Origin of the sequence: Sulfurimonas gotlandica GD1, from assembly GCF_000242915.1 — a bacterium.
Lineage (GTDB): Bacteria > Campylobacterota > Campylobacteria > Campylobacterales > Sulfurimonadaceae > Sulfurimonas > Sulfurimonas gotlandica.
The window spans coordinates 519,043-576,713 of record NZ_AFRZ01000001.1; the positions used below are offsets into that span (position 1 = coordinate 519,043).

The 57,671-nt window shown below is 31.2% G+C and carries 50 protein-coding genes and 2 pseudogenes (1 of these 52 running past the window's edge); 16 read left to right on the forward strand and 36 right to left on the reverse strand.

The genetic code is table 11. The features are described 5' to 3' along the window. Positions 1 to 25: 25 nt before the first annotated feature. From SMGD1_RS02445 to SMGD1_RS15130, 11 genes and pseudogenes are all read left to right on the forward strand, one after another. The gene (locus tag SMGD1_RS02445; RefSeq protein ID WP_008337671.1) at positions 26 to 916 is read left to right on the forward strand and encodes a sulfotransferase family protein; all 891 of its coding nucleotides are present in this window, start codon (positions 26 to 28) and stop codon (positions 914 to 916) included. Positions 917 to 926: 10 nt separating this feature from the next. Continuing rightward, positions 927 to 2,051 carry a DegT/DnrJ/EryC1/StrS family aminotransferase gene (locus SMGD1_RS02450; protein ID WP_008337778.1) on the forward strand — a complete coding sequence of 375 codons (1,125 nt, stop codon included), beginning with the start codon at positions 927 to 929 and terminating at the stop codon, positions 2,049 to 2,051. Positions 2,052 to 2,074: 23 nt separating this feature from the next. Beyond that, on the forward strand, positions 2,075 to 2,983 hold the full coding sequence (gene cysD / locus SMGD1_RS02455) for a sulfate adenylyltransferase subunit CysD (RefSeq protein WP_008340538.1): 909 nt from the start codon (positions 2,075 to 2,077) through the stop codon (positions 2,981 to 2,983). Then, positions 2,983 to 4,443, forward strand: a complete 1,461-nt coding sequence (gene cysN / locus SMGD1_RS02460) for a sulfate adenylyltransferase subunit CysN (RefSeq protein ID WP_008338005.1) — start codon at positions 2,983 to 2,985, stop codon at positions 4,441 to 4,443. The genes cysD and cysN overlap by 1 nt, the downstream gene beginning before the upstream one ends. Next, complete coding sequence (cysC, locus tag SMGD1_RS02465) at positions 4,443 to 5,168, forward strand: adenylyl-sulfate kinase (RefSeq protein WP_008337891.1); 726 nt, start codon at positions 4,443 to 4,445, stop codon at positions 5,166 to 5,168. The genes cysN and cysC (SMGD1_RS02465) overlap by 1 nt, the downstream gene beginning before the upstream one ends. Next, positions 5,165 to 5,764, forward strand: coding sequence for an adenylyl-sulfate kinase (cysC, locus tag SMGD1_RS02470; RefSeq protein ID WP_008338099.1), 600 nt, complete (start codon positions 5,165 to 5,167; stop codon positions 5,762 to 5,764). The genes cysC (SMGD1_RS02465) and cysC (SMGD1_RS02470) overlap by 4 nt, the downstream gene beginning before the upstream one ends. Further along, the gene (gene cysQ / locus SMGD1_RS02475) at positions 5,757 to 6,509 is read left to right on the forward strand and encodes a 3'(2'),5'-bisphosphate nucleotidase CysQ (RefSeq protein WP_008337695.1); all 753 of its coding nucleotides are present in this window, start codon (positions 5,757 to 5,759) and stop codon (positions 6,507 to 6,509) included. The genes cysC (SMGD1_RS02470) and cysQ overlap by 8 nt, the downstream gene beginning before the upstream one ends. A gap of 54 nt (positions 6,510 to 6,563) precedes the next feature. Continuing rightward, positions 6,564 to 7,181: a class I SAM-dependent methyltransferase gene (locus SMGD1_RS02480; RefSeq protein ID WP_008337975.1), complete on the forward strand. Its 618-nt coding sequence runs from the start codon at positions 6,564 to 6,566 to the stop codon at positions 7,179 to 7,181. Between the two features lies 1 nt (position 7,182). Continuing rightward, on the forward strand, positions 7,183 to 7,542 hold the full coding sequence (locus SMGD1_RS02485) for a sugar 3,4-ketoisomerase (RefSeq protein WP_008337727.1): 360 nt from the start codon (positions 7,183 to 7,185) through the stop codon (positions 7,540 to 7,542). A gap of 3 nt (positions 7,543 to 7,545) precedes the next feature. Further along, positions 7,546 to 8,478 carry an NAD-dependent epimerase/dehydratase family protein gene (locus tag SMGD1_RS02490; RefSeq protein WP_008337707.1) on the forward strand — a complete coding sequence of 311 codons (933 nt, stop codon included), beginning with the start codon at positions 7,546 to 7,548 and terminating at the stop codon, positions 8,476 to 8,478. A gap of 78 nt (positions 8,479 to 8,556) precedes the next feature. Next, positions 8,557 to 8,724 (forward strand): annotated as a pseudogene (locus SMGD1_RS15130) (IS256 family transposase); the annotation flags it as partial. Positions 8,725 to 8,858: 134 nt separating this feature from the next. On the opposite strand, the gene SMGD1_RS02495 reads toward SMGD1_RS15130, so the two are convergent. Continuing rightward, positions 8,859 to 10,015, reverse strand: a protein-coding gene (locus tag SMGD1_RS02495; RefSeq protein WP_430738971.1) for an IS3 family transposase whose coding sequence is annotated in 2 segments (ribosomal slippage) — positions 8,859 to 9,766 and positions 9,766 to 10,015 — 1,158 coding nt in all. Because the reading frame shifts where the segments join, the coding sequence is not laid out codon by codon here. Positions 10,016 to 10,103: 88 nt separating this feature from the next. On the opposite strand from SMGD1_RS02495, the pseudogene SMGD1_RS14625 reads away from it, so the two are divergent. Further along, positions 10,104 to 10,322: pseudogene (locus SMGD1_RS14625) on the forward strand (transposase); the annotation flags it as partial. Between the two features lie 51 nt (positions 10,323 to 10,373). Here the strand turns inward: SMGD1_RS14625 and SMGD1_RS02505 are convergent. From SMGD1_RS02505 to SMGD1_RS02665, 33 genes are all read right to left on the reverse strand, one after another. Continuing rightward, the gene (locus tag SMGD1_RS02505) at positions 10,374 to 11,288 is read right to left on the reverse strand and encodes a hypothetical protein (RefSeq protein WP_008337653.1); all 915 of its coding nucleotides are present in this window, start codon (positions 11,286 to 11,288) and stop codon (positions 10,374 to 10,376) included. A 48-nt stretch (positions 11,289 to 11,336) separates the two neighbouring features. Next, on the reverse strand, positions 11,337 to 12,203 hold the full coding sequence (locus SMGD1_RS02510; RefSeq protein WP_241761429.1) for a glycosyltransferase family 2 protein: 867 nt from the start codon (positions 12,201 to 12,203) through the stop codon (positions 11,337 to 11,339). Between the two features lie 23 nt (positions 12,204 to 12,226). Further along, the gene (locus SMGD1_RS02515; RefSeq protein WP_008337719.1) at positions 12,227 to 13,822 is read right to left on the reverse strand and encodes a hypothetical protein; all 1,596 of its coding nucleotides are present in this window, start codon (positions 13,820 to 13,822) and stop codon (positions 12,227 to 12,229) included. Beyond that, positions 13,819 to 14,367 (reverse strand): GNAT family N-acetyltransferase, encoded by a 549-nt coding sequence (locus tag SMGD1_RS02520; RefSeq protein WP_008338043.1) that lies wholly within the window; start codon positions 14,365 to 14,367, stop codon positions 13,819 to 13,821. The genes SMGD1_RS02515 and SMGD1_RS02520 overlap by 4 nt, the downstream gene beginning before the upstream one ends. Next, positions 14,361 to 15,668, reverse strand: coding sequence for a DegT/DnrJ/EryC1/StrS family aminotransferase (locus SMGD1_RS02525; protein WP_008337852.1), 1,308 nt, complete (start codon positions 15,666 to 15,668; stop codon positions 14,361 to 14,363). Before SMGD1_RS02525 ends, SMGD1_RS02520 begins: the two co-directional genes overlap by 7 nt. Further along, entirely contained in the window at positions 15,665 to 16,624 is a 960-nt protein-coding gene (locus SMGD1_RS02530) for a Gfo/Idh/MocA family protein (protein ID WP_008340540.1), read from the reverse strand. The genes SMGD1_RS02525 and SMGD1_RS02530 overlap by 4 nt, the downstream gene beginning before the upstream one ends. Then, positions 16,625 to 17,572 (reverse strand): glycosyltransferase family protein, encoded by a 948-nt coding sequence (locus SMGD1_RS02535; RefSeq protein WP_008340541.1) that lies wholly within the window; start codon positions 17,570 to 17,572, stop codon positions 16,625 to 16,627. Between the two features lie 37 nt (positions 17,573 to 17,609). Next, positions 17,610 to 18,845: a GNAT family N-acetyltransferase gene (locus SMGD1_RS02540; RefSeq protein ID WP_008338078.1), complete on the reverse strand. Its 1,236-nt coding sequence runs from the start codon at positions 18,843 to 18,845 to the stop codon at positions 17,610 to 17,612. Further along, positions 18,842 to 19,879 (reverse strand): pseudaminic acid synthase, encoded by a 1,038-nt coding sequence (pseI, locus tag SMGD1_RS02545; RefSeq protein ID WP_008337911.1) that lies wholly within the window; start codon positions 19,877 to 19,879, stop codon positions 18,842 to 18,844. The genes SMGD1_RS02540 and pseI overlap by 4 nt, the downstream gene beginning before the upstream one ends. Positions 19,880 to 19,897: 18 nt before the next feature. Then, complete coding sequence (locus tag SMGD1_RS02550; RefSeq protein WP_008338104.1) at positions 19,898 to 20,617, reverse strand: WbqC family protein; 720 nt, start codon at positions 20,615 to 20,617, stop codon at positions 19,898 to 19,900. Beyond that, positions 20,614 to 22,113: a UDP-2,4-diacetamido-2,4,6-trideoxy-beta-L-altropyranose hydrolase gene (pseG, locus tag SMGD1_RS02555; RefSeq protein ID WP_008340545.1), complete on the reverse strand. Its 1,500-nt coding sequence runs from the start codon at positions 22,111 to 22,113 to the stop codon at positions 20,614 to 20,616. The genes SMGD1_RS02550 and pseG overlap by 4 nt, the downstream gene beginning before the upstream one ends. 2 nt (positions 22,114 to 22,115) lie before the next feature. Next, positions 22,116 to 22,889, reverse strand: coding sequence for a cytidylyltransferase domain-containing protein (locus tag SMGD1_RS02560; protein ID WP_008337916.1), 774 nt, complete (start codon positions 22,887 to 22,889; stop codon positions 22,116 to 22,118). A gap of 25 nt (positions 22,890 to 22,914) precedes the next feature. Further along, complete coding sequence (locus SMGD1_RS02565) at positions 22,915 to 24,267, reverse strand: aminotransferase class III-fold pyridoxal phosphate-dependent enzyme (RefSeq protein ID WP_241761430.1); 1,353 nt, start codon at positions 24,265 to 24,267, stop codon at positions 22,915 to 22,917. Further along, complete coding sequence (locus tag SMGD1_RS02570) at positions 24,236 to 25,150, reverse strand: aldo/keto reductase (protein WP_008337990.1); 915 nt, start codon at positions 25,148 to 25,150, stop codon at positions 24,236 to 24,238. The genes SMGD1_RS02565 and SMGD1_RS02570 overlap by 32 nt, the downstream gene beginning before the upstream one ends. After that, positions 25,147 to 26,274, reverse strand: a complete 1,128-nt coding sequence (gene pseC, locus SMGD1_RS02575) for a UDP-4-amino-4,6-dideoxy-N-acetyl-beta-L-altrosamine transaminase (protein WP_008337932.1) — start codon at positions 26,272 to 26,274, stop codon at positions 25,147 to 25,149. Before pseC ends, SMGD1_RS02570 begins: the two co-directional genes overlap by 4 nt. Positions 26,275 to 26,277: 3 nt before the next feature. After that, positions 26,278 to 27,270, reverse strand: coding sequence for a UDP-N-acetylglucosamine 4,6-dehydratase (inverting) (gene pseB / locus SMGD1_RS02580; RefSeq protein WP_008337936.1), 993 nt, complete (start codon positions 27,268 to 27,270; stop codon positions 26,278 to 26,280). Further along, positions 27,263 to 28,963, reverse strand: a complete 1,701-nt coding sequence (locus tag SMGD1_RS02585; RefSeq protein ID WP_008340548.1) for an ABC transporter ATP-binding protein/permease — start codon at positions 28,961 to 28,963, stop codon at positions 27,263 to 27,265. Before SMGD1_RS02585 ends, pseB begins: the two co-directional genes overlap by 8 nt. Then, positions 28,960 to 29,919 carry a GDP-L-fucose synthase family protein gene (locus SMGD1_RS02590; RefSeq protein ID WP_008337731.1) on the reverse strand — a complete coding sequence of 320 codons (960 nt, stop codon included), beginning with the start codon at positions 29,917 to 29,919 and terminating at the stop codon, positions 28,960 to 28,962. The genes SMGD1_RS02585 and SMGD1_RS02590 overlap by 4 nt, the downstream gene beginning before the upstream one ends. Beyond that, a complete protein-coding gene (gmd, locus tag SMGD1_RS02595; protein ID WP_008340550.1) occupies positions 29,919 to 31,040 on the reverse strand; it encodes a GDP-mannose 4,6-dehydratase in 1,122 nt (373 codons plus the stop codon). Before gmd ends, SMGD1_RS02590 begins: the two co-directional genes overlap by 1 nt. Then, positions 31,041 to 32,408 (reverse strand): mannose-1-phosphate guanylyltransferase/mannose-6-phosphate isomerase, encoded by a 1,368-nt coding sequence (locus tag SMGD1_RS02600; RefSeq protein WP_008340552.1) that lies wholly within the window; start codon positions 32,406 to 32,408, stop codon positions 31,041 to 31,043. It lies immediately after the preceding gene. 3 nt (positions 32,409 to 32,411) lie between these two features. Continuing rightward, positions 32,412 to 33,665, reverse strand: a complete 1,254-nt coding sequence (tviB, locus tag SMGD1_RS02605; protein WP_050752159.1) for a Vi polysaccharide biosynthesis UDP-N-acetylglucosamine C-6 dehydrogenase TviB — start codon at positions 33,663 to 33,665, stop codon at positions 32,412 to 32,414. A 4-nt stretch (positions 33,666 to 33,669) separates the two neighbouring features. Continuing rightward, positions 33,670 to 34,707, reverse strand: coding sequence for an SDR family oxidoreductase (locus tag SMGD1_RS02610; RefSeq protein ID WP_008338019.1), 1,038 nt, complete (start codon positions 34,705 to 34,707; stop codon positions 33,670 to 33,672). A 2-nt stretch (positions 34,708 to 34,709) separates the two neighbouring features. Beyond that, entirely contained in the window at positions 34,710 to 35,921 is a 1,212-nt protein-coding gene (locus SMGD1_RS02615; RefSeq protein WP_008337723.1) for a glucose-6-phosphate isomerase, read from the reverse strand. Positions 35,922 to 35,932: 11 nt separating this feature from the next. Further along, the gene (locus SMGD1_RS02620) at positions 35,933 to 36,724 is read right to left on the reverse strand and encodes a DNA ligase (RefSeq protein WP_008337840.1); all 792 of its coding nucleotides are present in this window, start codon (positions 36,722 to 36,724) and stop codon (positions 35,933 to 35,935) included. A 6-nt stretch (positions 36,725 to 36,730) separates the two neighbouring features. Then, a complete protein-coding gene (locus tag SMGD1_RS02625) occupies positions 36,731 to 38,818 on the reverse strand; it encodes an STT3 domain-containing protein (protein ID WP_008338007.1) in 2,088 nt (695 codons plus the stop codon). Then, positions 38,815 to 39,624: a glycosyltransferase family 2 protein gene (locus SMGD1_RS02630; RefSeq protein WP_008337748.1), complete on the reverse strand. Its 810-nt coding sequence runs from the start codon at positions 39,622 to 39,624 to the stop codon at positions 38,815 to 38,817. The genes SMGD1_RS02625 and SMGD1_RS02630 overlap by 4 nt, the downstream gene beginning before the upstream one ends. A 3-nt stretch (positions 39,625 to 39,627) precedes the next feature. Further along, positions 39,628 to 40,689, reverse strand: coding sequence for an aminofutalosine synthase MqnE (gene mqnE, locus SMGD1_RS02635; protein WP_008340555.1), 1,062 nt, complete (start codon positions 40,687 to 40,689; stop codon positions 39,628 to 39,630). Next, positions 40,690 to 42,651 carry a bifunctional aldolase/short-chain dehydrogenase gene (locus SMGD1_RS02640; RefSeq protein WP_008338106.1) on the reverse strand — a complete coding sequence of 654 codons (1,962 nt, stop codon included), beginning with the start codon at positions 42,649 to 42,651 and terminating at the stop codon, positions 40,690 to 40,692. Between the two features lie 3 nt (positions 42,652 to 42,654). Beyond that, positions 42,655 to 43,722, reverse strand: a complete 1,068-nt coding sequence (gene mtnA, locus SMGD1_RS02645; RefSeq protein WP_008337699.1) for an S-methyl-5-thioribose-1-phosphate isomerase — start codon at positions 43,720 to 43,722, stop codon at positions 42,655 to 42,657. Further along, positions 43,712 to 44,944, reverse strand: a complete 1,233-nt coding sequence (mtnK, locus tag SMGD1_RS02650; protein ID WP_008338082.1) for an S-methyl-5-thioribose kinase — start codon at positions 44,942 to 44,944, stop codon at positions 43,712 to 43,714. The genes mtnA and mtnK overlap by 11 nt, the downstream gene beginning before the upstream one ends. A 16-nt stretch (positions 44,945 to 44,960) precedes the next feature. Further along, positions 44,961 to 46,160, reverse strand: coding sequence for a methionine adenosyltransferase (gene metK, locus SMGD1_RS02655; RefSeq protein ID WP_008337947.1), 1,200 nt, complete (start codon positions 46,158 to 46,160; stop codon positions 44,961 to 44,963). 75 nt (positions 46,161 to 46,235) lie between these two features. Continuing rightward, positions 46,236 to 47,798, reverse strand: a complete 1,563-nt coding sequence (gene lsrK, locus SMGD1_RS02660) for an autoinducer-2 kinase (RefSeq protein ID WP_008340560.1) — start codon at positions 47,796 to 47,798, stop codon at positions 46,236 to 46,238. A 4-nt stretch (positions 47,799 to 47,802) separates the two neighbouring features. Beyond that, positions 47,803 to 48,090, reverse strand: a complete 288-nt coding sequence (locus SMGD1_RS02665; protein WP_008337945.1) for a putative quinol monooxygenase — start codon at positions 48,088 to 48,090, stop codon at positions 47,803 to 47,805. 98 nt (positions 48,091 to 48,188) lie between these two features. Here SMGD1_RS02665 and SMGD1_RS02670 point away from each other — a divergent pair, with 98 nt between their 5' ends. The 3 genes from SMGD1_RS02670 (at position 48,189) to SMGD1_RS02680 (ending at position 54,492) form a co-directional block, all read left to right on the forward strand. Then, on the forward strand, positions 48,189 to 50,699 hold the full coding sequence (locus SMGD1_RS02670) for a [protein-PII] uridylyltransferase family protein (protein ID WP_008338002.1): 2,511 nt from the start codon (positions 48,189 to 48,191) through the stop codon (positions 50,697 to 50,699). A gap of 1 nt (position 50,700) precedes the next feature. Then, positions 50,701 to 52,515: a glutamine--fructose-6-phosphate transaminase (isomerizing) gene (gene glmS, locus SMGD1_RS02675; RefSeq protein ID WP_008338086.1), complete on the forward strand. Its 1,815-nt coding sequence runs from the start codon at positions 50,701 to 50,703 to the stop codon at positions 52,513 to 52,515. Positions 52,516 to 52,638: 123 nt separating this feature from the next. Next, a complete protein-coding gene (locus SMGD1_RS02680; protein WP_008337910.1) occupies positions 52,639 to 54,492 on the forward strand; it encodes a GGDEF domain-containing protein in 1,854 nt (617 codons plus the stop codon). A gap of 341 nt (positions 54,493 to 54,833) precedes the next feature. Here SMGD1_RS02680 and SMGD1_RS02685 read toward each other — a convergent pair whose 3' ends face one another. After that, a complete protein-coding gene (locus tag SMGD1_RS02685) occupies positions 54,834 to 55,940 on the reverse strand; it encodes an Mrp/NBP35 family ATP-binding protein (RefSeq protein WP_008338004.1) in 1,107 nt (368 codons plus the stop codon). Between the two features lie 81 nt (positions 55,941 to 56,021). Then, complete coding sequence (gene thiC / locus SMGD1_RS02690; protein WP_008338112.1) at positions 56,022 to 57,419, reverse strand: phosphomethylpyrimidine synthase ThiC; 1,398 nt, start codon at positions 57,417 to 57,419, stop codon at positions 56,022 to 56,024. A 193-nt stretch (positions 57,420 to 57,612) separates the two neighbouring features. Between thiC and SMGD1_RS02695 the strand changes: the two genes are divergently transcribed. Further along, positions 57,613 to 57,671: the start of a bifunctional 2-C-methyl-D-erythritol 4-phosphate cytidylyltransferase/2-C-methyl-D-erythritol 2,4-cyclodiphosphate synthase gene (locus SMGD1_RS02695; RefSeq protein WP_008337844.1), read on the forward strand. 1,063 nt of this gene lie beyond the right edge of the window; 59 of the gene's 1,122 nt are visible here — the first part of the coding sequence; its start codon is at positions 57,613 to 57,615; its stop codon lies off the right edge, out of view.

Here is a 57,671-nt window from a genome sequence, read left to right on the forward strand (position 1 = left end):
ATGTTTTATATTAAAAGTAACTAATATGAAATCAATCATTCATATAGGGGGAAATAAAACAGCAAGTACCCTCTTTCAACGCAGACTCTTTTCTAAACATCCAAAAATTGGATATATGGGTGAAGACTGTGAAAACTATGCGGATATTAATAAATATATACAGATTCTTGTTCATGAAGATGAATCTGTATATAATGAAAATATTTCACTTGAAATAATTAACTCAATAAAAAACAACAAAGAAATTTTTATTTTTTCTAATGAAGATATTATGGGAACACGTCATCCTAGTGTATGTGCTAGAAGATTAAAAAAGATTCTTCCAGATGCTCAAGTTATTATGGTAATGAGAAATCAAAGAACAACCTGGGCTTCATGGTATGTAAATCATGGTGCATTTTTAAAATTAGTACCAAAGGACTATTGGAAAAAATATGTTTCTTTTAAAGAATGGCTGAGCTATTCTTTCTCATTTCCATATATTACCCCCCTAGAAGCAATGAACTATGAAAGATACTATAATATTTTTAAAAATTCTTTTGGTGAAAAGAATGTACATGTTTTTCTGTATGAAGATTTTATACATAATGCAGAATATTTTTACTCTCAGTGGGGTGGAGTGTTAAATATGTCTAATTCTGAAATCAAGTCATATCTTGATGGTTTCAGAGAGAGAACAAGTATTACTTCATTCCAATTTAAAATTCATCAAATCAGTAAAACAAGTGTTATATTAAGTAAGGTATTAAATATAATATTTAGAAATTTTCTAGATAATGAAGTTTCAGCTAAGGTAAATATTCCTGTTGAGTTTGAAGATAAAATTTCAAACTATTATGCTTCTGGCAACACTAAACTAGAAACAACATTAGGTCTAGAATTAAAAAAATATGATTACCCTCTTGAATCAAAATAAAGGATAAATAATGAAAACTATACCAAATATTGGCCCATGGATAGGGGACTTTGAAAAAGAAACTGTAAATAAGGCAATGAGTGATTGGTATGAAAATCCATATTATTACTGTGAATTATTTGAAAAAGAATTTGCAAAATATCATGATAGAAAATATGCTTTAATGACTCCAAATTGTACATCAGCTATTCATTTACTGATGCTTGGGCTAGGTATACAAGAAGGAGATGAAGTTATAGGTCCAGAGTGTACTTGGATAGCTTCAGTGGCACCAGCATTTTATCAAAAAGCAAAAGTAGTTTTGTGCGATATTGATGAAACAACATGGTGTTTAGATCCAAAATCTGTAGAAAAAAACATTACAAATAAAACAAAAGCCATTGTTTCTGTTAACTTATTTGGAAATATGGCAAACTGGAATGAGTTACTTAAAATATCTAAAAAATATAACATTCCACTTATTGAAGACGCTGCTCAGTCACTTGGTTCTACTTATAAAGGAATCAAATCAGGTAAGTTTGGTATTGGATCAGTATTTAGTTTTCATAGAACTAAAACATTAACAACTGGTGAAGGGGGTATGCTTTTAATTGATGATGATAAACTTTACAAAAAATGTAAGATGTTTAGAGATCATGGTAGAAATGACAATGATCCTATGTATTTCAATAGTGAAGTAGGATATAAATATATGCCTAATAATATTAGTGCTTCATTAGGTTACGCTCAGTTTCAAAGATTAGATGAATTAGTATCTAAAAAGCATTGGATATTACAACAATATTCAAAAAGGTTAAATGTCATTGATGACATAACCTTAAATTACGAACCTGAATATGTTTATAATAGTGCCTGGATTACTACAATAGTCTTAGGTAGAAGCATTCAAATTAAGAAGCAGGATTTTATTGATAAATTAATAAGTAAAAATATAATGGCAAGACCATTTTTCTATCCATTATCTAGCATACCAGCACTAAATAAAAGAGGTTATATTGAAGAAGAACATAAATTAAAAAATCCAATGGCATATGATTTATCTTCAAGAACAATCAATTTGCCATCCCCACTAAATATTACAGAAGAACAAATAGATTATATTTGTAATGAGATAAAAACTATTTTAATGAAATAGTTAATTTAAATATGGCAGAAACTATGATTAAACAAACATTAACACACTTAAAGCAACTAGAAGCCGAGTCTATTCATATTATAAGAGAAGTGATTGCGGAATTTGAAAATCCTGCAATGCTTTACTCTATTGGTAAAGATAGTTCTGTTATGCTACATTTAGCTCAAAAAGCGTTTTACCCTGCTCCTCCACCATTTCCACTTGTTCATGTAGATACTAAATGGAAATTTACAGAGATGATTGAGTTTCGTAACAAAAGAGCAAAAGAGGTTGAAATGGAACTTATTGTTTATTCTAACCCAAAAGGTGAAGAGATAAATATCTCTCCTTTTACTCATGGGTCAGCTCTTCATACAGATATAATGAAAACAGAAGCCTTGAAACAGATGCTAAACATATATAAATATGATGCAGTGTTTGGTGGTGCAAGAAGAGATGAAGAAAAATCTCGTGCAAAAGAGAGAATTTACTCTTTTCGTGATGAAAACCATAGATGGGATCCAAAAAATCAAAGACCAGAGCTTTGGAATATTTACAATGGAAGACATAAAAAAGATGAGTCAATCAGGGTCTTTCCTCTGTCAAACTGGACTGAACTAGACATCTGGCAATATATTTATTTAGAATCTATTCCTATTCCTGATTTATACTTTGCTAAAAAAAGACTTGTAGTAGAATATATGGGTACAAAAATCATGGTAGATGATGAAAGAATGCCAGAAGAGTTGAGAAAAACAGCAAAAGAAGAGTTAGTAAGATTTAGAACCTTAGGATGCTACCCTCTTACAGGAGCTGTTCATTCAAACTCCTCAACATTGCCTGAAATTATTCAAGAGATGCTTTTAACTACAACTAGCGAGAGACAAGGTAGACTTATTGACAGTGATTCATCTGCATCAATGGAGAAGAAAAAACAAGAAGGTTATTTTTAATGGCAAACAAGTCAGACTTGATTTCACAAAATATTGAGCAATATCTTACAGAACATGAAAACAAAAAAATACTTAGATTTATAACATGTGGTTCTGTTGATGATGGAAAATCAACTCTAATTGGACGACTTTTATATGATAGTAAAATGATTTTTGAAGATCAATTAAGTGCCATTAAGAAGGATAGTAAAAAGAGTGGAACAACAGGTAACAACATAGACCTTGCTCTACTAGTTGATGGACTTCAAAGTGAGAGAGAGCAAGGTATTACTATTGATGTTGCCTATAGATATTTTTCTACTGATAAACGAAAATTTATTATAGCAGATACTCCTGGACACGAACAATATACTAGAAATATGGCTACAGGTGCCAGCACAGCAGATTTAGCTATTATATTAATAGATGCACGACAAGGAGTGCTAACTCAAACAAAAAGACACTCTTATATCGCTTCATTATTGGGAATTAAAAATTTAGTTGTAGCTATTAATAAAATGGACTTAATTAATTTTTCTAAAATTAGGTTTGAAGAGATAAAAGAAGAATATCAAAGTGTAATTCCTAATTTACCTAATAATGAAAATATTAATGTTACATATATTCCTATTTCTGCACTTGATGGAGACAATATAGTTAATAGAAGTAAAAAGACAGAATGGTATGACGGTAAATCACTTATGGAGACACTTCATACAATTGAGGTATTTACAAATAGCAAGCAATTGACATCAAATTTAAGATTTCCAGTTCAGTACGTAAATCGTCCCCATTTAAACTTTAGGGGATTTGTTGGAACCATAGCTAGTGGTGGCATGAAAGTCGGAGATGAGATAACCATTTTACCTTCTCGAAAAACAAGCAAGGTGAAATCAATAATAACCCCTGATATAAAAGATTTAAGAGCCAAGTCTTATAAAGAGAGTGCTGAAACTGCATTAGAAGCATTTGCACCAATGGCAGTTACTATTACACTTGAAGATGAAATCGATATTAGTCGTGGTGATATGATTGTAAAATCTGATTCAATTCCAGAAGTCTCAAATAATTTACATGTAATGATTGTGTGGATGAGTGAGGAACCAATGCGATTAAACAAAAAGTATATTATTAAACGAGCAACATCTGTGCTAAATGGATCATTTACGGATATTAAATTTAAAAAAGACATTAATACTTTCAAAGAGTTGCAATCAGATAAATTAGAATTAAATGATATCGCACAATGTACACTAAATATTGATAGAGAAATAGCATTAGATACTTATAGTAAAAATAGATATACAGGTAGTTTTATAATAATAGATAAATATACAAACTCTACTATTGGGGCAGGCATGATAACTTGCAGTGAAAGAAGTAATTTAAAAGCTAAGATAAAAGACTATACTAAAGAAGAGATTGAACTAAATAGAGAGATAAGAGAAAAATTTCCAGAGTGGGAGTGTAAAGCTATATAATGTTTAAAGAGACAAATGCTCGTTCACTATTTAAAGGTATAAGCTGGAGAATATTAGCTACAACCACAACAATTATATTAGTTTATATGTTCTTTAATAGACTTGATTTAGCAATAATAGCTGGCATAATTGAAACAATTTTAAAAGTTGCTTTATATTGGGGTCATGAAAGAGTTTGGCATAAAATAAGGTGGGGTAAAAAGAGGATAGAACCTTTTAATCTCTGGTTTACCGGGTTACCTCTTAGTGGAAAAACTACAATTGCTGATGCAGTTTTCAAAGAATTAAACAAACTTCAAATACCAATTGAGAGACTTGATTCAAAAGATATTAGAGATGTTGTTCCTGATATCGGCTTTAGTAGAAAAGATAGAAATATACATATGAAAAGAATAGGACATCTAATAAAAACACTTCAAAATAATTCTATATCAACTGTTGCTTCATTTGTTAGTCCATATAGAGAATCAAGAAAAACAATCCGAGAAATGGTAAAAAATAATATTGTAGTCTACATAAAAGCAAATATTGAAACCTGTAAAAAAAGAGATAGAAAAGGAAAATATGAAAAAGCCACAAAAGGTGAATATCAAAATTTTACAGGTGTAAATGATATTTATGAAGAACCGCAACATGCAGAGATAACAATCGACACAGATAAGCTTTCAGTTGATGAAGCAACTAAAATAATTGTAAAATATGTAAAAAAGAATTATGTTAAATGAGCAATAATATAGTTTGGCATGATTACCATATAAAAAAACTACAACGAGCTAAGCAAAAAAAACAAAAATCTTGCATATTGTGGTTTACAGGACTAAGTGGAAGTGGAAAATCCACACTGGCAAATGCTTTGGAAGTTAAACTTTATGAACTAAACTTTCATACTTATTTACTTGATGGAGACAATGTAAGATATGGACTAAATAAAGATTTAGGATTTGATGAAAACTCAAGAGTTGAGAGCATAAGGCGAATAGGTGAAGTTTCGAAATTATTTATTGATAGCGGTATTATTACATTAACAGCTTTTATATCACCTTTTATTAAAGATAGACAGATGGTAAGAGATTTAGTAGAGGAAAATGAATTTATAGAAATATTTGTGGATACTCCTCTCTCAATTTGTGAGGAGAGAGATCCAAAAGGATTATATAAAAGAGCAAGAGATGGTGAAATACAAGAATTTACTGGGATCAGCTCCCCATATGAAAAACCAGACAATGCTGAAATACATATTTTAAATGCTGAATTAACTATAGAACAAAATATAGATAAAATAATATTATATTTAAAAATAAATGGATATATAAATGCTTAAAAAAATAAACATTAAAGATATAAAACAAATAGCTTTAAAAGCTGGTAAGGCTATTATGGATATCTATGAAAAAGATTTTACAATAGAATATAAAGATGACAATTCTCCGTTAACAGAAGCTGATTTAAAATCAAATAAAATAATTTGTGATAGTTTAAAAAAGCTTTACCCAGAAATTCCTATACTCTCAGAAGAAAATAAAGAAGTTTCATACAGCATAAGAAAGAGTTGGGAATATTATTGGTGTATAGATCCAATTGATGGAACAAAAGAATTCATTAAAAAAAATGATGAGTTTACAGTAAACATTGCATTAATATGTAAAAATATACCAGTTATTGGTGTAGTTTATGCGCCAGCACTTAAGTTGATGTATTATTCAAAGCAAGGATATGGAGCATATAAAAATAATATTAAACTTCCAATTGAAAGAGAAGATAATAAATTGATTATAGTTGCTAGTAGATCTCATATGTCAGATGCAACTCAAAAGTTTGTGGATAATATAAAAACTGAGAAAGAGAAAGAGCTTATCTCAATAGGCAGTAGTTTAAAACTTTGTTTAATTGCTGAAGGAAAAGCAGATATATACCCAAGATTAGCACCTACAATGGAGTGGGACACTGCTGCTGCTCATGCAATTATATCTGAATCAGGGAAAAGAGTAGTGTTAAATGATGATATTAATCAAGAATTATATTATAATAAGACAAATTTATTAAATGCTTGGTTTATTGCCAATTAAAATATATTTATTTTAATTTTTATGAACATTAAATTTACAATATAAAGGAAAAATATGAATAAAAAATATAAACTTAATTTAGGTTGTGCTTCAAGACCAATTGAAGGCTATATTAATATTGATATAGATGACAAAGAAACAATGAGGAAAAGATATCCTAATATTAATATACCAGACGATATAGAAATATTCCAATATGACATTTTTAATTTACCTTTTGATTTTGAAAGCATTCATGAAGTACGATCTGAATCAATGATAGAACATCTATCATTTTTAGAAGAAAAAAAATTTTTTCTTGAAATGAAAAGAGTATTGAAAAAAGATGGGCTGCTAGTATTTTCTGTTCCTGATTTTGAAGATACAGTTAAAAAATGGTTAAATGCCAAAGATGATTGGAAAGATTTTTACAGAAACGATGATGAAGCTATTGATAATCAACATTGGTTTGGAAACAATTCTTATTCATTTGGCAATAGATGGGGTTATCTCACAGCAAGTATTTTTGGGCCACAAAATTCCGAAGGACAATTTCACAAGAATGCTTATACTGAAGCTAAGATAAAAGCAATGATGAAGTATTTGGGCTTTGAGGTAGTTGAAATAAGCAGATTTAACTGGAAAGAAGATAGAGATCTAATGCTAAATATTATTGCAAAGAAGAAGAAATAATATGGCTTATTTTATTTCTTTACCAACTTTTAGTGATGAGAGAGGCAGTTTAACAGTTATAGAAAAAATTCTTCCATTTGATATAAAAAGAGTGTTTTATATTTATTATATGAATGGCCAAAGAGGTGGTCACAAACATAAAAAAACTGTTCAAGCATTGGTTCCATTAAATGGGAAATATAAAATTACTGTTTTTGATAAAAATAATGAAGAAAAAATTTATAATTTAGATTCCCCAAACCAATGCTTAATCCTTGAGCCTAGTGATTGGCACACAATGGATGGTTTTAGTAAAAATAGTATTTTATTAGTTTTTGCTTCAGAGTATTTTGATACTGATGATTATATTTATGAGAGGTAGTAATTGAAAAAAATAGTGATAACTGGTGCATTAGGTCATATAGGTTCTAAGTTAATAAGAACTTTACCAATTCAAATAGAAGATATAGAGATAGTTATGATAGACAATATGCTATCTCAAAGATATTGTTCTTTATTTAATTTACCGAGAAAATACAATTATAAGTTTATAGAAGCTGACATATTAGAGTATGATTTAGACTCTTTATTCAAAAATGCTTCATACGTTGTGCATCTAGCAGCCATTACAAATGCAGCAGGAAGCTTTGAAAATGAAGCAGAAGTTGAAAATGTAAATTATGTAGGTACTAAAAAAATTATAGATGCTTGTGCAAACAATAATTGTAAACTTATATTTTTATCCACTACGAGTATTTACGGTACTCAAAATGATGTTGTAGATGAAGATTGCTCAGCAGATGAGCTTAAACCGCAAAGTCCTTACGCTCAGTCTAAATTTAAATCAGAACAAGAATTAAAAAAATATTCAGATAAATTAGATTACATTATTTTAAGGTTTGGTACAATATTTGGATTCTCTGAAGGCATAAGATTTCACACTGCTGTAAATAAATTTTGCTGGCAAGCTGTTATGAGACAGCCATTAACAGTTTGGAAAACAGCATATAATCAGAAAAGACCTTATTTAGACTTAGAAGATGCAGTAAATTCTATAGCTTTTCTAATAAAAAATGATATTTTTGATAAAAATATTTATAATGTACTTACCAAGAACTTAACGGTTAAAGATATTGTAGACTCAATAAAAGAAAATGTAGATTCACTTAATATTGACTTTGTTGAGACACAGATCATGAATCAGTTATCATATGATGTTGCTAATGAAAAATTTAAAAAGCTAGGATTTGAATTTAAAGGTGACTATAAAAAAGGAATAAAAGAGACAATAGATACTTTAAAAACATCTAATAACTAAATCTTGAAGGCTCTAAGCTACAACCTAGTGTGTTAGACATTTCGTGTCAGTCTGATAAAATACTATCAAGGACTGACAATGAACGAAGAAGTAGATTTTGATTTTGATGAAATCTTAGAAGAATTTAGAAATGGTAAAAAGCTTACAGATTAAGGTGAGCTTTTAGCTCCACTTATCAAACAACTCACAGAAGCTGCACTTGAAGCAGAAGTAGAATCACACATAGCCAACGATGTTCTCTCTGGAATGTCCCCTATAAACTAGACAATTACTAACCCAGTAAAAACCTACTTTTTTGAAGACTCTAAATTATACCTTTTTTCAAACTCATTTGGTGGAATGTCCCCTATAAACTAGACAATTACTAACCCAGTAAAAACCTACTTTTTTGAAGACTCTAAATTATACCTTTTTTCAAACTCATTTGGTGAAATATAATCCAAATAACTATGTCTTCTTTTAGAGTTGTAGAACATCTCTATATATTCAAATATTTTAGATGCCGCAATGTCTCGAGTTAAAAATATTTGTTTTCTGACAAGCTCTTTTTTAAGAGTTTTGAAAAAGCTTTCTGCAACAGCATTATCATAACAGTTACCTCGTCTACTCATGCTAAGAGTAATATTATGCTTTTTTGCAAATGTTTTATACTCATAAGAGCTGTATTGACTCCCCTGATCTGAATGGAGAATAACTTTATTGTTTTTACTTAGTCTTGTTGTTGCCATTTTTAATGCTTCGATAATTAACGGTGTAGTTTGACGATGTCCAGTTGCCCATCCAATAATTTTGCGACTATATAAATCTATAACTGTAGCTAAGAATATCCATCCCTCTTTAGTTCTAATGTAAGTTATATCACTTACCCACGTATCATTTGGCTGACCTGCTATAAAGCACTGGTGCAGATGATTAGGATGTGCTTTATGGACTGAACCAGGTTTACTGTACGGCTTGCGTTTGTAGGTACCTACACCATAGAGTTTAGCCTCACTCATAAGTCTAGCGACTCTTTTTTTATTTACATGAATACCTAGCTCTTTTAGATCTTTATGAATATTTCTGTGACCATAAACGCCTTTGGATTCTTTAAATGCATCTTTAATCTGTATGAGTAATTCTTGATTTTCAAGTTCTCTATCAGAAATAGGTTGATTTAGCCACTGATAATATCCACTGCGGTGCACTTGCATAACTTTGCAAAGTCTATGCACTGCATAAACTTCACTATACTCTTTGATAAAAGCATATTTTAGTTTGTGTGGCTTGCAAAGTACACCGCGGCCTTTTTTAGAATGTCCCTCTCTTCTGTAACTCTTTTTAGCTCTTTTTGGAGTTTCTTTATCTCTGCTTGTGATTCATCTAATATTTTATGTTTTTGGATTGCTTGTGGAGACTCTAATCTTTTAATCCAGTTTCTGAGTGAATCTGGATGGACACCTAGTCTATCAGCAGTATCGTTAATGCTATAACCATTTTTAGTAACTTGTTTGACTGCCTCTATTCTGAACTCTTCACTATAAACTACTCTTGCCATTTTTTAATCCTATTAAATCTTATAATACATTCGTATTATTTTATCTAAATTACTGAATTAAATGTTGTCTAGTTTATAGGGGACATTCCATACTAGAAACATTATAGAATCTGTACATCGCCAGTTTAGAAAACTAACTAAAACTAAAGGTGCATTTCCAAAGGAAAACTCTCTGTTAAAATTACTCTAATTAGGTATAAAAAATGCATTAAAAAAATGGACTATGCCAGTGAGAAATGGTTAGTGACCAATTTCTCAACTTGCTATCTTTTTCGAAGGGAGGCTGGATAAATACTTAAAGGTGTAGCTTATGTTACGGATTGTAGCTGACACGGTATTTTAAACGCTCTCCTACAACCTATAAAATCAATTCTTTTAAAGGTTGTAGTCCATTAGTTTCTAGATTATAAATCATCTCTTCTTCTATAACTTTCATTGTGTTTAACTTTGGTATATCTAAAAACAATCCATTTTTATCTCTGGCTTCTTTAAATTTTGAATCAATAAATCTAGTCTCCAAATTATCAAAACCATCAGAATACTCTTTTTTTACAAAATACATGTTATTACCATTACTATTACATCCCACAAACTTGTATCCTTTCTTTTCAGAAAGTAACAAAAGTGCTTTGTATGATGCACCAAAATACAAATTAGAAAAGTGTGCAGAAGTCCTATAAAAATCATCCTTATAAGGAATAGTCACAGCTTTTTCTCTCCCAAAATTTGCATTGTACTCACAAATAACAATTCTTGGACTAATACACTCTATATTTTCCCAAATCCAATAATCATTTCCATCAATATCTATACTTAAAAGTCCTATGTTTTTTATAGTTGTGTACTCTATTATTAACTTATTTATATTATCTTTAGTAATAAATGCTTTTTTCGCTGTTAAATCGTATTTCCAATGTATCTCATCGTTTTTTATATAATTTATTGCTTCTTCAGAACCATCCATGACAAGTCCTGACCAATTGTCATTTTGAAGCAAAAACCTTGTATTTGACTCTGTATAGTTTTGAACTCCAAACTCTATAAATATTTTATTTGGTATATCAATATTATTTATCAAGTACTGAATAATACCATCATCACCCCATTGTGAATAGACCTTAAACTCTACATCTTCTAAAGAGTTGATATTTTGACACTCCATTATTCTCTTGGAGTGCATTTTACCAAGCAGTAATAATACATGATCTTGCCTCATATATAGCTCACTAAATATTTTTCTGAAAGTAAGTTTTACTTTATCTTTTAAACTCATTTTGTTTTCCTAATATTCATTTTTATTATCACTTTTTCTACAAAAGCATTAGTTCTTTAAAGTTTTAATAAACTTGTTTTTTATCTTATTAAAAAAGCCATCAATATACAAATACTTCAAAAATCTTTTTCTAATCTCTTTAGACAACATATTTAACTCTGCAAGAGTTAATTCATTATACAAATTAGAATGAAATAGGTCATAGTTTATATTACGATAAACATCGTAATAAATTTTTATTCTTTCAAAGTAACTAAAGTTTCTAGTAGATGCTCCACCTTCTGCTTCTCTAAATATAGAAATATTCTTTAACGTTTTCACTTTGCCTTTATATGCAAGTCTTACTACATGTAGCCAGTCTGAACCAAAACAATGTATATCGTAATCAACACTATTGTGAGTTCTGAATACACCATAGTATATAGAGTTATGATGAATAATATCTAAATATTTTAGAATCCTCTTTTTAGGATTTCTTTCTAATAAATTATAAGGACTTTTTTTTATTGGCAAGTCAGAACCATTTATGAAAAAAGTCTGTCCTCCAATCAAAGAATAACTATCATCCTTAATAAATACTTTCATTATCTCCTCTATATAATCTTTACTTATATAGTCGTCATCTGCAAGCCACATAAAATACTCACCTGATGCTTTTTCAACCAAAAAAGAATGATTTTCTCTTGGACCAATATTTTTTTTATGTCTAATATAAATTATTCTTGAATCTCTACTACAGTAATCCTTAATTGTGTCATCTACTTCCGCATTAGGCGAGCTATCATCTGATACTATGATTTCCAAATTTTCATAAGACTGATTAATAACACTTTCTAATGCTCTTGATAGTGTTAAAGGACGATTATATGATGGAATACCTACTGTAACTAATTTTTTTTCTCTATTTATATTCATATTATTTTTAAAATGCATGTACCTTAATTTCTCTTCAAATGTTTACTTTCTAAAAAAAAATCTTTTGATTCTATAAATGAATTCAATGTTGATATTTTATTTTTATGTTTTACCAGAGTATAATTCTTAATCCAGTACTCGTATACCTTAGATGTAAACTGTTTAGAATAACCACCTAAATCCTTTATCATTTGATCATGATTATCAAATAACCAATTATTTTTCATATACAAATGCTTCATAAAATAATATTCATAAACCTCTTTTTTGTCAATCTTAAGATCTATTTTATCAAGATTATGTAAAAGCTCTGAATATTCTTCAACGCTTTTTGGATGGATATTGAAATTATATGCAATATGTGGATTATTCAACGATGCATTTATTACAGGAATTCCTAATGCTGCATATTCAAATCCTATAGTCCCATAAGTACTAAGTGCGACATTAATGCCCTCTTCTATAATTTGATGATGAGAGCTATCTGAAGGAAGTAATTTAAACTTCGGATATTTTTCTATAAAACTATTTATAATTGGAATATTCCCAGGTAAGTAATCAGGATGTGTTTTTAAGTACCAGTCATAATCTGTTTCCTGAGTAATTTTTCCTAGAAAAGTTAACCATTCAAAAAAATCTGGAAATAAATTATGCCCATAAGGATGAGGACTGTCAAAAAAACAGTGCAGTGCAACTAAAATTTTAATTCTTGGACTTTCTTTTAATAGTCGCTCATGTTTATGTTCACCATATGCTGATTTCGTGGAGTATCTCATATCAACACCAACTTTACCTTTAAAACGTAGTTCAATCTTTTCTTTGGCTTGCTCAAGGCCTTTTGATCGAATATCCATAGGTAACTTACAAAAAATATTGTTATAATTAGTGAACTCCCTATATGCGGATATATTATGTTTATTTAATCTATATAAATATTCTGAAGAAACTTGGAAAGCAGGTATGTCTCTGCTTATTGCAATTCTAAGAGGGATTGCAAGATTATAAACACAATGGCTTACATTGATTGCCTTTATATTTTGTAAATTGAAATAATCTTTCCAAAAAATGTAGATATTTAGTGAGTTTTTCAACGAATCGATAAAGTCTTGATTTTCCTTATCTATAGTAGAATTACCTTTTCTAAGATATGAATCATAAATTAGATCTCCAATTAAAACACCGTCAACTGTAATGTTTTCTATATCTCTTTTTGTTTTTATTGAACTATAAACTCGTTTAAATAGCTCACTAGACTCTTCTTTTTGTTTTTGTGAAAGCTTTGTATACAAAACCTTAAACATTCCAAATGATGAAAAAACTTTTTCATGAGTACGTAATAAGAAGCCAAAAAAAGATTTCCAAGTTGGTTCATGTAAGGAATACCCTACTAATGCAGAGTTATATTTTTTACAAAGAACATTTGCTAGATAGCTGCTAGCAATAGCAGCACTATGCATCTCATTAAGTTCAAAAAGAACTTCTCCATCTAACTTTCTATCTATTTTGTTAAATCCATCCCAAACACTATGGTTATGATTAATAAATAAACTAGTATTTTTATCTGGAAAATATGTATAATATTTTGATTTCAATAATTTAAATAATCTTGATATTTTCATATATTATTTTCACTCATTGTATCTTTATTTATAATTGCATACCTATATATATCTATAAACTTATTATTTTTCATCATGGCATCTATACCTATGCCTTCTTGTTTCATTTTTAAGTTTAGAGCTAACTTTTGCATAGCAATATTATATTGACTTGTTCCACAATAGATACGATGCAGGTTTAATTTTTTAAAACCATATTCTATCAGAAGTTTTCCTGCTTCCTTTCCTATGCCTTTACCAATAAAGTTTCTTTCACCAATAACTATCGCCAACTCTGCACTTCTATTTTTCGGAGATATGTTTTGAAGTGAAACATTCCCTATATGAAAATCTGTTTTTATATCACATACAGCAAAAACTTTATGTGCGCTTGATTCTTGTACCATCTTTATATAATTAAGTGCCATATTTTTTGTATACAAAACATCACCATGTGAATTATATTTGCAAACTAATGGGTCATTAAACCATTTTGGATAGTTTCCTTCTGCGTCGACTAATTCCAAAGGCCTTAAATATACATTTACCCCTTCCAGTTTTAACATATCTCATGCCTATGAGTCCAAACCTTTTCAAATGCATTTACTACATCATCCATATCTTTTTTTTTCATACCTGGTCTCATAAACTCATGAGCAAACAACTTATTATAATGCATATCCTCAGTTACTGGACATAAACCTTTTCCATAATTTATATTAGTAGACAGATTAAAAGGATAGCCGTCTTTACCGAAAGCTATTCTTTCTTGATATAAAGGAAGTAAATACAATGGCTTAACATATCCACATCCCATAAGTACTGGAGAATCATCTCTTAATATTGTTTGTGGTAATTCCGCTGAAACAGCTTTAATAAATTTATCTCTATGAATTCCATCTGCTAATTTTGAATCAAATGTTAAAGTATGTGTGTAGAATGCATGAGTTGTATTTTTTCTAATACGATTGCCATTAATAGCTGGAAGTTGAGAAAGCTTTTCATCAAGATATTGTACATTTCTAGAACGCTCTTCAAATAGCATCGGTAACTTTTTCAATTGTTCTCTTGCTATAGAGGCTTCAATTTCATTCATGCGGTAATTAAAACCAATCATATTAATTAGTTCATCTTTATGATTATACCCTTTACCACCTAAAACAGCTTCTGCATGATTTCTTATAAGTTTTAGTTTAAAAGCCAGTTCATCATCATTAGTAACAATTATTCCACCTTCACCACAATGAATATGCTTATGATAGTTTAGTGAAAAAACACCTATATCCCCTAATGTGCCTGCATATCTTTCACCATATTTTGCATTTGGTGCCTGTGCTGTGTCTTCAATTACTTTTAAACCATATTCTTCTGCTAAAGCATTGATAGCATCAGCATCATATGGTTGACCGAATATGTCAACTACCATTATAGCTTTTGTCTTAGCTGTTATTTTTTCTCGTATAGAATTCACATCTAAACAATAATAATCCTCTTCAATATCAGCAAATACCGGTATCCCACCATAAACTAAAATTGCCGTTGCCGATGCACTCATCGTATAAGCAGATACTATAACTTCATCTCCAGGATTCAATCCTATAGCTCCAACTGCAGCATATAAACCTGAAGTAGCCGAATTCACAGAAATAGCATGCTTAACATTAAAATACTCTGCCCACTCTTTTTCTAAACTTTGAACTTCATTACCGCCATGGAAATCAGCATGCCAAGCGCCAAGATAAGTGGATAACTTACCACTTCTTAATACCCTTAATGCTGCTTCCTCTTCTTCTTTTCCTATAGTGTTATAAGCAGGGAATGGCTCTGCACGTAGTTTACGCCCACCATTTATAGCTAATTTGTTCATTGATTCTCCATAAATTTTCCGTGTGTGTCAAAAATAAGTTTATTTATATTGTACTGTTCAACAACAAACTCATTATATTCTACATCGTTTTCAAGTAATTTAATTGCATATTCAAATGTATTATAAGCACTTTTTTTGAGTGTATAAGGTAATGTAGTTTTTAATGAATATGTTTCAAAACTTTGTGTTAAATTTGTTTTATCTGTATACTTTATTACTGTCTCTTGACTAGCGCCAATAATTTCAATTTTAGCAGCATTTGTATAAATTACCAATTCAAATATAGATAATTTACTACTATTTACATTTGTAATTATACCATCACAGGCTTCTGTTTGTACAAGAAATTTACCAAAAAAGTCATTATCAATTATTTTCTTATTTATTGCACTAATATTTAAAATTTTTCCAATTAACATACTTATTAAATCAATCATATGTGAGCCGTTATGTATTAGCCCTTTTGTAAATGTTCCAGTAAAATGATACTTTTCCTTTATATCTGAAATTTTATCTTTTAAAAGGTTCATGCTTTTATCAAATCTTCTAGGAAAATTAGTAATTATCTTAATCTTATGTTTATTTATTAAGGTATTTAAATTTTCAAGTTCACTTAGATTTGAAACAATTGGTTTCTCACATATTATTAACTTTGGAGAATGAATCGATAGTATATTGTTAATTATTTTGAAATGTAAGCTTGTTGGTGTTGCAACTACAAAGATATCGCTTCTATGCTTGCTGATAGAATTTTCTAAACTATCACATATATCAAATGCTTTACCCCATTTATCTAAAATATATTTTTGCCTTTGTTCATCTACTTCAATAATAGAATCAAGCTTTATTAATGGGTGTTTTAAAGCTGCATGTACATGAGTTAATATGTTCTCATCTTTAGGAGAATCATACCCACATGAAATTGCACCGCCACCTACAATTGTTAATGAGTACATTTAACTATCTCCTAAAGTATGCTGAATCATATTCTTAAATTCTATTTCATTTTCACTTTGGTGGTTAATATTTGAATGAGAAAAAACAATATCTTTTAAATCATTCAAATTTTTGATAACGTATTTTTTAGGAATAGGAATGTTAGGTTTTATCCCACTATTTAATACACAAGACACTGTATCTATATTCAAAAGGCACGATATATATAAAGCCATACTACTTAAACCTATAGTTAATTTACTTTGACTTAAAGTAATAAGTAAATCTTCTTCATGTGGCTTTACTATTTTAACAATAACTTTTGGATATTTAGCAATAATTTTATTAAATTTATTTTCATTTTCAGATGGGTGTAATCTGATAATAATATTATCAAAAAAATTTAGTAAAGTTTCCACTAAAGTATATTCATAAGCATCCAAATCAACTTTATTTACTACTGTTGGTTGTGATAAAAATACAATAGAATCCAAAGATTTATGCTCTATTAAAGAAAAATTTGAAATCATATATTCTATAAAATGATTTTTTAGTTGAATAATATTAACTTTGTTATTAAAAGTTTTTTTTGCTATTTTATTTGCCAAATCATCCATAACGATAATCGTATCAGGTAAAGATTCTTTAGCAAATCTTTCTTTATAATTTGACCAATGATCTATTAATGCAACTGATTTTATTTTAGTATTCATGCAAATATTTTTAACTATATTACTAAAATCAACTTGCCATCCAGTGCCATAAAAAATAACATTAGGCTGAATTTTACTTACTATATTATTAAGTTCACTTAGATTGAAGATAGAATCAAATTCTATGTCATATTTTTTGAATATTTTAGATGCTATAGAATCTTCTAGTGCATAAACATTCCATTCATATTCTTTTTCATTCAACATTAAATGACTAATATATTCTGTGGCTCCTGCATCATTAGATACAACCATAATAGTATATTTAATATTTATCTCCTAAAACTGACATTTATGACAACCCTTTTCTAGGAATAAATTTGTTTTTATCAACTTTATTTGGATTGTCCTTAACAAAATCAGCAATGTCTTCACAAGAAAAATCAAAATTACTAAAATTTTTACATACATTTTCTATAACACACCAATCTTCCATTGTATCTAAAAGTAATAAATGCTCTGAAGACATCAAGTCTTCACGAACTTTTTTTATATAAGTATTGTATTTTCCGCTTGTATATAAATATGGCGTAACATGCTCCATATCTTGATACTCAAGTTCTCTATCTTTTGATATACTTTCCAAAGTTTTAAGCGAATACACTTGAACACTCATGCCAAATGGATCGGCAAGTGAAACATAATCATATTTATTATCTAAATATGTTTTTACTGCATCATCAACTAAAGTATCATCTAATAATATACAATCCCCAGTAAGTTCTACAACTATATTTGTATTATATTGTTGGTGAGTTTTAAGCACTCTATCATACACATTATTTTCACTGCCTCTGAAGTAGTTAATGTTATTTTCTCTACACCAACTAACTATTTCATCATCTTCTTTATTCGTAGTAGTTGCTACAATTATACTATCTACTAACTTTGTTTTTTTTATCCTATTAACCATTATCTCTAATGAAGGCTTTCCATTAATTAATTTTAATGTCTTTCCAGGTAATCTTGAAGATGTCATCCTTGCTTCAATTGATATATTTATATTCAATATATTCTCTTTTTCAAGCATTAATGTATCTTCAAGTTTTCCTTCAAGGGAAACTTTTTTTCTTGAATTATCTATTTCCTTAAAACCATTATTTATAAATGCTTTATAAGACCCATAGTTTATCTTAAACATGCCAGCCCATAATCTAGACAATTTTAGTACATTAAAAGCATAGTCAACTACACAGTTAATCGCCTCACTTGCATACCCTTTTCCCCATTCAGATTTATTTCCTATCATCAGTCCTATATCTGCACTTTTTTTTACAGTATCTACATCTCCGATTTTAATATTACCAATGTATTTATCATTGTCTTTTAAATAAATGCCAAATAAATAACTACTATGGCTCTCCTTCATTTTTTTCACATACATAACTAGGTCATTTTGTGAAAAAATCTTATCTCTAGAAACCATAAACTTTGTCACTTCTTTATCATTCATCCAATTTACATAAGAATCCTCTATAAAGTCACTTGACAAACTCTTTATGTATATATTTTTATCTTTTATTATCAATGTATATCCTTGAATTTCAAAGCTTGTCCAAACTCTAAATCATCATTAGCAACTTTGCCCAAAACGGAATTAAGGTACTTTGGATGTATGCCATGCCCAGGTCTGACACTTCTTATGTTTTCATCAGTAAAAAGTTCACCTTTTTTAATATCCTTCGATATATATAAACTTCTTGAAAATCTTCTGGATTGTTTTTTACTTTCTGTCATACTATAGTCGACTTTTCCAAGTAGTTTTTCTGCATTTCTTATATCATTTATCATTCTTGCAAAATCATTTTTATCCATTGAAAATTTTGCATCGGCACCACCAATCTCTTTATCTAATATAAAATGTTTTTCAATAACTTTAGCACCCAATGCAACTGCTACTATTGGCGCGATACTGCCCAAAGTATGATCAGAAAACCCAGAAATCACATCAAAAGTTTCAGCCAAGTTTGGAATAGTTTTTAAATTTGCATCTTCTAGTGGAGCTGGATATGAACTCGTACATTTTAATAAAATAATATCATTATTTCCTGCATCTCTACAAATATCAACAGCATCTTTAATTTCATCAATTGTTGCAATCCCTGTTGATATAAGTATTGGTTTTCCTTTACTTGCTGTGTATCTAACTAATTCATGGTCAGTTATTTCCAAAGAAGCTATTTTATATGCTGAAGGATTAAATTCCTCTAAAAAATCAACAGCTGTTTTGTCAAAAGGAGATGAAAATATATCTATACCTAAACTTCTAGCATAATTAAATAACTCTTTATGCCACTCCCAAGGTGTATATGCTTTATTATATAGTTCATAAAGTGTTTCACCATCCCAAAGTGTGCCACCATCTATCATAAAATCATCTTTTCTACAATCAAGTGTTAATGTATCCGGAGTATATGTTTGAAGCTTAATAGCATTTGCCCCTATCTCCTTCGCAGCTTTTATAGAATTCAATGCATTTTCCAAACTTCCATTATGATTGGCGCTTAATTCAGCTATAATAAAAGTACCGTCTTTTTCTAGGTCAAAACTTCCTATTTTCATTGTATATTTCCTACATTATTATTTTATAAAAGATCTTCCAGATTTAATAATTTTAATACTATTATCAAATCCTTCATTATAAAGTAAATCAAATATACCTATATATGGTATAAATGAATCACCAAGTTGTGTATAACTTGGATGGTTATAATTTTGATACTGAATTATAATTTTCTGGCTTTTAAAGTCATCTGAAACATTATCTAAATATGCCTTTGAACCAATTGGTGATATATATTCATATATTTTATAATATTGACAAATATCTAAAACTTGTTCACCTTTTTTTACATTACTAACATACTCAGTTTCAGATAATACATCTATTTCTGTGTTAATTTTCAACTTTTTACAAATCTTTTTAATTATATTTGTATTATAACAACTTAAATAGTTAGTATCGTATAATATTAGTTCTTTTATAAAGCTATGTACCTCATTGTAGTATTTACTTTTTGTATAATTTTGTTCTATCGTTTTTAATAACTTTTTTCTAAAATCATATTTTCTAAAATCAATAAGTGCATCTTTAATTAATAGTTCATTTTTACTTTTACTTTTAATAATTGGTATAGAAATTAACGACTCTTTGTTTTGAGCTTTGATTTTATTTCTTGTTTGCCAACTTTGTTGATTAAGTTGCACTGTATCAAAAAGAATAAACTTGTCAACATAATCAATTAAATCAAAATAGCCAATCCATGGATTAAATGTTGGTTGCATAATTGCACAATTCATTTTTGTAGCTCCATATAAATCATATTTTCATTATTTATCCATTCAATACTTTTTTTCTCTTTTATTTCCATAAAATTCAATGATTTATATAAAGCTATAGCCTTTTTATTCATTTCCTTTACATGTAAATATAAAACTCCATTGGGGAATTCAAATAAAAACTTATTAATAAGTAGTATCAAAGATGATTTTGCAAACCCTCTAGATCTACATTCTTTTTCACCAATATAAATCCATATCTCTCCTGCTCTTTCTTTTTTAGAAAAGTTTTTAATACCGCAATTACCTATATGTTTATTTTTATAATATATTGCCTGCACAATTTGACTAGAGTCTTTAAGTATTTTTCGCCAGTATTTAAAGTGATGATTACGAACCGGCCTAGTTTTCATCATAAAATCATTCAATAAATCAATATCATGTAGCCAATAAAATGTTCTACGGACATCTAAGCACTTTAATATTTTTATATTAATTCCATCTGTTCTCATAATTGTATATATTTTATTAACACCTGCTTCTACAGGTGTATCTATGGGTATTGTGCCTTTTTTTAGTATTTGAACTAAACTATCATATAATTCTTCTTCATTTGAAAAAGGTTCTATCCATTTTTTATCTACTAAAGCTTTTAATGCTTCTTCTTGATTATCTGCCAATGTAATCACCAAGGAAGGAAGTTTTAAATATATACGCTCATATGTAGAGATCCCACCTGAACCTATAGCAATGTCAGCCTGTGCCATCAATTCAGCAATTTTATTTGTTTGAACATAAAGTTTCATATTTGCAGATGATTCACAAATTTTAGATATATTTTTTCGATATGGATTTTGACTACCTATAGCTACATTAACAGTTATATCACTTCTATTAAGTCTTTTTATGCAATCTAAAGCTTTTTGCGTATAATTTTTCATATCAGACCCACCAAAAAAAACAAAAATATTCTGAATATGCCTTGCTCTAGTACCAATATTTTTACGAGCATTTATAAATTCTTCTCTTAGTAGAAGATACTGTGGTCCTAGTAAAAGAGTTGTACAAGGAGATACATATTTTATATACCTTTCCTCCATATTATGATAATAGTTCTGATCTAATAAAATATTACAATCATGCTCCCGGTTAGCCAAATCATCTATAACCATTATCTTGTTAGTATATTCTCGCAATACTTTTTCCCACTTATAATCCAATTCATAGTGGTCCACAATAATCCATTCTATAAATTTCTTATATATACTTCTAATAAGACATATTGTTTCATCGGCATCTTTTTGCCAATTATTAGTTTCAGATATAACGGAAACATAAAATCCATTTGACCTTATATATTCAATCATATTTGCTTCTCGTGATTGACAAATAAATGCCACATCGTAATCATTGTTTCTTAGTTTACTTGCAAAAACCAGACAACGCATTACATGTCCACTTCCTACAATATTAGAAGCATCTACACGGAATAGTATTGTTTTTTTTTCATCTAACACAATTATAACTTCTTTACTATAGGAGCGTCATATTTTAATGATTTTTCTAAACCTTCATTTCTGACAATTTTAGAATTTAACTCAAAGATATTTACATTACTATCTAAATATCTTTTTATATTTTTTATATTTAAATCAATATTATTTAAATTCAAGCTTTCAATTATATTTTTAACAACTATAAAATCCGCTGGTTCATCTACGGTTATTCTGTATTTTGCGTCATCTGTATCATTCTCTAAAAAACACATATTGAACTGCTCTTTATTATTGTAAAAATATTGTGTAACATGTTCTCTTTCAGATTTTAAATTTGCGCTAGCATACGCTTCTTCTAAAAGTTTAACAGAAAACACTTCAGTATCTAATCCTTCTGCAAACCTTTGAGTTAATGCCGAATAATCAGCTTTATTTTGTATATAAAACTCAATAAGAGAATCAATAATTCTAGGTTCAATTAAAGGACAATCTCCGGTTATCCTAACTATGTCAGTAATATCTTTATTATTTTCTGTAGAACTATAAGTAGTATAATATCTAGATAAAACATCATCAGAACTGCCTCTATACACTTCATATCCTAGAACCTTAATATAATTAGTCAATATATCATCTTCACTATTAGTTGTTGTAGCTACAATAATCTTATCTATACGTTTAGATTTTGATACTCTTTCTAATAAATAAGAAATAATAGGCTTACCTAAAATCATTTTCATTACTTTTTTAGGTAATCTCGTAGACCCCATTCTAGCCTGTATTATTGCAATAATCATAATATATTACTCTCTTTAGCTTATATTAGTTTAATCTTTGAAATCCAGAGTGACTAACCTCATCATCTAATAAATCTTTTAAATTATTCCTATTATTAGATATATATTTAAATACCTCTTTAGCATCATTTAAATATTTATCAACAACCTTTTTTTTGTGAGCATATGATACATAAATAGTTGTTGAAGCCAAATAACCACGTTTCAACATCTCCTGTATAAACACAGTTTTTAGTATCGCAGAATCTTTTTCTTTAATAAGCATTGAGATTGCAGAAGGCATTCCCATAAGCATCTCAATATCTAAATCATACTTTTTAAAAATTTCATTTAATTCTTTACCAATATAATTTCCCATTTTCATTGTATATTCAGCTACATTGTTTTTTTCAAAAAACTTTATAGTTTCAACTGCTGCAACATATCCACTTCTTTCTGTCCAATAACTACTACTTATAAAAGTTTCTTGTGCTGCCTGCATTATCTCTTTTTTACCGATTACAGCTCCTATTGGAAATCCATTTCCAAGAGCTTTTCCAAAGACTGCTATATCAGGAACAATATCATAAAGTAAATGCTGTCCACCAGTATTAAATCTAAAAGCTGAAGATATCTCATCAAAAATCAATACAGCACCTATTTTTGAAGTTATTTTTCTAATTTCTCTTAAAAAGTCAAGATCAGCAGGTTTATATCTTTGAACTTCCATAATTACAATTCCTAGCTCATCTTTTGTATTTTCAACTATTTTTTTAAATTGTTCTATATTACCATATTCAAATGGTAGTGAAGTATTTTTTAAGTTTTTAGCAACACCTTTGGTACTAAGTCCTGGCAATAATTGATTATCTAAATTTGATGCATCATTAAGATTAGATGATAAATACCAATCATGCCATCCATGATAACCACAAAAAGCTATTTTATCTTTACCACTAAATGCTCTAGCTATTCTGATAGCAATAGTATTAGACTCACCACCACTTTTGGCGAATCTTGCCATACCTGCCCAAGGATGTATTTCAATAAGTTTTTCAGCAAGCTCTACTTCTTCAGGAGCATTTAATGTACACATATTTCCGTTATCTATACCTTTTTTTACAGCTTTATTAATAGTCGGGTTTGCATAACCAAGCACTGATGTCCCTATTCCCATAATACCCATATCATAATAATGATTTCCATCTAAATCCCAGACTTCACAACCTTTTGCTTTAGAGTAATATGATGGCCATAAACCTGGTAAAAACATTTCTGGTCTCTTTGATAATAATTGAGTACCGCCTGGAATAATTTTTTTAGCTTTTTCATATAATTTTTGTGATTTTCCCATCACTTTGTCCTTTTTACCATTTTGTTGGATTGTAGATGCGTTCATCTAAATCTTTAAAAGTATCACTAATTTCTTTAATAACTTCACAATTGATATCTTTCAAATTATTATAAATATTTAAATTTTCTTTAGCCTGAGCTAATGTTTCACAACCAAATAGGATAGAAGCGTCTTTTGCAACAGAATTAACAAAACTTAAACACAACTCATTTTTACTTATTTGTAATCTTATAGAAAATTCTTCTACCATTTTTACATACTCTTTTGCAAAACTGAGTTTTTCTGGGATATCTTCTGTATTCATTAACAATAAACCTTGTAAATAAATGCTTCTTATAAAAATAAATTTATTTTTATTTTTGGCTTTATCAAACCACTTGTTTTTCAATGCTCTTTGATCAAATAAATTAAAAGGTATTTGAATTATATCGATATCTTCATTATACAAAGCTAGCTCAAACTCTTTATTCGAATAGATAGATACTCCAAAATATTTTATAATATTTTTTTGTTTTAGTATTCTCACTTTATTTGAAAATGATTTATCCCATTTATCCATCAGATTGCTATTATGCATCAATAAAGCAAATAGACAATCCACGTGCAATCTAGTAGATGAGCCTTTAATTGACTCAATTAAATCATGTTCCTTTAATTCTAGAACCTTTGAATCTATTTTTGAGACAACAGATATCCTTGGCTCTACTATTGTCTTAAAATAATTACCAAGCACCTCTTCACTATCACCATAACCTTGTGCCGTGTCAAAAGAATTTATGCCCATAGAGGACACATAGTTAAGTATATCATTAACTGTATCTTGATTTGGCTGTCCATTTTGATTTGCTATACCATAGTTTAAACCAAACTGAACAGTTCCTAATGATAGTTTTGATATATCATAATCGTTATATTTTACATATTTCACTTTAATATCTCAAATAAAGATTTAATAACATAATCTTGCTCCGCATCTGATAGTGAATAATACATTGGCAAAGAAATAGTTTCTTCATAATATTTGTTCATATTAGGAGTGTCTTCATCTCCATATCCTAGTTCTCTGTAATATGGTTGCTTATTGATTGGTATATAATGTACCATAACGCCGAAATTATATTCTTTTAATTTATTAAAGAGTCCTATTTTAGATACTTTTAGTTTATTAAAGTCAATTTTAACTACATAGAGATGATATGATGAGTTCCCATCATACGTGTAAAGAGGCTTAATAAATTCATGTCTTTTAAACACATTATCATATCTTTGTGCGAGTATTCTTCGTCTCACTATATTTTCATTAAGTTTATCTAATTGACTGATTCCTAAAGCACACTGGATATCTGTTATGCGATAATTAAAACCTAATACGGTCATCTCATAATACCACGGTGCAATATCATGTTTACGTTCCATTCCATGATTACGCAATAACATAATTTTCTCATATATATCTTTATTATTAGTCGTAATAGCGCCGCCTTCACCTGTAGTCATATGTTTTACTGGATGAAAAGAAAATATTGTGCAATCACTATTTACACAACTACCAGCTTTAATCCCATCATATTCTGAGCCAATTGCATGAGCACAATCCTCTAATATTTTCACGTTATATGTATCACGAATATGCTTAAGTTTTTTTTGATCAACCGGATTTCCAGAAAAAGCAACAGCATAGATAGCTTTAATTGTTGGATCTTTTTTTATAGCTTCCTCACATAAATCTAAATTTATATTTCCATTTTCTTCAATATCTACAAATATTGGTTTTGCATTTGCATATAATATAGCATTTGAAGTTGCCAGAAAGGAATTTGGCGTAGTTAAAACTTTATCATCAGCACTTAAAAGAGCTATAGATGCTAAATGTAAAGCTGCCGTTCCGTTTGAAACTACAATCGAATACTTTGCCCCTGTATACTCACACAGTCTTTTTTCAAACTCTTTTGCTATCGGACCAGTAGTAATAAGCGGTGAAGCAAGTGCTTCTGCAACTGCTTTAAAGTCAGCTTCATCAATAAACTGCTTTCCATAAGGAATAAAATCCAAAACTTATCCTTTTTTAATCATCTCTAATAATTCATTATTTGAGATCCATTCTGTATTATTTCCAGAATTATACTCAAAACCTTCTTCTACTTTAACACCTTTTTCACCAAGTTTATTAGTAGAAAAATCTGCTATATGTGCAAACTGAATTGTTGGTTTTATAACAAAATGATCATCAAACTCAAGTGTTAAATGACTATCATCTGAAGGGCACATTATTTCATGTAGTTTTTCTCCAGGTCTTATCCCAATAATTTTATGAGGAAGATTTGGTGCAATAGCAGATGCCAAATCAATTATTTTCATAGATGGTATTTTCGGTATAAATATTTCACCACCATACATTCTTTCAAAATTTTTCAGTACAAAATTCACACCATCTTCAAGTGTAATTAAAAATCTTGTCATTCTTATATCTGTAATTGGTAATTCTTTAGCACCTTCACTTATTAACTTATTAAAAAATGGAATAACAGAACCCCTGCTACCAGTTACATTCCCATATCTTACAACAGAAAATCTAGTATCTTTACTACCTACCATGTTATTTGCCGCAACAAAAAGTTTATCAGATGCTAATTTTGTTGCACCATATAAATTGATTGGATTTGCAGCCTTATCTGTTGAAAGTGCAATTACTTTAGATACATTGTTTTTAATTGCTGCCTGTATTACATTCTCAGCACCATTAATATTTGTTTTTATACATTCCATTGGGTTATATTCAGCAATTGGTACATGTTTTAATGCTGCTGCATGAATTACATAATCTACTCCATTCATAGCGTCTTGAAGTCTTTGAGAGTCTCTAACATCACCTATAAAGTATCTCATGCATTTATCACTAAATACTTGTGCCATCTCATATTGTTTTAATTCATCTCTACTGAAAATAATTATTTTATTTGGTTTAAATTTTGATAAAATAACTTCTGTATATTTCTTACCAAAGCTTCCAGTTCCACCAGTAATCAATATATTTTTATTATCAAACATTTTCAATTTCTCCATCTCTTATTTTATAAATTTTTTCACACCGTTCAATTGTACTTAATCTATGTGCTATTATAATCAGTGTTTTATCCTCACTGATATTATATATTTCATCCATAATCTTTGACTCAGTTTCACTATCCAGTGCTGATGTAGCTTCATCTAATACTAAAATTTCTGGGTTGTCATACAATGCTCTAGCTATTGCTATTCTTTGCTTTTGCCCACCACTTAACATCACACCGCCTTCACCAACCAATGTATCTAAACCATCATAACTTAAGATATACTCATAAATATTTGCCTGTTTTAAAACCTCTAAAATTCTTTTTTCCTTATACTCTCTTCCAAAGACAATATTTTCTGCTACTGTGCCATCAAACAAGTAAACATTTTGTGGAATATAACCTATTTTAGATCTCCAATCCTTAATATTATCGTCACTTAATACTACATCATCAATAAGTATATTACCTTGAACAGGCTTATGTAATCCCATTATAATATCCACTAATGTAGATTTACCGCTACCACTTTCTCCAATAAAGGCTATCTTGTCATTTTTTATAATATTTATATTTATGTTTTTAAGAATAGGTTTTTTTATATTATATTCAAATTTTATATTTTCCAATTTTATATTATAATTTAAGTCTATCTTTTTATTGCCAAGTAATTCACTGTCATATACCAAATCATTATGAATTATATCAAGTGATTTATGATGAAACAAAATTTGATTATAACTGGTCATTATTCTATTTACAGATGGCATTAATCTATATAATGCTAAAACAAACATAGAAATCACCGGTAATATTGATTTAATGTCTGTTTGATTTTCCCAAATAAAAAATGTTATAATTGAGACAATTATTCCAAAGCCAATTGCTTCTAAAAACAATCTAGGAAAGTGTCCTAGTGTAGCATATATGATATTTGCGTTAGCAAATTCTGAACTAGCACTTGAAAACTCATTGATTATTTTTTCATCATTATTTTGTAACTTAATTAATTTAAAGTTTCCAAATGTTTTATTGATAATCTCATAAAACTTCTTCTGTATACTTGCTCTTAATTTACCAGTTTGTTTAATCTTTTTTGAAATAGTCTTTATTAAAAGAATAGCATTTAATAACAACAGTATTGTAAGAACCAATGTAATCTTGTAACTTACATATAACATCATCGAATATATCAATAGCATAACAAAAATTTCACCAAAGATTATTAGAAAAGCATTAATAAGTGCGGTTAAGCCTGAAGCTTCATTTACAATAGATTTAGTTAATGTACTGGAATTTTTTGTAACAAAATTTTTATAGCTCATGCCCATATAGTTTTCAAATAACCTATAAACTATTAAATAATATCTACCATGCGTAAATCTAGCTTGCATGTAACCATAAAATAAATTTATTGCACTTCTTAGAAAATAAAAAAAGACTAAAGCCACACCAAAAGAAACTACAAAGTTTATTTCATTATTAAATTGAAAAAAATCATACACAACTTTGTAATATATGTTTGAAGTTATCAAACTAAAATCACTTGACACCGCAATAAAAGGCATAATTGCAGATATACCAATCATCTCAATAATAGATACAAATATAGATAAAGCTATTAGCAACTTAATAAACTTTTTATCCTGTTTTGTTAATATATTATTTAATTTTTTTAAAATATCAATCATTGATTTTTGTACCAATTATATACTTTTTTTATACCACTTTCAAGATTAACTTTATGCTTCCAACCAAGATCATTTAACTTTTCAGGATTAGTTAGTTTCATCATAGTTCCATCAGGTTTATCTGTATTAAAATAAAGCTCTCCTTTATAGCCTACAATATCTTTTACAGTTATGGCTAACTCTTCTATAGATACATCTACCCCTGTTCCAATATTAATATGTGTATTTCTTATCTCTTTTTCATCTTTTAAAAAAGTGTCTTTAAAATCACGATTTTCTAGTAAGAATACACATGCATCAGCCATATCTTCGGAGTATAGAAATTCTCTTCTTGGTTTGCCACTTCCCCATATTTCAACTTTTGGTTCATTATTTAGTTTTGCTTCATGCATTTTTCTCAAAAGAGCTGGGAGAACATGTGAAGTTTCTAAATCGAAATTATCATTTGGTCCATAAAGATTTGTTGGCATTACAGATATAAAATTTGTGCCATACTGTAGATTATATGATTCACACATTTTTATACCTGCTATTTTTGCAATAGCATATGGCTCGTTTGTATATTCTAATGGTGATGTCAGTAAGCTATCTTCAGTCATTGGTTGTGGTGCATTTTTTGGATAAATACAAGTACTACCTAAAAAAAGCAACTTAGTTACTTTATGTTTATAACTTTGATGGATTACATTGTTTTGAATTTGTAGATTTTCATATATAAAATCTGCTCTATAAGTATTATTGGCAACTATTCCACCAACTTTTGCAGCAGCAAGTATTACATACTCTGGTTTTTCATTTTCAAAAAAAGCTGCTACTTCCTGTTGATTTATAAGATCTAGCTCTTTATGAGTTTTGTAAATTAGGTTGGTGTAACCTTTTTTTTGTAGATTTTCAACTATTGCAGAACCTACAAGCCCTTTATGTCCAGCTATATATATTTTACTTTTTTTATTCATTATTCAAAATAACTCATGGTTTTATATCCACCATCTTTTAGGTAAACATCTTTTGTCATTAGTTTAAGATCAGATTTCATCATATCATTTACTAATTCTTCTAGTTTATACTCTCTTGTCCATCCAAGTTTTTTTTCTGCTTTTGTAGGGTCTCCAAGAAGAAGGTCAACTTCTGTTGGTCTAAAATATTTAGGATCAACAGAAACAACTTCAGAACCTATGTCTAATTGATAGTCTGAATTTGAGCAAGATTTAACATAAGCTTTTTCATCAACTCCATTCCCTTTAAATTCTAATTCTATTCCAGCATAAGCAAACGACATTTTTACAAAGTCTCTTACAGTTGTTGTAATACCTGTTGCTATTACCCAGTCTTCCGGCTCATTAGCTTGAAGAATCATCCACATCATTCTTACATAATCTTTTGCATGTCCCCAATCTCTTTTAGCATCAAGGTTACCTAGATAAAGTTTATCTTGCAGGCCTAAAGCTATTTTTGAAGCGGCTCTTGTTATTTTTCTAGTTACAAAGGTTTCACCTCGTACTGGTGATTCATGATTAAAAAGTATCCCATTACAAGCAAACATTCCGTAAGCTTCTCTATAGTTAACAGTTATCCAGTATGCGTACATTTTAGCAACAGCATATGGACTTCTTGGATAAAAAGGGGTAGTTTCACTTTGAGGAGTTTCTTGTACTTTTCCATATAGCTCAGATGTAGATGCTTGATATATTTTTGTTTTTTTAGTTAATCCTAAAAGTTTCACAGCTTCTAATATTCTAAGTGTTCCTGTGCCGTCTGCATTTGCTACATATTCAGGAGTTTCAAAAGAGACTGCAACATGACTCATCGCAGCAAGATTATAAATCTCATCAGGCTGTACTTCTTGAATAATTTTAGTTAAATTCATAGAATCTGTCATATCCCCATGATGCAATATTAAATTTCTGTTTTCAACATGTGGGTCTTGATATAAATGGTCTATTCGATCAGTGTTAAAGAGTGAGCTTCTTCTTTTAATACCATGAACTATATAATCTTTTTTAAGTAAAAATTCTGCTAAATAGCTTCCGTCTTGCCCTGTTATTCCTGTTATTAGTGCTACTTTTTTACTACTCATTTAATCCCTTTTATAATCATCTTCAATTCTCTCAATATCATCTTCACCAGTATAACTGCCCACTTGTGCTTCTATTATAACTAATGGTTCATTTGTATCATTTAAAAGCCTATGTATATCGCCGGCTTTTATATATGTTGACTCGTTTTGGTTTACAAGAAATGTATCTTCATTTACCGTAACCGTTGCTACTCCACTAACTACTATCCAATGTTCATTTCTGTATTTGTGGCTCTGTAAAGATAATCTTTTTTTAGGTTTCACTTCAATACGTTTTATTTTGTATCCATGGCTGTCTTCTAACACTGTGTATGTTCCCCATGGTCTATGACCGATTAAATGTATATTGTGCAGTTGCGTGGTTTTTTTTATCTCCTTAACTACTTCTTTAACTTTTTGAGAGGAGCCTTTTTTAGATATAAGCAATGCATCTCCAGTATCTACAACTATCATATCTTCTATATCTATAGTTGCTATATATTTATCTTTTCCATAGATTAAATTATTTTTAGAATCTATTGATATATGTTTTTCATTTAATGTATTGTTATTTTCATCTTTAGGTAATTCTTCAAACAAACTATCAAAACTGCCTACATCTGACCAATCAATATCTGATGGCAAAACTTTCACTTTATCAGATTTTTCCATGACTGCATAATCTATACTATCTTCAGGAATAGCCAACATATCTTCATGTTGAATTCTGATTATATTTTTTTTATTGGAATTATTAAATGCTGCCAATGAATATTCATAAACATTTGGAGAATATTTTTTAAGCTCATCTAAAAATATTCCTGCCTTAAAACAAAACATACCACTGTTCCAATAATAATTACCTGCTTCAAAATACAAAGTAGCTGTTTCAAAATCTGGCTTTTCATGAAAAGCTTTAACATCAATTCCATCTGCTTCTATATAGCCAAATCCTGTTTCAGCAAATGTTGGAGTAATCCCAAAAGTAACAAGATTATTTTCATGAGCCAGTTTTTTTGCTTGACTTAAAACTATTTCATATTCTAGTTCATTTTTTATAAGATGGTCAGATGGTGTCACTAACACTATCTCATCTTTTTCTAAAGCCATACAAGCCAAAGCAATTGCAGGTGCTGTATTTCTTCCAATTGCTTCTAATAAATATTTACTATTAGACTTATTTAACTCATCAAGTTGGTCAAGTGCTAAAAAATACTGCTCTATATTTGAAACAATAAATTGACTATCACATACTTTAGAATTTCTCTCAACCGTCAGTTGAAACAACGATTTATCATCAAATAGTTTAACAAACTGTTTTGGCATAAGAGTACGACTTATTGGCCATAACCTAGTACCACTTCCCCCACATAAAATTATGTTTGTCATATACTATAATCTTCCATCAGCTGCATCAACAATAGATTTAATATCATATATAATAGTATTATCTAAATTTGAAAAATCTAATGTCTTAAACTCTTCATGAGCAACTGCCAAAACAATTGCATCATACTTTAAAGTTTTTATATTCTCTTGTAATTCAAGATTATATTCTCGAACAACTTCTTCCTTATCTGCCCAAGGGTCATATACATCAATATTGCATCCAAACTCTTGAAGTTCTTCAATAACATCTATCACCCTAGAATTCCTAATATCTGGGCAATTTTCTTTAAAAGTAATGCCTAGCACTAAAACATTTGAATCTTCAATCCTATGACCTTTTTTAATCATAAGTTTTATAACTTGATTAGCTACATAGACTCCCATATTATCATTTAATCTTCTACCTGCAAGTATTATTTCAGGGTTATATCCTACACTTTGTGCTTTGTGTGTTAAATAATATGGATCAACACCTATACAATGACCACCGACTAGACCAGGTTTAAATGGTAAAAAATTCCACTTAGTTCCAGCAGCCTCTAGCACATCATTTGTATTTATGCCAAGTTTATTAAAGATAATTGCAAGTTCATTAACAAATGCTATATTTATATCTCTTTGAGAATTTTCTATTACTTTTGCAGCTTCTGCTACTTTAATTGTAGGAGCCATATGTGTACCAGCAGTAATAATACTTGCATACAAATCATCTACTTTTCTACCTATTTCAGGTGTACTACCTGCTGTAACTTTTAATATTTTTGTTACGGTATGTTCTTTATCTCCAGGGTTTATTCTCTCAGGAGAGTATCCACAATAGAAATCTTTGTTAAACACAAGAGATGAAAACTTTTCAAGCACAGGAACACATTCTTCTTCCGTTGCTCCAGGGTATACTGTTGATTCATAAATGACAATATCATCTTTTTTAAGGACCTTACCTACTGTTTCGCTAGCTTTTATAAGTGGTGTCAAATCAGGTCGTTTATTTTTGTCTATTGGAGTTGGTACGGTAACTATGTAAATATTACAATCTTTAATATCTTCTATGTCACAAGTGAATTTTATATTATTTTGTAGTGCTTCTTGTAATTGTTCTTCATTTAATTCTAATGTTTTATCATAAGCACGATTAAGTTCATCTATTCTAGTTTTATAAATATCTAAACCAATTACTTGATATTTACTACTAAAAGCGTGAGCCAATGGAAGACCCACATACCCCAAACCTATCACACATATCTTATAGTTTTTCATTGTATTATTCCGAAACCTGTTTTAAATTTTCTATATACCACTTAATTGATTCATGAAGACCCATATCAATATCATGTGTTGGTTCATACTGTGTTGCTTTTTTTAATTTATCTATATTAGCATTGGAATGTCTGATATCTCCAGCTCTAAATTCTCTGTAAACAGGCTCTTTAGTCACAAAATTTTCTAAATTTTCTTTAAGTTCTCTACTGATAGAACTGTAAAGTTTATTGAGTGTTAATCGTCCACCAATTCCACCGTTAAAAACTTCTCCATATGCTTCTTTTGTTGTAGTTGTACCACAAAGTATATTTGATTGTATGACATTTTCAATATATGTAAAGTCTCTGCTAGTCTCTCCATCGCCATTAATAAAAACATCTTCATTATTAATAAGAGAACTTAGCCATTTTGGTATTACAGCCGCATATGCACCATTTGGGTTTTGTCTTTTTCCAAAAACATTAAAATATCTTATTCCTATAGTTTCTAAACCATATGTTTTGTAAAAAACTCCACCATATAGTTCATTTGTCATCTTAGTTACAGCATAAGGGGAGAGTAAATTCCCTGTTCTTTCTTCAACTTTTGGAAGCTCCATGGAATCACCATAAACTGAGCTAGAAGATGCATATACAAATCTTTTTACTCCATTATTTTTAGCAGCTGTTAACATATTTAAAAAACCGGTAACATTTGAAAGATTTGATGTTATTGGATCATTAATTGATCTAGGTACCGATCCTAATGCAGCTTGGTGTAAGATAATATCTACACCTTTTGTTATTTCATAACAAGTTTCATAATCTTTAATATCACCCTCTGTAAATGAAAAACTTCTCCACTGCTGAGATGTTACATTATTTTTTATATCTTCAATATTATGCTGATAGCCTGTAGAAAAATTATCCAGACCAATAACTTTTTGGTTTAATTTTAAAAGGGCTTCTGCTAAATTGGAACCTATAAATCCGGCAACACCAGTTACAAGCCACGTCTTTTTATTTCTTAACAATTCTTCTTTAACTTCATCAAACTTCATAATTATTTATTCAACTTTTCTTTTAAAATAATCTTTCCGGCTTCAACGCCAGGTTGATCATAAGCATTAATATACATAAACTTAGCACAGATAGATGTTAGCAGTTCATATTCATACATCAAACTAGCAATACTTCTTTCACTAACACCATCTATTGTAATAACATCACACGGAATATCATTTAAGTTATTTATAGATTCAATTGTAGCATCTGCTTGCTGATTTATAAGTGAAGAAAACTTAATATTATCGAGATAATCTAATTCTTCAAGTCCATGAAGCTTAATATCTGGAATTTTCAAGTTACTGTCAAAATCATCAACTTTTATAACAGTAACAGTTTTATCTCTTTTTCCTTCTACAATCAGTTGTAAGAAAGAGTGCTGATCTATTGGTCCAATAATCCCTATTGGTGTCAAACCTTGTCTTGTAGAATTTATATCTATCTTACCTAAGCTTTCACCCCAAAGCTGAATATACCACTTGTTAAAGCCTTCAAGTCTTGAAGAGTAAGAAAAGACCACATTTATATTAAAATTATTTTTGTATTCTACGAAAAATCTTGCTTTTTTTAGAAGCCTATTATAAACATCTCTATTGCTATCAATACCAAAGAAAGAATCATGTATCTTTCTTGTACCTTTTAAGAGTTCATCAATATCTATACCCACAATTGCCAAAGGAAGTAAACCAACCGCACTAAAGACAGAAAACCTGCCACCAACATCTTTTGGAATCTCAAAAGTTTTTATATTATTAGTTTTTGCATAAGAGTTTAACTTAGAGTCATTTTCTGTTATGACTAATGTATTAGTTTGATTACACTTAACCAGAGAATTAATATATTTAAATATTGATACTGTTTCAATAGTTGTACCTGACTTTGAAATCACTATAAATAGTGTGTCCTTTAAATCAATTGCTTCTACTTTTGATTTAATATCTATTGGGTCTGTTGTTTCTAAAAAGTAAAGTTGTTTACTTAGCGTTTTAGAATGTTTTAAAAACTTATATATTGCGTATGTTCCAAGTGTACTTCCGCCTATACCTATGACGACAATATTTTTTTGTTTAACACTTTTTGCATATTCTTTAAAATCACTAGTATCTTGATAAACAAGGTTGTAATAGCCTATATTTTCTTTTTCTTTGACTATTTCATTAAAGACATCCATATCTGATATACTTGGATTAAAGTTGTGCTGGTAATTCATATCTCTTCTTTTTAATATCTTTCATGTAAAAACACAGGAAACCTAGGTTTGCCTTTAGATGTTAAACCATAATATTTAAATGTAATTATAGCACCTATTTTTGGTGGACGTGTTCTTTGTTCATCATTTAAACCACTTCCTATGTTAATAATTTGTTCATTATCCATTTTACAAACTATTGAGCCAACTAATCCTTTATACTTACCTTTACCTTTGTTATAACCGACAACTTGACATTCTTCGTCACTGTAGCTCTTTACTTTTAATGAGTTATTATCTCGTCCAATATAATATTTTAAACTTGCATCTCGGACAACTAGACCTTCTCCGCCCTTATTCTCAACGCTTTTTAAAAATTCATCCAAATGTTTTTTATCTTTAACTTTTATCTGCTTTATTACTTTTATGTATTTACTAGTCTTAACATTTTCCAGTCTCTCTAAAAGATTTCCTTTTGCATTAGGAACTTCAAAAATATTATAAGTTAAATCCCTCCAGCCATTATGAGCTTTTTTCTGATTTACAATTGAAGATGTGTTTGAGAAATCACCACGTTTACTCCATAGCTCCCCATCTAATTCATGTTTAGGAAAATCTTTTGTAAAAAAAGTAGGAGATGCAAAAACTTTTCCTGAGCGTGAGATTAGTTTTTCACCATCCCAATAAGCTCTCACCCCATCAAGTTTTTCACTCATGTACCAAGATGTTACATTTATGTTTTCATTATATTTATTGAGAAGTACCAACTCTGGCTTATGTGCAGAAAGCGATGAAAACAGTAAAATTACTAAAAGATATTTCATTTATTTTTATATCTTTAATTTATAGACTTTAGCATGTGGATTCGTTATGACTTTTTCAAAAAGATTTTTATCATAATCTTCTAAAACCATAAGTTGAATATAAAGTGAATTATAAGTTTTCTCATCCACAACTAAAAAAGTCTTATAATCAGCCATAAAGATCAGATTAAGTGACGCCGTAAAATCTGATAATTTAATATTTTTTTGAAGTTTCATATTCTTATCATAAAAAGTCTGTATTACCCTTCTCAAAGCTACTGTTTGATTGTTAAGTGACAAACTATTATCTAGCTTATTAAATAAAATACCATTTCCTAATTCTATAGTTTCTTTTGTCTCTTTAAAATTTCTACTTATAAAGAAAAATGGATCTTTGCCTTTTTCACCATTCATAAGATTTATATTAGAGAAAACATTAACTGTAGGAAAAATATTTAACATTCTATATGGAAGATAAAAGTAAATATCTCTTGTTTTATTTGGTAGTTTTATATCAGTTTCTAAAGATAGTAAAAAATCATTTGTATCTTTAAATCCATAATCTTTTGTCATCTGCTCTATATTTGAAGATACTTTTACTTTTTTAGATTCTGTATATTCTACATCAAGTCTTGCCATTTTAGAAGATATATTTTCTGAATTATTCAACATATAACTTACTAAAAAATTCACATCTCCATTGTGCTTAGCGCCATCAGTAAGTGTTTTTACATCTGAATAATAGCGTATTGGGTACCCATAATCCCACCATGACACCACATAATCTTCTCTATCTGCAATATCTTTTAAGGTGTTTAAAACTTTTACTTCATCTGCATTAAAAACGGTTGGCACTCTATATGAGTTAATATGTTGATAGTTTGGATATAAAATAGCCATAGTAAAAGCTACTATACTTAAATATTTTAATCTTTTTGTAGGCATCATAAGTGAGACTTGAGTAATTAAAAAAGCTATTCCAAATGCTAATACTGGAACAGCATATACAGTAAATCTAAGTCCGCCTACAAGAGCTAAAAAGCCCAGTCCTATCATAGGAAGTCCTAAAAGCATAATTCTATGCTTATAAGTTAAATATATGTATCCAACTACTGATAAAACTAGCGTAATCGTATGTCCACTTATACGATTTGCAAATGTTTCAAATGTAATTTGCCCGGCCTCTCTTACAGTCTGCATGACACTGTAAAAGTGAAGATTTAATCCATCATTTAATGAGCTAATAGTATCCTCATATACATATCCCTTAAATTTAGCCAAAATTGTGTCAAATCCACCACTAAATAAAAGAAAAAATGCTGAAAGCACAAAAATATAATATATATATTTTTGTGCTTTATCTTGTTTAAAAATAATAAAAGATATCACACCAAAAATAACTTTTATATATACAGCTACTGGTAATATAGCAAATACAATCATACTTAAAAGTTTAAAATTATATAGTTTTCTTCTATCCCAGACTAAAGTATAAAACATTACTAAACAAAAAAATGCAAATTCTAAAGAATAACTTGCAGGATACCACCAAGTATATAATAAAATAATAGATGGTGCAATCAGTAAATACTTCTCTTCATTTGTTTTAACACCTAAAATAATAGACCAAAGTAAGAACATAGGCAGTACAATGTTTAACATGTCCGTATCATAATATCCTATCATGGTTCTGTTATAGTAGCTCCAAGCAATAGACGCCAATAAAGCTGCAATAAGACCAAGTTCTAAATTTTTTATACTTTTGGCAATAAGAATTATTGGAACAACAATAAGTGAACCAAAAATAGCTGGCATATAGAAGATTATTGTTTCAAATGAAAACGGTAAAATTGAAGCAAAAAATGCGGTTAACTGTGAAGCTGGAGTAAGTATTGGTGAGAGATCATTCTCTTGAGACACACCACTTAAAATATCTCTAGCACCTTCCGCCCAGTAGTAACCATCATTAGTATTTATCATAAACTGCCCGTTAAACATAAATTGCTCAACTCCACTAAACTGATAAACCCAAATCATTCTCATTGCTACTGAAAAAGCAAATGCAATCAGTATATAAGCTATTGTAATTTTTGTCTCTGATGATATATTATTCAATTCTCTAATTCCTCTATCTTTTTTTCATAATTATAAATATCTTGCATTTTATCATGTTTTTGAGCACCTTTTAGGAGTAAGCTGTATTTTTCAATCAACATGCTTTTTATTAACTCTTCTTTAGACTCTGATATCTCTAAAAGTTTTTCCAAAGCCTTAACTCTAAACCTATCCATACCCCAAAATTTCATACTTAGCTGATCTTCATCTCCACCATACTTCGTAATTAGTTTTTTATCAATAAGTCCTATCTCATTTTCAATTGCCACTCGAAGCCAAAGATCATAATCTTCACAAACTTCTAAGCTCTCATCAAACAAGCCTACAGTACTAAGTAAGTCTTTATGAATTAATGTAGCTGATGGGGCTATGATGCAGTGAGATAAACACTTTTTAAAAATTTCTCCGCCAAATTTACGATACTTTTTAGGAAGCTTTACTTCTTTTGAATTACGAATCCACTTCTCATCTGTATAACTTATCTGTAGTTTTGGCTTTTCTAAATGTAGTTTTAAATGTTCTTGAAGCTTATCCGGATGCCACTCATCATCTGAGTCTAAAAATGCTATCCATTCAAAGTTCGATTTTTCAATTCCTAAATTTCTTGCACTAGAAACCCCTGAGTTTTCTTGATAATAATACTTTACATCTGGAAAAAGTTTTAATATTTGTGAAGTCTTATCAGTTGAGCCATCATCTATGATGATAACTTCTTTTGGTTTGTGAGTTTGAGCATGTACAGATGCAAGTGCACGTTGAAGAACGTTATATCGGTTATAAGTTGGGATTACAACCGATATGTCCATCTGCTACCACTCTTTTATTTCGTTATATACGCTATCTCTCTCGACCGGAGTAAAACCGCTGTTTTTAATCAGTGCTACAAAATCCTCAAGATTTACGCCGTTTGCACTCTTAGCTCCAGCTGCCGAGTTTATAGACTCTTTTTCTATAGTTCCATCTAAATCATTTGCTCCAAACTCTTGGGCAACAAGAGCTAAGCTTACAGTAGAAGTAACCCAGTAAGCTTTTATGTTTGGAACATTATCTAAAACGATTCGACTGATTGCCATAGTCTTTAAAATCTCATTTGCAGTCATAAACTCTGTAACTTTTAGGTAGTTATTTTCAGTCTGATAGACAAGAGGAATAAAAGCATTAAAGCCTTTAGTCTTATCTTGAAGATCACGGATTCTCATCATATGATCTATTCTATGCTCTCTTTTTTCAACATGTCCAAAAAGCATAGTAACGTTTGACATTTTTCCACGTTCATGCCATTTTCTATGGATTTCAAGCCATTGATCAGAGGTCACTTTACCCTTACAGATATAGTCCCTAACTTTTTCATCAAAAATCTCAGCACCACCGCCTGGCATTGAATCAACACCATTAAGAACCATCAAATCAAGTATCTCATCATATGTTTTGTTATACTCTCTAGCTAAAAAATCAACCTCAGCAGCAGTAAGAGCTTTTACATGCATATGAGGGTAAGCATCTTTTATCTTTTTAAATATCTCCAAGTACCATTCAAGTCCAGTATCAGGATTATGAGCTGACACGATATGAACTTCTTTTGCACCGCGAGATTCAACATCTTTTACAATATTCATAATCTCATCATGAGTCATAGTATACTCATTTGGATTTTTTCTATTTGCAGAGTATGCACAAAATTTACATATATCCGCACATTTATTTGTAGGATTTATATGGCGATTTATATTGAAATATGTCTTATTTCCATGAAGTGCTTTTCTTTTAGCATCTGCTAATTCACCCAACTCAAAAAAGTCCATATCGTAAAGGCTAAGAGCTTCATCAAAGTCGATTCTCTCGCCAGCTAAAATTTTATCTCTCAATGTCATCTATATTATCCTATCACTTCCGCCGTCAATAGCCACTTGTGAACCTGTAGTTTTAGCAAATGGTTTTCCTGCCATTGCACAAACTAACTCAGCTACATTCTCTGACTTTATCTCAGTTTTAAGTACGTTATTTGTTTTATATTCTTCTACACTCATACCGTAAGCTTTTGCACGATTTGCCAGTACTTCATCTGTCCAAATTGCCGTATCAAACACAGCATGAGGGTGCAGAGTATTTACTCTCACTCCAAATTCACCAAGTTCAAGCGCTGCGATGCGAGCAAGCTGAGTCTGCCCTGCTTTTGCTACAGAGTAAGCTGCCGCACCTTTTCCCGGAGCTGGGAAGTTCTTAGATGCTACCATTACAATTGAAGCATCAATTCCAAGTTTTAAGAACGGTGCTGTCTCTTTTATAAGTTTTTGATGAGAAGTAAGATTTATACTAATACTCTTATTCCAATTCTCATCACTAAGTGAGTCAAGGTTTTCACTAGGAGTAAAGATGCCAGCATTTGATACTACTATGTCAATACCGCCAAAGTTTTTAACTGCAATTTCAACAGCTTTTTTGATATCACTGCTTGAAGTCAAATCACATTTAACACCAATAGCATCTGCTTTGTTAAATATACTCTCTACTTCAGGGTTGATATCAAGAACAACTACGACAGCTCCTCTAGAGCGAAGCATCTGAGCAATTGATTTACCAATTCCACTCGCCCCTCCTGTAACTAGTGCAACTTTACCGCTAAATTCTGGCTCAGAACCGCCCTTTTTAAGTTTTGCCTGTTCAAGACTCCAATACTCAACTTCAAATATATTTGCAGCACCAAGTGCTTTATATCCGCCAAGTTTTTCAGCCTTTAAAATCGCTTCAAAAGTATGATCATTTATATCTTTTATAATATTGGCTTCTTTAGCATTTTTACCAAAAGATAAAGTTCCGTTGTTTTTTAAAATAGCAAAGTTTGGTGCAGGGTTTAGAAGAGTCTCGTCAGTTTTATTATATTCAAAATACTGAGTGTACTCTTTTACATAAGATGCTAAATCAGCTTTAAAATCTTCACCGATGATTGCAGGTACTCTTTTTGTTCTAATTACATGGTCTGGAGTCAGAGGACCTTGTGTCGCAATTTTTTCAATATTTTGTTTTGAAAAGTTTATAGCTTCATTTGAGTCATTGAGTATTGAGATTGTCGCACAACCTTTTAGCTCTGACATCTTACGTCTTATTTTTGCTAACTCTAAAAGTTCTATAGTCGTACTATCTTCAACTACTTCCAAGTTAGCACCCTTAGATGCTAGGTACTGCTCAGCTTTATCTACTAACTCTATAGTCTTCTCATAAGATTTTTTAGCGTCATCGTTGAAAGTAAAGAGACCATGATTCATAAGAACCATTCCCTCTAACTCATCCCAGTTTACATCTCTAGTCATATCGTAGATCAGTTTTGCAAGAACAAAGCCTGGCATAATGTAAGGAATAATCAGAACTTTATCACCGTAAAGCTCTTTTATTTTGTCTTCGCCACCTTCTGTATTTGTAATAGTCACAACTGCATCTGTATGAGTATGATCTACAAATTTATAAGGAATAACTGCATGTAAAATAGCTTCAACAGATGGGTTTGGAGCAGATGGATTTGTCATAGCAAGTCTTTGATACTTAACCATATCAGTATCATTAAGTTCTTTTAACTCTGCCATCTTAAGCAGCATTTCCATCTTAACAGGAGCAAAACCTTCAGCTTCGATAGTCGCTAAATCCCAACCACTACCCTTTACATAAAGAATATCTTCTGTCTCACCAAAAAGATTTGTAGCAGTTGATTTTACAGATGTATTTCCGCCACCATGCAGAACCAAAGAGCTGTCTCTTCCTAATAGTCTTGATGTATAAACTCTTAAATCTAAATCTGTTTTAAACTCGTTTGCTTCTTTGTCATTCCATAAACTTTTCATATATTATCCTCTAAACTTCTTTTCTATTTCTTCAAGGTCTGCTTTGCAAACACCTTTATCCGTTATAAGCCCAGTTATAAGTCTAGCCGGTGTCACATCAAAACCATAGTTGATGGCAGGTGAATCTTTTGGAGTTATAAGAACTTCTCTTACGACTCCATCACTGTCAACTCCACGCATATATTTAACCTCATCTTCACTTCTTAGCTCAATTGGAATCTCTTTAACGCCATCTTTAATGTCAAAATCAAATGTGGATGCAGGAATAGCTACATAAAAAGGAACATCATTATCAAATGCCGCAAGTGCTTTTAGATATGTTCCTATTTTATTTGCCACATCACCGTTAGCACTAACTCTGTCTGCTCCGGTTATTACCATATCCACTTCACCGCGCTGCATCAGATGCCCACCTGTGTTATCTGCGATAATAGTATGATTAACTCCACTTTGAGTAAGCTCCCAAGCTGTAAGAGATGCACCTTGGTTTCTAGGTCTTGTTTCATCAACCCATACATGAACATCAATGCCTCTTTTTTTTGCTTCGTAGATAGGTGCTAGTGCCGTTCCCTCATCTATAACTGCTAACCAACCGGCATTACAGTGAGTTAGAATATTAATACGAGTTTTATTCTTCTGCTTTAAAATGTCTTCAATTATATCAGCACCGTATTTAGCGATGTTTTGACTCTCAAGTGCTTCTTCATCATTTAGTTCAATTGCATATTTCTTAGCATCTAAGATTAGATTTGAAGACTCTTTTAAAAGCTCCATCATTTTATCAACTGCCCACATAAGGTTTACAGCAGTTGGGCGTGATTCTCTTATTAGCAGAGCTTTTTCTTTTAACTCTTCGTAGCTTTTTACTTCCATACAAGCTGTATAGATGCCAAACGCCGCAACACTACCGATAACCCCTGCACCGCGAACTGTCATGTCTTTTATAGCTTCAACAATTTCATCTGTTGTTTTTAAAACTTTTGTTTCATAAGAAAATGGGAGTTTTGTCTGGTCTATTACTTCTAAAAAATTCTCATCATTGAGCCATAAAGCTCTGTATTTACCTTGCACTATTTACCTTTATAATTTCTAATATCTCATCAATGGTATCTATCTTATCATGCTTTATGACAAACTCTCTTGCAATTTTTAGAACCATTGCTTCAGCCTCAGCTCTTAAAGATTTATCTTCAATTCCTCTTATTTCTTCTACTCCGGCAACACCAAAAACTCTTCGTGCCATTTTACATCCTGCAAAACCGACACTATCTCTTAAAATATTTTTTATAAAGAAGTTTTTGTAATTTTGAAGTGCTGGCTCATCTAAATAGCCTTCGACTAAGAGTGCTGAAGTATGAGCTTTTTGCCAAAAACTTAGAAATTTATCACTAAACTTTTCTAGAACTTCTTTGATAGTTTTTAAAAGCCAAGCTTGAAACTCTTTGTCATTAGTAACTAAAGAGTGATAAATATAGTTGTGTACCAAGTTTGCTAAAAGAGCCCCTATGTCAAAACCAAAAGGACCAACAAATGCAAACTCTGGGTCAATAACATAAGTCTCATCTTCATTAATCATAATAGAACCGGTATGTAAATCACCGTGTAAAAGAGCATCACTTTGTGTCATGAACTTATACTTTAACTCTAATACTCTCTCTTTAAACTCTGCATCTGAAAATAGTTTTTTAGCTTGTGGATTATTTTTTACATTTTCATTGTCGTTTGTTTCGTGGCTCATAAAAGCAAAACTAAAAACCAAGTCTTCACTCAGTTTACATAGTTCAGTATTACCATTAAATTTATCTATTAAGGCTCTTTTGTCACTGCTGTTAAGAAATAAGGAAGAGGTATAAAAAAGTGTGGCGGAGAGATAAGTTGAGATATGTTCACTAAAGTTTTTGTACTCTGTTTTTTCAATAAGCCCTTTTCTCATAATGACATGCTTGGCTAAAAATTCCATTACTACCAGACTCATATCTTCACTAGCATGATATATTTTTGGGATAAAGCTTGGAAAGATGCTGTAAAATTTTTGTAAAGCTCTTATCTCGTAAGTCATTCTATCACGAGAAAGAGGAAAATCTTCGCCTACACAGCGAAGATAAGGTACTGCTTGCTTTAGTATAAGAGCTAATTCTGGATTCTGCAAAGAGCTAATTTTATAAACATAGTTTAAATTACCATCTCCAATTTCATCAACTGACAAGTCATCTCCATTGAAATAACTCATCACATCTTTAATATTTTTTAGGTAATCTAAAACACTATTTACATCTAACTCTCTATACTCCATATTAACACTCCAAAAATTATTTTAGTTTATTAAATACTTCCAGAGCATCTAGTTTTTCCCAAGGATAATCACTTTGTCCAACTTGACCACGCGCAGCAACATCAGCATAAAGGAAAGTCTCAGCACTTGGCTTATCAAGTCCAAACTTCTTTGTAATCCAATTAGGAGTCAGTGAAAAATTCTCACCAACAAATGTTGAAAGGATGTCATCATCAAGACCTCCTAAAACAGTTCCATAAGTATCAACAGATACTGAAGTTGGTTTTGCTACACCAATTGCGTAAGATAGTTGAACTGAACATTTTTTTGCAAAACCAGCAGCAACGATATGTTTAGCTACCCATCTGCCAGCGTATAGACCACTTCTATCAACTTTTGTGTAGTCTTTTGAAGACTGAGCCCCACCACCAATAGGAGCATAACCACCAAAACTGTCAACAATAAGTTTTCTACCAGTAAGACCTGAATCATGTAGTGGAGAGTGACTTACATATCTACCTGTTGGGTTCAAATGAACGATAGTCTTTTTAGGATCATAAAGATCAGTTGGAAGTCCTGCATCATCAATTAGACCCTGAAGCAGTTCTCTTACTTCAGTGATATCCATATCTTCATTTGATGGAGCAGAAACTACGATAGTATGAATTGACTGAGGATTACAGTTTTCAAAGTTCTCTTTAGTTCCATAATCAAGTGTAACCTGTGTTTTAATATCAACACCAAGTTTGTGATTGTGCTTAAGTGCGTAGTGGTAAACTTTATCGCTTAAAACTCTAGCATAAGTGATAGCAGCCGGCATATAATCAGCTGTCTCATTTGAAGCATATCCAAACATTATTCCCTGATCACCAGCACCTGTCTCACCGTCTTCTTGATCAACTCCCTGATTTATATCAGGTGACTGTTGATTTAAAAGTACTTGAACTTTAACTTCTTCTGGAAATAAACACTGCTCTTTTGTAAAAGCACTTTTGCCATCATAACCGATACCGATAAGAGCATCTTTAACAATTTGTGTGTATTCTTCATCAGTCAAATTAGCTTTAGATGTAACTTCTCCACCGATTATTACATGATTACCGGCTACAAATACTTCACTTGCGACTCTACTTTTAGAATCAGCTATTATCAGTCTGTCAACTATACTGTCAGCGATTATGTCTGCACACTTATCCGGGTGTCCTGGGGCTACTACTTCACTTGTAAATAAATACATTTATTTCCTTGAATTATTATCAGTCTAAAGGGATGTCGCCCTTAAAACTAGTTTGAAAAACAACTTTAATCTAGGCTATAAGCCTGGTGCTTTCCACATTGAAGTTGTGATATTATCATCAACTAACTTTAGTTGTGCTTCATAAGCTTTTTCAAACCTGATTTTAAGCTCATTATATGTCTTATTGTTTTGCATATTCGGCTCATAAATTTTATCCCACACAACAAGTTTTTTCGCTGCATCTGCCACTGAGGTGTAGATTTCAGCTCCAACACCTGCGGCCATTGCAGCCCCAAGTGCAGTTGCTTCTGTAACACGAGGTATCTTTATTGTACATCCCGTAACATCAGCTAATATCTGAGACCATAATGCACCTCGACTTGCTCCACCTGCAAAAACTATAGTGTCGATTTCAAGAGAACTAAATTCTTTGATTTTCTCTAGATTTATACTTGAGACTATCGCCGCATTTTCTTGCAGACTTCTAAACATAGATGCACGATTACAAACTTCTGGGTCAATGCTTAGATTTAAAAAACTTGGACTTGCGTGATACCATTTTCCATATTTCATGGAGTCTGAAAAAATTGGGATTATTCCATGAGAACCTACAGGAACCTTAGAAGCTTTTTCTTCTAAAATTGCATAAGCATCTACGCCCTGCTCTTTTGCTTGAAGTTTTTCCATCTCACAAAAAGCATCTCTGAACCAGCGCATAACTAAACCGCTGAAAAAAGTGATGCCCTCAGCTTGAGACTGTCCGGCAATTACGTGAGGATTCACTCTTATACCCATATCTTTTGGAGGAGGAGTTTGACTTGGTATATTTACAACCTGTTGCCAAAATGAACCGCCTAGAATTGCGACATCACCAAGTTCAACTACACCTAAACCAGCACTTCCTAGCTGAACATCTCCACCACCCATAACAACTTTTGTAGTCATGGATAGTCCCGTCTCAGATGAAGCTTCTTTAGTTACTGTTCCAATAAGTGTTCCAACTTCCAAGCAAGGTGGGAAAATATCATCTTTAAGTCCAACTCTAGTAGCCATCTCACTTATCCAGTCGCGTGACTCTAAAGAGAAGATTCCACTGGTTCCGCCATTACTTGGATCAGTCGCTATTACACCGCTAAGACGAGCTAATATCCAATCTCCAATCATAGAAATATTTGCAACTTTCTCATAAACTTCAGGATTGTTATTTTTGAGCCACATTATTCTTGGAAGTGCTCCCAGTGCAAAAGTCTGCCCAGATGCTCTATAAAATTCTTCTTCTATGCCAGCAAAATTTTCTTTAAGGTGTTTTACTTCTTTAGCAGCTCTTGCATCTACGTTTGCAACCGCCCAAAGCTCTTGTCCGTTCTCATCATAGAGGACAATACCTTCACGCATACTTGTCGCACTTAAAGCAATAATATCTTCGCCATTTAAGTTTGCACTCGAAAGTGATTTTTTTATGCACCCAATTACGAGTTTCCAGTTACTTTTAAAATCAAAACTCATAGAGTTTGGCACACCATCTTCTGCGAGATGCGTCCACTCTTCTTGTGCTACAGATATTTGATTTCCCTCTGTATCAAAGATTATTGCTCGGACACTTCCTGTTCCAGCATCTATCGCCATTAAATAGCTCAAAGTTTTATCCTAAAATTTCTAGTTCATCACTATATTTACTATCACAAAACGGCTCATAACTTGATTTGTATACTGCGTAGTGTGCAGATGCTTTGTGACCGTCAAGTGCTACTTCATCTCTCCAAGTCTCTACTGCCATAAATTTTCTAGGGTTATTTTCATACTGATAGATATCATATAAAATACATCCATCTTCTGCTTTACTCGGGATTACCATTGCAGTTAAAAGCTCTTTCATTTTAGCTTCATCGCCCTCTTTTGCTATAAATGTTACTCTTTTAGTAATTGTCATTATCTGTCTCTCCAATTTATGCTTAATATTTAATCTCGAAGATTATATCTAATTTAGACAACTACACTATAATTATAAAAACACTTCAGGAATTTAGCTTGGACATACTGTTACAAATAGAAGATATTATAGAAAAGAGTGGCTCAGATTTTGAGCTTTCAAAACTTTTCAAAGCCTATATAAACGAATACAAAGCTTCACTGCCAGAACTTTTTGAGAGTTCACAAGGTAAAGATTTTTTAGTTAAACATACAAAAAAACTAGACTCTATTATCTCTTTGATGTACAAGACAGTTCTAAGGCGTGTATTTGGCAATTATTTACCTATGAGAAGTTCGATTCCTGTTGCTATTGTAGCACTTGGAAGTTATGGACGTGAGCAGTTATGTGTCCATAGTGATATAGACCTTCTTATAGTTTACGAAGATGTAGATGGCTTTAATACGCAGCTAATAATAGAAAAGCTTTTTTATTTAGCTCTAGATTCTGGACTTAAACTCGGACATAGAGTACATGAGACAAATGACCTGTTTAAAGCTTCCGGTGAAGATATAACCATACGAACTTCACTCATGGAGTCACGCTTAATAACTGGTTCTCCTTTTACTTGGCATGCAACACAAAAAGAGCTCAATAAAATCAGACTTTACAATCAAAAAGAGTTCATACTTGCCAAAATTGATGAAGCCCAAATACGAAGAAAAAAATACCCGACTTCTATGCAGCCAAACATAAAAGAGAGTGTTGGAGGACTTAGGGACACTCAACTTCTCTTCTGGATAGCACAAACTATTTATGGCGTAGAGAGTTTAAGAGATATGAGTCAAAAACTTTTCTCTGACGATGAGTATAAAGAGTATAGAGTAGCATTAGAGCTTTTATTTCGTGTAAGAAGTGCTCTGCACCTCATAACAAATAAACAAGAAGACAGACTAATCTTAGAGCATATGCCAAAAGTCTCTCAGATGCTAGGATTTAGAAATGAGCAAAAAATGCTTACAAAAGTTCTTCACGCTCAGTGGCGTATAAGTAACTTCACTCAGATTTTTGTTAAAAAAATGGTCAGACCATATATTGCTGATATAAGTTACGTTAAAAAATTTAAAAACAATCGCCTGAGTCGTGGAATCTACCTTTTAGAAGATAGACTTTTTGCATCTTACAATCTGAAAATTCAGCCTATTAATACTCTTTTAAAACTTTTGATCTCACTGCCTGATAAATTTCACCACTTCGATGCCGGCTTTTTAAACCAAATGACATATACAAGAATAACGCATCCTCTAAGCAAAGAGACATATATGCTCTTAAAAGAGTTACTAAAAAAAGAGAATATGTACTCATTTTTAAAACTCTTTTACGATGCAGGAATCCTGCATGAACTATTCTCTAGTTTTAGAAAAGTTCTTCACCTTCCTCAGTTCGATGGTTACCATCACTACCCTGTTGATATTCACTCTATTAAGTGTATAGAATCATTAGAAAACATTGAAGAACCTTTTATACAAGGACTACACAATGAGCTTAGTGATGATGAGAGGCTTCTTCTTAAAATAGTTGTACTATTTCATGACACAGGCAAGGGTCGAAAACAAGATCATAGTGAAGTTGGGGCAAAACTTGTAGTTCCCTTTGCCAACAAATTAAACCTTAGTGAAGAGCTTATTGATCGAGCAGTAACGCTAATAAAACATCATATACTTATGAGTAGTGTAGCATTTAAAGAGAATATTCATAATGAAAAAACGCTCTATAAATTTATGTCAAATATCAGAGACGCCAAGAATTTAAAACTTCTGTATATTTTAACTTATGCTGATATAAAAGGGGTCGGAGGGAATGCATACAACGCTTTTAACGCTAAACTTTTACATGATTTATACAGCAGTGCTTTAGAAATTTCGCAAAATAGCGGAAGAATCACTGATGCAACTAAAAGAATAACAATAGAAAAACGTGTTAAAAACTCTGAGGAGTTTAAAGAGTTACCAAAACTTCTTCAATCAAAACTTCTTCGTATAGAATCAAATCTATTCTTTTTCAAACATACTCCACAAGATATTGTCAATATTGCAACAAAAGCTAAAGAGACTAAAGAATATGACTTTACTATAGATGCATATAAATCTCTTAGTATTGAAATATATAGAAAAGTTCCACTTAATGTTGGATATCTACTCGCAGCACTTAGTCACTTAGATGTTGCATCTATGGAGATTTTCACGCTATTTGACGGCATTAAATACTTCAAGATAGAGTTTATTAAAAATGTGGACGGAAACGAACTTATTGAAGTTGAAGAGATAGTGAAAAATGCATTTGACATGAGCAGACATGTACAGATGAAAGAAGTACACATTCATAAGAAAGAGGTAGTAATTGATTGTGAACACTCGTTAACACATGCTGAAGTTAGTATCAATACAAAAAACCAGATAGGACTACTAGCCTATATTATGGAGTGTTTTGAAGAACTTGGCATTAATATTGTAACAGCCAAGATTCACTCTACAAAACACAAGGTACGAGACAGCTTCTTAATGGAAAAACAAAATGATATATGCAATAATGTCGAAAAAATTTATGAACTATTAACAAAAGGCAACTGATATGTGTGGAATTGTTGGATATCTAGGCGAAAAAAATACTAAAGAAATTTTACTCGAAGGTCTTAAGGAGCTAGAGTATAGGGGTTATGACTCAGCAGGTATCGCAGTTCTACAAAATGGAGAGTTTTCAAACTATAAAGCTATAGGAAAACTTGTAAATCTAGAAGAAAAGACAAAAGACTTCGTAACTAGCGGCTTTGCTGTAGGCATTGGTCATACTCGCTGGGCTACACATGGAAAACCTACAGAGCTAAATGCACATCCACACTTAGGTGAAAGTTCTTATGTTGTTCATAACGGAATCATAGAAAACTATGCTTTGTTAAAAAAAGAACTAATGGCTGATGGAGTTACATTCCTAAGTCAAACAGATACTGAAGTAATAGTTCACCAGTTTGAAAAAAACCTAAAAATAGAAAAAAGTGCTTTTGAGGCATTTGCTAAAACTATCAGTGAACTAAATGGTGCTTATGCTATTTTGCTTACTACAAAATCCCAACCAAAGACTATATTTTTTGCAAAACACGGCTCACCAATGCTCGTCGGTGTAAATAGTGACAATGAAAAATTCTTTGCATCTTCAGATACTCCATTAATAGGTCATGCGACAGATGTAAACTACTTTGAAGATGGTGATTACGGGTTTGTAAGCTCTGATGAAATTGCTATATTCGACAAGAATAACACTAAAAAAGAAGCAAAATATTCTAAACTCTCTCAAAATAAACTATCAGCTCAAAAAGAGGGCTACCGCTTTTTTATGGAAAAAGAGATTTATGAACAGAGTGATGTAATAGCTGATACGCTTATGGGAAGACTAAGTGACAGTGAAATAATCTTTGATGAGTTGGATAAAGAATTATTCAATGGGATTAATGAGATAAAACTTTGTGCTTGTGGAACTTCTTATCACTCAGCTCTAAGTGCCTCATATCTATTTGAGAGATACTCTAAAATCAAAACTTCTGTTGAGATTGCAAGTGAGTTTAGATATAGAGAACCAATAATGACACAAGACACTCTTTTTGTAGTTATTTCACAAAGTGGAGAGACAGCTGACACTTTAGAGACACTAAAGATGGCTAAGAATGCTGGACTAAAAACATTAGTTATATGTAATGTTGACAATTCCTCTATGGTTAGACTAGCAGATGCGACAATACTAACACGTGCAGGAATAGAAAAAGGTGTAGCATCTACAAAGGCTTTTGCAACTCAGGTTACAGTCTTTTGGATGCTTACTCTTTACATTGCGAAATTACGTAATTCTTTAAAAGAAGAAGAGATTATTAGACAGATTTCACTACTTCGGGAAGTTCCTGCATCTGTAAAGGTAACAGATCAGATGCATGAAAAACTAAAGAGACTTTCAAAAAGGTATCTTCATGGGCATGGCTTCTTTTTTATTGGTAGAGATATCTTTTTCCCACTAGCATTAGAAGGGGCACTAAAACTAAAAGAAATTTCTTATCTGCATGCTGAAGGTTATCCAAGTGGAGAGATGAAACATGGGCCTATTGCTCTTGCTGATCCTGAACTTTTTACTATTGCCCTGCTTCCAGAGCACTTACACTATGAAAAATCAAAGAGTAATGTTGAGGAGTTAAGTGCTAGAGATTCCACAATATGTGCTATTAGTTCCATTGAATTCGATAAGGCTGATGACTTTATTCAAATATCAAAATGTAAAGACTATATGCTTGAATTTTTTGAGATGATGATTGTTGTTCAACTACTCTCATTAGAGATTTCCGTGAGACTTGGAAATGATGTAGATATGCCAAGAAATTTAGCAAAAAGCGTGACAGTTGAATAGTGTTACGCAATACTATTTAACATAATTATACAAAATTATTATCTTTCTAATACTTTCATTCTAAATTTATTTTTTATTAGATACTATCTACGATCTAATTTAATTTAACAAAAGTGAATCCGTATGAGAACAAAAGCAAAACTCCTCTTTATTGTAGCCATAATGCTCCTTGGTTTAACAACTGCAACAATAATAAATATATCATTAAACTTTAGAGACTATAGTATTAAAAGCGCTATAGACAAATCTAAAATGACAGCGACTATTGTTAAAGATGGCTTAACAGCTCACATGGTTAATGGAATCATGGATAAAAGAGAGTACTTTTTAAATCAAATCTCAGCAAATAATGAAGCAGTAAAATCTTTATGGCTTGTTAGAAGTGAAAATGTTATAAGCCAATACGGTCAAGGCTTGAATGATGAAACAGTAAGAGATGAAATTGACAAGAAAGTTCTAGAGACTGGTCAGACAGTAAGAGAAATTATTGAAAACTCAAATGATATTACACTGAGAGTTACCATACCTTATAAAGCAACTGTTAATGGCGGAAATACAAACTGTTTGACTTGTCATAACGTACAAAGAGGTGATACACTCGGTGCTATAAGTATGGAGTTTGATATTAGCGATATGAGAACTAGCGGAATGCTTACAATACTAAAAATACTTGGAATTAATATGCTATTTTTAGTAATTGTTCTTTTCCTATTAAACCACTATGTAACTCCATACATGAAACTTTTCACATGTATGCAAGATGGAATCAAAAAAGCATATAGCGGAGATTTTACTCATAAATTTGAAACAACTGTAAGCGGTGATGGCAAAAATATTGTAGAGCAGATGAATACACTATTTACAAAGATGCAAGAAACCTTTGGAGATATAAAATATAATCTAGCTACATTTATACCTCAAGGATGTGTCTCATCTGCAGATCCGCTACATGAAGCAAAAACTATTATCAATGAACTATCTGATGTCTATAAATTTAAAAAGACTATAGAGCTAGATGCTTCAAAAGCTGAAGTTTATACGAGAATTATCGATATATTAATACTAAAATATAATCTGAAAAAATTTGCATTATACGAAGTAAATAATGTAACTCATGAGAGAACACTATTTTTCAGTACTGGCAAAGATGCGCTTATCTGCCAAGAAAAAGTCAACAAAGATGCTTCAGAGTGTAGAGCATACAGAACTAAAAGTGTTACTATCTCTACTGAGTTTCCAAACTTATGCCAAGTATGTTTATCAGAAAAACAAAACTATATATGTATACCATTTACAATAAATAATGATGTTTCACTATCTATCTCTATTACCGGAGACTCTCCAGCTGAGATTGAAGAGATTACATCATATATTACAAGTATTAAGCACTATTTTGAGGCAGCCAAACCTGTTATAGAGAGCCAAATTCTAATGGAAAAACTAAAAGACACTTCACTTAGAGATGGAATGACTGGTCTTTATAATAGAAGATTTTTAGAAGAAGTAATAGATAAAATCATGCATCAAGCTACTAGATCAAAAGAGACTTACTCTGTACTGATGCTAGATGTTGACTTCTTTAAAATGGTAAATGATACTTACGGACACGACGTTGGCGATAGAGTAATCGTAGAGATTGGTAAAGTTCTAAAAGATAATATTCGTGACGCAGACCTGGCTATAAGATATGGTGGCGAAGAGTTTGTGGTAATGCTGCACAATGCAAGCGATGAAGGAACTCAAGAAGTTGCAAGTAAAATTCACTCTGCATTTGCTGCACTATCTTTTGATGTCGGAACTGGCGAAATGATGAAGAAGACTATGAGTATAGGTATCTCAAAATTTCCTAAAGATGGAGACACTATATGGAAGTGTATTAAGTTTGCAGATACTGCTCTATATGTTGCTAAAACAACTGGTAGAAATAAAATCGTACACTATGAGAAAGAGATGGGCGAAAGCGGTGAGCTAAGATAACCTTTCTCTCTCTACTTTTTGTGAGCAAAAAGTAAACAAAAACTCTTGCAACGGCTTCGAGCCTCACTTTGTGAGGTTCCCAAAAAAAAGAAAATTAATCCCTAAAAATCCAAAACTCACTTCGTTCAAACAGTTGGATTTTCTTAACGGCATTTATTTTCTTTTTTTTGGCTCTGCAGATATTGCAACTATAATATTAACTTCTACATAATGTAAGTTCAAAAAATTTAAAGAGTAATGTAATTGCTAGGCAGTGATGAGGAAGCATACTTGTAGTATGTGACGAAGAACTAACGACGCAAGTGCGTCGCTATTTGAAATTTTGCGAAGAAAAACTTACTCTACATAGAGCAAGCTGATACCCCTGGAGGTGTTGTTGGTTGTACTGACTCATTACTTGCCCCACCAGCTGCATTAACAGACTCGATAGTAGCCCAAATAGATTCAGCAGCTGCCATATATCTTTTTGCACTCTCAGAAGTTGGATTAACAAAAGTAATTGGTTTACCTTCATCTCCGCCAGTTCTGATACTTGGCTCGATTGGAATCTCAGCAATAATCTTAGTATCAAACTCCTTAGCCATTGGACCAGAAGTTCCTTTACCGAAGATATCATACTCAACACCAGTATCTGGTGCAATAAATCCACTCATGTTTTCAACAATACCAGCGATTGGAATGTTTAGTTTTCTAAACATATCCAATGAACGACGAGAGTCATCAATAGAAACTGCTTGAGGAGTTGTAACTACTAATCCTGCAGTTACTGGTACACTTTGAGCTAAAGTAAGCTGAGCATCACCAGTTCCAGGAGGCATATCGATAACTAAAACATCTAACTCAGACCATAAGATATCTCTTAAGAACTGCTCAATAGCTTTCATTATCATAGCACCACGCCACATAAGTGACTGACCTTCTTCCATCAGTGAACCCATAGACATCATCTCAATACCATAAGCTTTAATAGGAAGAACTTTGTTTCCGTTAACTTCTGGCTTAACATCTGATACACCCATCATACGAGGAATATTTGGACCATAGATATCAGCATCTAATAGACCTACTTTTTTACCTTGTGCTGCAAGAGCAATTGCAATATTTACAGATGTAGTTGATTTACCAACCCCACCCTTGCCAGAACTTACCATTAAAAAGTTTTTAACTTGCGGAGCAATGTTCTTACTCTTTGGTTTAGGAGCTTCAGGCATTTTTGGGGCATTGATATTACACTTAACATTTGATGCACCTACAGCTTTAAGCTCTGCAGTTGCATCATCAATAATCTGTTGTGCTACTTCTGGAGCACTTGAAGTAATCTCTACATTAAAACTTACATCATTTCCATTAACTTCTATACTATTAACAAAACCAAAAGTTACAATATCCTTAGTAAAACCAGGATACATAACTTTTGATAGTGCTGAATTTACAATTTCATTAGTCATTAATTTATTCCTTCATATTTATTATTTTGACACTCTACCATAAACAAGACAATTTTTGTCTTGTTTATGTCAATTTATTTTTTAAGCTATGGCTTTTGCAGCTTCAGCTGCTTCTCTTTCTTTATTTTCTCTTGAAATTTGCTCAATAGCTTCAGGGTTATCCATGATGTTCTGAGTTATTTTATAAGAGCAGAACTTAGGCCCACACATAGAACAAAATTCAGCCTCTTTAAATACATCTTGAGGAAGAGTCTCGTCATGATATTCTCTTGCTCTTTCACCATCCAGTGCTAGTTCAAACTGTTTTTCCCAGTCAAAACCATATCTTGCATCACTCATAGCATCGTCAATGTCTCTCGCACCTTTACGACCACGAGCTATATCAGCAGCATGAGCAGCAATTTTATAGGCGATGATACCTTCACGTACATCATTAGCGTTTGGAAGACCTAGGTGCTCTTTAGGCGTTACATAACATAACATACTAGCTCCATGCCATCCACCAACTGCAGCACCTATAGCTGAAGAGATATGATCATATCCTGCAGCGATATCAGTAACTAATGGCCCAAGAATATAAAACGGTGCTTCATGACAAAGTTCACGTTGAAGTTTCATATTTCTCTCAATTTGATTTAAAGGAACGTGACCTGGTCCTTCAATCATTACTTGAACATTTTTCTCCCAAGCTCTTAGAGTTAACTCGCCAAGAACTTTAAGCTCGCCTAGCTGAGCATCATCAGATGCATCTGCTAAACAACCAGGACGAAGAGAATCACCAAGACTAAGTGAAACATCATATTTTGCACAGATATCCAAGATATCATCAAAAGCTGTATAAAATGGGTTTTCTCTATGGTAGTGCATCATCCATGCAGCCATTAGTGAACCACCACGGCTTACAATTCCCATTTTTCTTTTTGCGATTTTTGGCATAGTCTCAAGTAAAAAACCTGCGTGAATAGTAAAATACGAAACACCTTGTTTCGCTTGACGTTCTAATACTTCAAGCATAACTTCTATACTCAAGTCTTCTATTTTATTACCAACATCATGAAGAATTTGATAGATAGGCACAGTACCGATAGGAATCTTAGAAGCACCGATTACTGCTCTACGAATCTCATCTAAATCTCCGCCAGTTGATAGATCCATTGCCGTATCTGCCTTATAGTGCTGAGATACTTGCATTTTTTCTACTTCACCTTGAACATCAGATGCTATAGCAGATGAACCGATATTAGCATTGATCTTACATCTAGATGCAATTCCAATCGCCATTGGCTCTAACGATGTGTGATTAACATTTGCAGGGATTATCAGTCTGCCTCTGGCTATTTCACTTCTTACAAGCTCAGGAGAGAGGTCTTCTATTTTTGCGACATACTCCATTTCCTCAGTAATTATGCCTTGTTTGGCATAATACATTTGAGTTCTTACAGAATCATTTTCACGTTTTTCAACCCATAAACTTCTCATAGTTTTCTCCTAATATTTAAAAAATATATATAGTTAGTATGTGGAAATATAATCAAATAAAGTTAAAGTAGCATTAAGGGCTTCAATAAATAAGTATTTCAAAGATAATATATCCCAGATATTGCAAAAACAAGAGAAAAAAAAGCTTTTTGAGTGTATAATTTCGTAACACTTTTCAAACACAGGAGTATATTTGGCTGAAACAACACTTATATTACTTGCTGCTGGCAATTCTAGTCGCTTTCTTTGCGA

Excerpts from the sequence above, each read along its gene's own strand:
- cysN (WP_008338005.1), top strand. The coding sequence starts at position 2,983 with ATGGCAAACAAGTCAGACTTGATTTCACAAAATATTGAGCAATATCTT.
- SMGD1_RS02610 (WP_008338019.1), bottom strand. The coding sequence starts at position 34,707 with ATGAAGTTTGATGAAGTTAAAGAAGAATTGTTAAGAAATAAAAAGACG.
- SMGD1_RS02630 (WP_008337748.1), bottom strand. The coding sequence starts at position 39,624 with ATGGACATATCGGTTGTAATCCCAACTTATAACCGATATAACGTTCTT.
- thiC (WP_008338112.1), bottom strand. The coding sequence starts at position 57,419 with ATGAGAAGTTTATGGGTTGAAAAACGTGAAAATGATTCTGTAAGAACT.
- cysC (WP_008338099.1), top strand. The coding sequence starts at position 5,165 with ATGAGCAATAATATAGTTTGGCATGATTACCATATAAAAAAACTACAA.
- SMGD1_RS02685 (WP_008338004.1), bottom strand. The coding sequence starts at position 55,940 with ATGACTAATGAAATTGTAAATTCAGCACTATCAAAAGTTATGTATCCT.
- SMGD1_RS02445 (WP_008337671.1), top strand. The coding sequence starts at position 26 with ATGAAATCAATCATTCATATAGGGGGAAATAAAACAGCAAGTACCCTC.
- SMGD1_RS02620 (WP_008337840.1), bottom strand. The coding sequence starts at position 36,724 with ATGAAATATCTTTTAGTAATTTTACTGTTTTCATCGCTTTCTGCACAT.
- mqnE (WP_008340555.1), bottom strand. The coding sequence starts at position 40,689 with ATGACATTGAGAGATAAAATTTTAGCTGGCGAGAGAATCGACTTTGAT.
- SMGD1_RS02550 (WP_008338104.1), bottom strand. The coding sequence starts at position 20,617 with ATGAATTGTGCAATTATGCAACCAACATTTAATCCATGGATTGGCTAT.
- SMGD1_RS02560 (WP_008337916.1), bottom strand. The coding sequence starts at position 22,889 with ATGATTATTGCAATAATACAGGCTAGAATGGGGTCTACGAGATTACCT.
- SMGD1_RS02640 (WP_008338106.1), bottom strand. The coding sequence starts at position 42,651 with ATGAAAAGTTTATGGAATGACAAAGAAGCAAACGAGTTTAAAACAGAT.
- gmd (WP_008340550.1), bottom strand. The coding sequence starts at position 31,040 with ATGAGTAGTAAAAAAGTAGCACTAATAACAGGAATAACAGGGCAAGAC.
- SMGD1_RS02590 (WP_008337731.1), bottom strand. The coding sequence starts at position 29,919 with ATGAATAAAAAAAGTAAAATATATATAGCTGGACATAAAGGGCTTGTA.
- SMGD1_RS02565 (WP_241761430.1), bottom strand. The coding sequence starts at position 24,267 with ATGAACGCATCTACAATCCAACAAAATGGTAAAAAGGACAAAGTGATG.
- metK (WP_008337947.1), bottom strand. The coding sequence starts at position 46,160 with ATGTATTTATTTACAAGTGAAGTAGTAGCCCCAGGACACCCGGATAAG.
- pseI (WP_008337911.1), bottom strand. The coding sequence starts at position 19,879 with ATGAAAATAGGAAGTTTTGACCTAGAAAAAGACGGTACTTTTATTATA.
- SMGD1_RS02525 (WP_008337852.1), bottom strand. The coding sequence starts at position 15,668 with ATGAACAAATTAGCTATAAATGGTGGGCGTAAACTACGTGCAGAGCCA.
- SMGD1_RS02505 (WP_008337653.1), bottom strand. The coding sequence starts at position 11,288 with ATGAGTTTAAAAGATAAAGTAAAACTTACTTTCAGAAAAATATTTAGT.
- mtnK (WP_008338082.1), bottom strand. The coding sequence starts at position 44,944 with ATGGAGTATAGAGAGTTAGATGTAAATAGTGTTTTAGATTACCTAAAA.
- SMGD1_RS02615 (WP_008337723.1), bottom strand. The coding sequence starts at position 35,921 with ATGAATTACCAGCACAACTTTAATCCAAGTATATCAGATATGGATGTC.
- cysD (WP_008340538.1), top strand. The coding sequence starts at position 2,075 with ATGATTAAACAAACATTAACACACTTAAAGCAACTAGAAGCCGAGTCT.
- SMGD1_RS02515 (WP_008337719.1), bottom strand. The coding sequence starts at position 13,822 with ATGAAAATATCAAGATTATTTAAATTATTGAAATCAAAATATTATACA.
- SMGD1_RS02530 (WP_008340540.1), bottom strand. The coding sequence starts at position 16,624 with ATGTACTCATTAACAATTGTAGGTGGCGGTGCAATTTCATGTGGGTAT.
- SMGD1_RS02480 (WP_008337975.1), top strand. The coding sequence starts at position 6,564 with ATGAATAAAAAATATAAACTTAATTTAGGTTGTGCTTCAAGACCAATT.
- SMGD1_RS02600 (WP_008340552.1), bottom strand. The coding sequence starts at position 32,408 with ATGACAAACATAATTTTATGTGGGGGAAGTGGTACTAGGTTATGGCCA.
- SMGD1_RS02510 (WP_241761429.1), bottom strand. The coding sequence starts at position 12,203 with ATGAATATAAATAGAGAAAAAAAATTAGTTACAGTAGGTATTCCATCA.
- SMGD1_RS02665 (WP_008337945.1), bottom strand. The coding sequence starts at position 48,090 with ATGACAATTACTAAAAGAGTAACATTTATAGCAAAAGAGGGCGATGAA.
- cysQ (WP_008337695.1), top strand. The coding sequence starts at position 5,757 with ATGCTTAAAAAAATAAACATTAAAGATATAAAACAAATAGCTTTAAAA.
- SMGD1_RS02585 (WP_008340548.1), bottom strand. The coding sequence starts at position 28,963 with ATGATTGATATTTTAAAAAAATTAAATAATATATTAACAAAACAGGAT.
- SMGD1_RS02520 (WP_008338043.1), bottom strand. The coding sequence starts at position 14,367 with ATGTTAAAACTGGAAGGGGTAAATGTATATTTAAGGCCTTTGGAATTA.
- SMGD1_RS02680 (WP_008337910.1), top strand. The coding sequence starts at position 52,639 with ATGAGAACAAAAGCAAAACTCCTCTTTATTGTAGCCATAATGCTCCTT.
- pseB (WP_008337936.1), bottom strand. The coding sequence starts at position 27,270 with ATGTTTGATAATAAAAATATATTGATTACTGGTGGAACTGGAAGCTTT.
- glmS (WP_008338086.1), top strand. The coding sequence starts at position 50,701 with ATGTGTGGAATTGTTGGATATCTAGGCGAAAAAAATACTAAAGAAATT.
- SMGD1_RS02485 (WP_008337727.1), top strand. The coding sequence starts at position 7,183 with ATGGCTTATTTTATTTCTTTACCAACTTTTAGTGATGAGAGAGGCAGT.
- tviB (WP_050752159.1), bottom strand. The coding sequence starts at position 33,665 with ATGAAAAACTATAAGATATGTGTGATAGGTTTGGGGTATGTGGGTCTT.
- SMGD1_RS02535 (WP_008340541.1), bottom strand. The coding sequence starts at position 17,572 with ATGGTTGTATCTAATGATGCAGGAGCCACAGAATATATTAGTCATTTA.
- SMGD1_RS02450 (WP_008337778.1), top strand. The coding sequence starts at position 927 with ATGAAAACTATACCAAATATTGGCCCATGGATAGGGGACTTTGAAAAA.
- cysC (WP_008337891.1), top strand. The coding sequence starts at position 4,443 with ATGTTTAAAGAGACAAATGCTCGTTCACTATTTAAAGGTATAAGCTGG.